Raw genomic sequence first — 57,671 nt, 5'->3', positions numbered from 1 at the left:
GGCCGATCCGCTCCGGGGCGGCCGGCGGTCAGCCCTCCACCCAGCCGTGCCGCCGGGCCAGCGCCAGCATCCGGGCGCGCACCGCCACGATCTGCGCCCCGGTCAGGTCCGGCACGGAGGTCACCAGCGCCTCGGTGGTCTCCGCGTAGAACGCCCGCTCGGAGAGCACGTCGCACAGGCCCTCCTCGTCCTCCGCGCCGCCCGCCGCCTGCCCGCTCTCCCGAGCCCGCCCGCCGAGGGCCGCGGCACCGGCCCGAGCCGTCCCGTTCCGCTCCGCCCCCACGGCGGCGCCGACCACGCGTACCAGCACGGCCTTCGGGCCGCGGTCGGTCTCGACCGCGTCGTACTCCACCGGGACGCCGGGCGTCAGCGCCCACTTGTCGCCGTCCAGCATGTTCGCGTGCACGAACACGTCGTCGCTGCCGTCGTCCGGGGCGATGAACCCGTAGCCCCGCACCTCGTCGAACCGCACCACCTTGCCAGTGAGCATCGCTCTTCCCGCATCCATCCGACCAATCCGCGTGCCCCGCCCGTGGGCCTGGGCAGCCCCCAGACTGGCAGCCGCCCGCGCGGCCCGGCACCCGTACCCGACCCCTATGGTGCACCGTACGGCGGGCGCCGGGACCGGGAGGGTCGGCCCAGCGCCTAGCATCGGCGGACGTGATCGAGCAGATCCTGCCCTCCGGCGTCGCGGTGGCCGAGTCCTTCACCGACCCCGCCGGCCTGACCCTCTTCCCCGAGGAGCAGGCGCTGGTCGCCGCGTCCGTGGAGAAGCGCCGCCGGGAGTTCACCACCGTCCGGCACTGCGCCCGCCGGGCCCTCGGCGAGCTGGGCCTCGCCCCGGTGCCGATCCTCTCCGGCGCGCGGGGCGCCCCGGTCTGGCCGGACGGCGTGGTCGGCAGCATGACGCACTGCGAGGGCTACCGGGCGGCCGTCCTCGCTCGTACGGCGGCGTTCGCGACCCTCGGGGTGGACGCCGAGCCGCACGCGCCGCTGCCCGACGGGGTGCTCGACGCGATCGCCCTGCCGGCCGAGCGGGTCCGCACCGCCGCGCTGGGCGCCGCCCGTCCCTCCGTGTGCTGGGACCGCCTGCTGTTCAGCGCCAAGGAGTCGGTGTACAAGGCATGGTTCCCGCTCACCGGCCGATGGTTGGACTTCGCCGAGGCGGACATCGTGGTCGATCCGGCCGGGACGTTCACCGCCCACCTGCTGGTGCCCGGCCCGGTGCTCGGCGGGACGCCGGTGACCGCCTTCGTCGGCAGGTTCCTGGTCGGCCGGGGTTTGGTGGTCACCGCGATTAGCATCCCCGCGGTCGGCGACTGACCACCGTGCCACGGGCCCGGCCCGGCTCACCACACCGGACGGTCAGTCCGTGAGCAGGCGGTTCTTCTGCACCTTGCCGAGGGCGTTGCGGGGCAGCGCGTCGACCAGGCGCACCTCGCGCGGCCGCTTGTGCGCCGACAGGTGCCGGGCCACGAAGTCGACCAGCTCCGGCCCGTCCACCCCGTCGCCCACCACGTACGCGGTGACCTGCTGGCCCAGGTCGGGGTGCGGGATCCCCACCACGGCGGCCTCTCGGACGCCCGGGTGCGCCAGCAGCGCGTCCTCCACCTCGCCCGCGCCGATCCGGTAGCCGCCGCTCTTGATCAGGTCGGTGGACGCCCGGCCGACGATCCGGTGCCAGCCGTCCGGGTCGACTGTGGCGACGTCACCCGTGCGGAACCAGCCGTCCGGGGTGCGGCTCGCCGCGTCGGCGTCCGGCCGGTTGAGGTAACCGTCGAACAGGGTGGGGCCGCTGACCTGGAGCTCGCCCATCGCGGCCCCGTCGGCCGGCAGGGCCGCGCCGTGCTCGTCGACCAGCCGCGTCCGTACGCCGGGCAGCGGCAGCCCGACCGTGCCCGGCCGGCGCGGGCCGTCCGCCCGGGCGCTCACCGTGATCAGGGTCTCGGTCATCCCGTACCGCTCCACGACCCGGTGGCCGGTGAGCGCGGCGAGGTCCGCGAAGACCGCCGCCGGCAGCGCCGCGCTGCCCGACACGAGCAGTCGCGCCGGGCGCAGCGCCCGGGCCGCGTCGGGATCGGCGGCGATCCGGGACCACACCGTGGGCACGCCGAAGTACATCGAGCCGGCGGCGGCCGCGTACCGCTCCGGCCGTGGCCGGCCGACGTGGTGCAACCGGCTGCCGAGCCGCAGCGGACCGAGCACGCCGAGCACCAGCCCGTGCACGTGGAACAGCGGCAGGCCGTGCACCAGCAGGTCGTCCGGCGTCCAGGCCCAGGCGTCCGCCAGGCCGTCCAGGCAGGCGGCGACCGCGCCTCGGGAGATCACCGCGCCCTTCGGCGCGCCGGTGGTGCCGCTCGTGTAGAGGATCAGGGCGGTGCGGGCCGGGTCCGGCTCGGGGTGCGTGCCGTCCGAACGCCGGGCCAGGTCGATCGGGACGGTGGCCCGGCCGCCGTCGTCGGCCGGCCGTTCCGCGCCGGCCGGGACCAGCAGCGCGGTCACCCCCGAGTCGCGCAGGATGTGGTCGCGCTCCATCGGCCCGGCGTCCGGCGGCACGGGCACGACCGCCGCGCCGGCGGTCAGCGCGCCGACGACCCCGACCACCGTCTCCAGGGTCGCGGTGGCCTCGACGGCCACCCGGTCGACGCCACGCAGCTCGTCCGCCACGGCCGCGGCCAGGCGGCGCAGCTCCACCCAGGACACCGCGCGGCCGTCGACGCGGACCGCGTCCGGACGCTCGTCGGCGCTCCCCGAGAGCCAGCTCAGCAGCGGCATGGTGCGACCCTCCTCCAGCGGCTCGGACCCGGGGCGGACCCGGCCGGACGCGACCGGCTCCGGACCGGACGCCCGGGACGCCGGTAGGGTCGGTGGGGCGCCGACGGACCGCGGCGGCGCGCGCCCGGCCGGCGGGCCGGAAACGACGATCCTGACCGTAGTCGGGGCGTCCCCCGGCCGGCCACCCCTACCGGCCGGCGCGGATCGGGTCTGCGTGGGCGGGAGGTGGCGTCGGTGGTCGGGGAGGCGAGGGGCCGGACGCCGGTGCCGGGGAGCGTCCGCGCCGTGGTGCTCGACCTCGACGGGGTGCTCGTCGACAGTCTCGCCGTGGCCAGGGAGGCGTTCGCCCTCGCGTACGCCGAGGTGGTGGGCGACGGTGTCGCCCCGGTGGAGGAGTACTGCCGCCATCCGGGCCGGTACCTGCCGGAGGTGCTGGAGCTGATGGGCCTGCCGGCCGCGCTGGCGGGGCCGTTCGTCCGGGAGAGCAACCGCCTCGCGCACCGGGTCACCCCGGTCGACGGGGCGCCGGAGCTGCTCGGCACGCTGCGCCGGCGGGGGATCGGGCTGGCCGTGGCGACCGGCCGCAGCGGCGTGCGGGCGCGGGACCTGCTCGGCCGGCTCGACCTGCTGCCGCTCGTCGACCACGTGGTGGGCTCGGACGAGGTGCCCCGGCCGAAGCCCGCGCCGGACATCGTGCGGCGGGCGCTGCGGCTGCTCGGGGCCCGGCCGGCGGAGGCGCTCATGGTCGGCGACGCGCCGAGCGACCTGGTCAGCGCGCGGGCCGCCGGGGTGGTCGCGGTGGCCGCCCTGTGGGGCGAGTCGGACGAGGAGGCCCTGCGCGCCGCCGGCCCGGACGTCGTGCTGACCCGGCTGGACGAGCTGCTGCCGCTCTGCCCGGCCCCCGGCTGACCCGCACGCATCGACGGACACACGCGGTGACCGGCCGACACCCCTGTCGCCGGGCCCGGCCACCGGTCCACACCCCTGTCCCGCGACCTGTCCCGTTCGATACCCCCGATTCGTCAACTGATCAGTTGATTCGTACCTCGGTTGGCCGGATGATGTCGGGCGTCGGCCGGCCTCGCAGCGTGCCGGCGCCGGCACGCCACCGCACGCCGGCGCCGCGATCAGCCCAGGGGTCCCGCCCTCTCCGACGGCCGCCCGCACGCGAAGGAGGACCACGCCCATGCCGGTCATCGAAGTCGATCATCTGCAGAAACGGTACGGGGAGAAGGTCGCGGTCGCGGACGTCTCCTTCACCGTCGAGCAGGGCGAGATCTTCGGGGTCCTCGGCCCCAACGGTGCGGGCAAGACCACCACCGTGGAGTGCGTGCAGGGGCTGCGGCGGCCCGACGGCGGCACCGTCCGGGTGCTCGGGCTCGACCCGATCCGCGACCGCGCCGAGGTGCGACAGCGCGTCGGCGCCCAGCTCCAGGAGAGCCAACTGCCCGACAAGGTGCGGGTGTGGGAGGCGCTGGACCTGTACCGGTCCTTCTACCGCAACCGGGCCGACATCGACGAGCTGCTGACCGACCTCGGCCTGGCCGAGCAGCGCAACACCTACTTCCAGAGGCTCTCCGGCGGCCAGAAGCAGCGGCTGTCGGTGGCGCTGGCCCTCGTCGGGCGGCCCGAGGTCGCCATCCTCGACGAGCTGACCACCGGGCTCGACCCACAGGGCCGCCGGGACACCTGGGACCTGGTCGAGCGGATCCGCGACCGGGGCGTCACCGTCGTGCTGGTCACCCACTTCATGGAGGAGGCGGAACGCCTCTGCGACCGGCTCGCCATCATCGACCAGGGGCGCGTGGTGGCCATCGACAGCCCGTCCGGCCTGCTCACCCGGGTCGGCACCGAGCACCGGGTGCACTTCCGTCCCGCCGGGCCGCTGGAGGACGCGCTGCTGCTCGCGCTGCCCGACGTGACGGGGGTGTCCCGCGCCGGGGAGGAGGTGACGGTGACCGGCACGACGGATGTGCTCCAGTCGGTCCTGTCCGCGCTCAACGGGAGCGGGATCCGCTACACCGGGCTCCGGGTGGAGCAGCCCAGCCTCGACGACGCGTTCGTGTCCCTCACCGGCCGTGCGGGCCGGACCGCCACCCCGACCGACGAGAGGTCATCGTGAGCGCCCTGACCAAGCTGATCGCCGTCGAGACGAAGCTGTTCCTCCGGGAGCCGGTGTCGCTGTTCTTCGTCTTCGCCCTGCCGATCGGCCTGATGCTCGTCTTCGGCCTGCCGCAGCGCGCCGGCACGGCCGCCGACACCGGACAGCACGCCGAGCAGACCTTCCTGCCCTCCCTCGCGCTGGCCCTGACGATCGGGATGCTCGCGCTCTTCACCCTGCCGATGGCGCTCGGCATCTACCGCGAACGCCGGGTCCTGCGTCGCCTGGCGACCACCCCGGTGCAGCCCGGTCTGCTGCTGGTGGCCCAGGTCGTGGTCAACCTCGTCATGGGCGTCCTCGGCGCGGTCGTCACCGCGATCGCCGTCCGGTTCCTGCTGGACCAGCCGGCGCCGGCCAACGTCCCCGGGTTCGTGCTGGCGTTCCTGCTCGGGGTCGCCTGCCTCTTCGCCGTCGGGCTGCTGATCGCGGCGCTGGCGCCGTCCGCCCGGGCGGCGCAGTCCATCGGCCCCGCGCTGTTCTTCCCGCTGCTCTTCCTGGCCGGCGCCTGGCTGCCCCGCGACCGGATGCCGGCCGTGCTGGCCGCCATCGGCGACTACTCGCCGCTGGGCGCCACCGTGGACACGCTCGGGGCGGCGTGGGCGGGCGCCAGCCCGGAGTGGCCGCAGTTGCTCGCCCTGGCCGTGACCGCCGTGCTCGGCTCCGTGGCGGCCACCCGGTTCTTCCGCTGGGAGTGAGCCCACCGGTGGCCCGGCGCGGTCGGTGGGGGCATCGTCGCTGCCCAGGGCCGGTCCTAGGGGTCCGCTAAGGGTGTTCGGCCGATGTGACCTGGATTACGTTCGGGGCGGAACGGGCGGTCGGTCACCGGAACAAGGGCGTTCGACCCGAGGCGTCCGTTCACCCCGGCAACGGGTGTCGTCAGGCCTGTGTGGACGCGTCCGCCGCGCAGCGGTGGGACCCGTCCGAGGTGTGCGGAATGCGACGGAGGTCGTGCCATGAAGGACTTTTCGCAAGCTGACCCGGTGGTTCGGGACGCCGCCGGCATCATCGATGTCGTTCTCGAGGGCGGCCCGGCCGACCTGCCGGCCGACCTGCGCAGTCACCGGGTGGCGCGGGCGGAGGAGAAGATCAAGGTTCGGCACTACGGGGGGTACGAGCACTTCGAACGGGGCGCGGCCCCGGAGGCGGCCGACGTGCCCGTGGTCTTCCGCTGGACCGGTCGTACCCGGATCGCCGAGTAGCGGAAGGGCGGCACCAGTCTCATGAGCGCACAGAGCCAACGGCCGGGGCTCCACCTCACGGTCAGTGACACGGCCGAGGCGATCGCCTTCTACACGGACGTCTTCGACGCCGTCGCGCTTGAGCGCGAGTGCCTGCCCGACGGCCGCGTCCTGCACGCGGAACTCGCCGTCGGCGGCCACCGGGTGACGGTCAGCGAGTGGTGGGAGGCGGGGTCGCCGGCCGCGGCCGAGGGCCGGGACGACGTGTTGACCATCGAGCGGACCGACCCCGAGGCGGTGCTGCGGCGCGCGCTGGCCGCCGGCGCCCGCGTCGAGCCGGCCGCCGGCCCGTCGCGCCAGCCGATGTTGCGCGATCCCGCCGGCCTCTGCTGGACCGTCGTCGGTCCGCAGCGGCCGGCCTAGGCGAGCCCCGCGCCCGCCGTCCGTCGGCGGCGACGAGGGCCCGCACCCGTCCGAGCGCGGGCCCTCGTCGTGCTGCGCCTACCGGGCATCGCCGCCGGGTGCGCCGCGCGCGGCCGGGGCGGTCCCGAGGGCCCCGGCGACGCGGTGGCGGGTCCGCCCGCCGCCGGGCACCGGACCGCCTCCCGGGGGCCGGCGGTCTCCGGCCCCTCCGGTCACTGGAAGCCCGGCGTCCAGATGCGGGCCTTGTAGAACTCGGCGCCCGAGCGGGTCCGGTCCGGCGACTGGGAGAAGCGCACCGTCGGGCTGCCCCAGGTGCGCGCGCCGGTGTTGTCGGCGCGTACGGACACGACCTCCCCGGAGGAGTGCCGCACGTACGACTTCACCCGGGTCTCGCTGGAGATCTTCCGCTTGGTGAACGAGCCGCCGGCGGTGTTGATCTCGTAGACGCCGTCGGTCGCGGTGCACACCAGCTTGTACGCGTTGCCGTAGTCGGGCTGGAGGTCGTGCCCGAGGTTGCTGCTGCCGAGGCTCACCGATCCGCCGTAGTACCGCAACCGGGTGTTGCGGTACGAGCCCTCGACCGCGTAGTGGACGAGCTTGCCCTTGCCGATCGCCCAGAGGATCTTGAACGTCGGGTCCCAGAGCACGCCGTGTGCACCGGGCAGGCTGACGGTCTGCACCTTCGCCAGCGACCCGAGGTTGCCGACGCTCGTCGGCGCGTACAGCGTGAGGTAGCCGTGCGAACTGGCCACCACGACCGAACCGTTGCCGGGGATGCGCTCGATCGCGTGCGGGTTGCCGCCCGGGGTCGCGCTCCAGGCCAGGTCGTTCAGCTCGGTGTGCTTCTCGCTGTCGATGTCGACGATGCCCGCCCGGCCGCCCGAGGCGACCACGAGCGCGATCCAGCCCTGCGCCTGCGTCGAGCGGATCTTCACGTCCGACAGGTTGGCCCACGCGCCGCCACCGGGGCTGAAGCTCCAGTGCACGTTGGCGTCCGTCCAGCTCTTGTTCTTGTGGAACACCAGCACCTTGTTCCGGACCTGCTCCGTGGTGGCCACGTAGTAGCTGGTCGCCGCCTGCGCGGGGGCCTGGCCCAGCAGGGCCGCGGCCGGCGCGGCGACCGCCCCGGCCGCCAGCCCGCGAAGAATCGTGCGTCGCTGCATCCTCAACATCCTCCCGTGGTCATGTCGAGTGACCCATCCTGCCAGTGACCGTCCACATTGGGATGCCCTTTCGCCCAGCGGCGGAGGGCAACGCGTGCAGGGGCGGAGGGCAACGCGTGCAGGGGCGGAGGGCAACGCGCCCAGCGGCGGGGGGCAACGCGTGCAGGGGCGGGGGGCAACGCGCGCAGGCGGAGGGCGTCGTGCGCAGGGGCGCAGGGCGTCGCGGTCAGGGGCGGCGGGCGTCGCGCCTGCGTACGGCGAAGAAGAGCGCCGCGGCCCGACGGACGTCGCCCGGCCGCCGCGGATCCGCGGCGAGGTCGTGCAGCAGGTCCCGGTGGGCCCGGTCGGCGGCCAGCGTCATCAGCAGGGCGAAGCACTCCCGCGCGGCGTCCCGGCCGGCGGGGCCGCCCGCGCCGCCCGCCCAGTGCGCCAGCAGCGCGGCGAGCACGTCCGCCCGGAACGACGGTGCGTCGGCCTCGCCGGCCCCGCCGGTCCCGGCGTGGCCGGCGAGCAGGTGACCGGCCGCGATCGCGCCCGCCGGCTCCGCCAGGCGGTCCCGCAGGAAGGCCGGCGCGACGGCGGCCCGGCTGATCGCCTGCAGCGCGACGAACCGCGTCGAGCGGGTGTTCATCAGCGTCACCCATTCGTCCGGCCGCCAGTCGCGGGCGAGCGGCCCCGCCGCGAGGTACTCCACCAGGCTGGGCCAGACCGAGACCAGGGTGCGCCGGTCGGCCCGGAAGAGGTCGGTGGCCAGCAGGATCCGCCGCACGTGCGTGGGCCAGCCGGGCAGCGCCCGGGCCGGGGGAGCCGGCGCGTGGGCGGCCGACCAGTCGACGACCGCCGCCACCGGATCATTCCCGGCGACGGCGGCCGTCGCCGCCACCTCGACGAGTTCGGTGTGCCGGGCGGCCAGCCAGGCGGCGATCGACTCGCCCTCGGGCGGGCAGCGCAGCAGCGCCTCGCAGGCGGCGTCCAGGCTTTCCCGGCCACCGCGCAGCAGGGCGCGGACGAACTCGTCGAGCAGGGCCGCCGGGCCGGGCGGCGGGGCCGCTCCCGCCTGCCCGCCCTCCCAGACGAGCACGGCGACAGTGGCGGTGAGCGGGTTGTGCACCGGCCCGGTGATGCGTTGGGCGTGCGTCCAGTCCAGGAACCGGCGGGCGGTCGCGTCGTCCGGGAACCACCGGGCGGCCAGCAGCGCGACGTCGGCGTCGGTGAAGTGCGCGAGGTGGTACGCCGGATAGCCGGCGCTCAGCACGGCCAGCTCGTCCTCGGCCAGGTGCCGCGTGGTCACCAGGACGCGCCACGGCCTCGGCGCGGCGGCCGGGCCGGGGGAGCGCGCCAGCGTGGCGAGGCGGTTGAGGACGACGGCCCGCTCGTCCGGGTCGGCGACGGCGTCGACCCCGTCGACGCAGACCAGCCACTGCCGCCCGGGGGCGGGCGGCTGCTCGACGTCGAGCGGGGCGCCCTCGCGCGGGTACGCCTCGGCGAGCGCGGCGGGCAGCGGCTGGTGCACCAGGGCGGCGGCCGGCAGGCTCACCAGCACCGGCCCGGGCGGGCACCGGCGTCGCCGGCCGCGCCCGGCGAGCCAGCGCTGCGCCGACCGGGCGCTCTCGTAGCGGATGAGCGCCGTCTTGCCGCTGCCCGGCTCCCCGATCAGCAGCACGTTGCCGGCGCCGGTGAGCAGGTCCGCCACGTCGACGCCGTCGCCGGCCGCGTTGAGCCGCGGCACCACCCGGCGGGGCACGTACACCTCGGACAGCGGCTTCACGTACCCGCCGAAACGGTGCGGGTGGACGATGCCGGCGTCCGCCTCCCGCCGCCAGACCGGGTGCAGCGCCGACCACCAGCCGCGCCGGTCCCGGTCCCGGCGGTGGCGGTGGACGGCGACGACCGCGCCGGCCAGCGCCAGCGCGCCGCTGACGACGCCGGCGACCTGGTTGGAGAGCTCCAGGTCCATCGGCGGTCAGGGCCGGCCGGCGGCGGGCCGGTCCGGCGACAGGTGGTGCGCCCCGCACCCCTGGCAGTACGCGCCGGTCTGCGCCTCGCCGCAGTGCTGCCACGGCGCGGGCGGGCCGGCCGGCGCGGCCCGCTGCGCCGGCGGCTCCTGCGGCCCCCAGCGCGAGGTGTGGTGGGACACGACCAGGGAGGACTGGGTCAACCGGGCGTCCACGTCGGGCTTGAGGCGGACCCTGCCGCCGGCCGCGTCCAGCACGTCCACCACGCGGGCGAGCAGGACGACGTCGTCGTCGCGGCCCGCGGCGTGGGCGAGCGCCACCGCGCGCCCGAGGTGCTCCTCCGCCTCCGCGACCCGGCCCGCCCGGGCGGCCGCCAGCCCGCGCTGGACCGCCGCCGCGTACTCCTGCTGGCGGGTGTAGTGCGCGACGCTCTCGTTGATCTCCGAGTACCGCAGGGCGTCCTCGGTCCACTCCACGGTGACCGGCGTCTCGACCGGCTCGCCGTCCGCGTCGGCGTGGACGCTCAACCAACCGACCCGCCGTCGCGCCCCCGGCGCCATCGCGTCGACCTCCAGGGCGACGTGGTAGTCCCGCTGGTCGTGCGGGCTCCACGCGCCGACCGGGTACTCCGTGGCCAGCTCGCCGGCCGGCGTGCCGCGCCCGGTCAGGTCGGCGATCGCCGGATGCACCTGCTTGACGAAGCGGACCCGGGCCAGCCCGGTGGTGCGGACCCGCAGCCGGACGTCGGCGACCCGGCGGGACATCGCCCGGGTCAGCACCGCCCGGAACTCGTCGGCGAGCCCCGTGAGGTCCTCCACCGGCACGACGGGGTTGGCCCCCAACGCCTCCGCGATGCCCAGCAGCTCCGCCGCGTCCCAGTCGTGCACGCCGTCGGCGGAGCCGATGGCGCGGCAGTCCACGGTGAAGCGGCCCACGCAGTCGTCCACCGCCGCCCGCAGGTCGGCGGGGCGCTGGGACTCGTTGCGGCCGTCGGTGAGCAGGATGACGTGCCCGATCGCGTCGGGCCGCGTCGCGAGCAGTTGGCGGGCGAGCAGCAGCCAGGTGCCGATGGCGGTGCCGCCGTGCGGGGCCACGTGCCGCAGCGCGTTGCGGGCGGCGGCGCGGGTGGTCTCGTCGGCGACCGCCAGCCGCCGGTCGCCCGGGTAGACCATCGTGGCGATGGCGGTGCCGGCCACCACCGCGAACGCGACGCCGTCGGGCAGGGCGTCGATCGCCGCGGCGGTGGCCTGCCGGGCGGCCCGCATCTTGGCCTGGGGCGCCCCCATCGAGCCCGAGGAGTCGAGCAGGATCACCTCGGCGAGGCCGTCGTGGCGGACGTCCCCGTCGGCCGGCTCCTCGCCCCGGATGGTGGCGACCACGTCGAGGACCGCCCCGTCGGCGGGCACGTACTCGGTGTGGTGCACGCTGAGGCGCAGCGGCAGACCGTTGGCGGGGGGCACGGGCGACCTCTTTCCGTCGGGGCCGGCGGCCGGGCTCACCACCACGTCACCGGCCGGTAGGCGTTGGCAAGGTCGACGAGCGCGATCCGTTCGCGCCGGTCGGCGGTGCGCCGGGCGCGGGAGCGGCACCGGCGCTCGAACGCGCGGCGCAGGGCGTCCTCGTCGAGCGGGTGGCCGAACAGCCGCCGGCCGGGGTGGCGCCCGGCGGCCAGGTCGCAGTCCAGCGCGATCCGCAGGATGTGCGCCTCGACCTGCTCCCGCTCGTCGAACGGGGGCAGCTTGTCGACCATCCCGGCCGCGTCGAGCGCCGCGTCGAGCCGCTGCTCGTCGCCCGGCGCGTCGAGCAGGATACGCACCGCGCACGTCACCGCCACCGTCGAGGCCCGGGAGGACTCCGGCACCTTCAGCAGGGCGTCCGCGGCGCTGCGCGCGTCGGCCGTCGCCAGCAGGCAGCGGGCCAGCCCGAAGGCGGCGGCCACCACGCCCGGATCGGCGTCCCACACCCCCCGGTAGTGGTCCGCGGCCGTGCGTGCGTCGCCGTCCAGTTCGCAGGCGACCGCGTACGCGAGCCGGGTGGAGACCTCGCCGGGGAGCCACCCGTAGACCTGCTCGAACCGGCGGCGCGCGGTGGCGAAGTCGCGGCCCACCAGGGCGACCAGGCCCCGGTGCCACCACAGCGACCAGTCCCGCAGCTCCTCGGGGAAGCCGGCGAGCAGCGGCCCCGCCTCGTCCACCCGGCCGGCCGCGAGGTGGGCCCGGACGGCACGGTAGGTGACCTGCGCCGTCTGCTCGGGTGCGGTCCGCAGCTGCTCGATGAGCTCGGCCGGGTCGGCCGGGCCGAGCGAGGCGAGGAACCCGGCGGCCGGGTCGGCGCCGTCGACCAGGGGCGCGGGCAGGCCCAGCATGATCTCCACGACGTCGAGGGCCGCGCCGTCGGTGTGCAGCCCGAACGCGCAGGCGGAGGGGCTGAACAGGGTCGACCGGGTCGGCCGGGGCACGCCGTCGGAGGCCGAGGCGACCTGCCGGCGTACGCCCCGCAGCTGCTCGCGCATCTCGGCCGCGGAGCCGAACCGGTCGTCCGGATCGGCGGCGGTGGCGCGGGCCAGCAACCGCAGGAACGGGTCGAGCCGCGCCGGCACGGGTAGCCGCAGCACGTCCTGTCCCGCCGGGATCCGGGTCACCTCGATGGAGCGGGGCACCAGGGTCAGCGCGGCGAGGGTCCGGCCGACGGTGTAGATGTCCGCGGGCACGCTCGGGCCCGCCGGCCCGAGGCGCTCCACCTCCGGGGCGGTGAAGCCCGCGGTGCCCCAGGCCGGGCTCACCGTGTTGTCGATCCGGCGGGCGGCGCCGAAGTCGACCAGCTTGATCGGGTCGTTGGCGCCCTGGCCGCCGACCCGCATCACGTTCTCGGGCTTCAGGTCGCAGTACAGCCAGCCCTGGTCGTGCAGGTACTCGAAGGCGTCGAGGATCTGCACGCCGTACCCGAGCGCCTGCGCCACGTCGACCGCGCAGGAGCCACCGCCCGGCCCGGCCGTGCTGCGCGCCTCTTCCAGGGTGCCCCCGTTGACGTACTCCATCACCAGATAGCCGGCGTCCCGGTCGGACTCCGGCCGCAGCGCGTCGGTGATCGTGACGATGCGCGGGTGGTTCAGCGCGATCAACGCCTGCCGCTCGGCGACGAACGCGGCGGCGGCCTCCCGGTCCTCCGGATTGCGCTGCCCCTTCAGCACCCGCCACGCGCCGTCCATGTTCTCGTCCCGGGCGAGGAACACCCAGCCCACCCCGCCGTTGCCCAGGCAGCCCTCGATCCGGTAGCGCCCGGCGCGCAGGTCGCCGTTGGCCAGGGGCGGGGTGAAGGAGTACCGGGTGCCGCAGTCCGGGCAGTACCCGGCCACCCGCGGCAGCCGGCGCCGGCAGGTCGTCTTCGGGCAGTAGCGGGAGTGTTCGGGCACGACGGCCTGCGACACCACCGCCGACAGCGGATCGTGCGGACGGGCGGTCCGCAGCACGGCCGGCTGCTCCCACGGCCGGGACGCCGTCCGCGGCGGACGGCGGTCGAGGTCCGGATCGCGGCCCGGTCCCGCGGCACCGCCCCCGCCGGCCGTCGGCGCGCCGGCCCCGGCGCACTCGTGCCCCCACAGCCGGCAGAACCCGTCCTGGTCGACGCTGCCGGGACAGTTGCGCTCCGCGCAGCCGCGGTTGGCCGGCGTCATGGCGTACCCCCGTTCACGGCCTGCTGGTAGGCCCGGACCGCCCGGCTGGCGCCGGTCACGACGAAGACGTCGGGGCGCAACGCGGCCCGGGCGTCGAGGTAGGTCCGCTCGACGTCGGGGTGCTCGGCCCGGCCCACGTCGGCGGCCTTCTGCCGGTACGCCTCCAGCCGCCCGGTCAACTCCAGGTGGCACCGGCGGCGCAGCCGGCGCCGCGCGGCGTCGGTCAGCTCGACCGCCCGGTCGACGGCCTCCCCGAGCGACCCGTCGTCGGCGTCCGGCCCGACGTCGCCCCGCAGCCACCGGCCGCGGCCCGCCTGCCCGGCCGCGCCGACCCGCTCCAGCAGCCCGTCGACCGCGAGCCCGGCCACGGGGTCGGCCCCGTCGCCCAGGCCCTCGGCGGCGGCCTCCGCCGCGAGCCGCCGGAGCCGCTCCAGCGAGGAGCGCAGCCGCTGCGCCCGGACCGCCAGCCGGTCCCGGCCGTACGCGTCGACGATCCGGCGGATCCCGGCCACGTGCTCGCGGGCCGCCGCCACCACCTGCTCGACGGTCATCGCCTCCACCCGGACCGGCTCGCCGGTCGCCGCGGTGAACCGGACCTGGCACGGGCCCGCCAGCAGCCGGGCCAGCGCCTCCTCGCCGGCGGGCGTGGACCGGTCGACCCCGTCGAGGTCGTCGACCAGGCGGTCGAGGGCGAGCGACAGGCAGCCGAGCCGGTGCAGCAGGTCCCGGGCCTCCCGCGCGGGCGCCGCGGCGGGGCCCGTCGGCTGCCGGAAGGCGTCGGTGACCAGTTGCTGCACGTCGAGCAGGCTCTCGCACACCCAGGCGTGCGCGGCCAGGGTGGCGTCGAGGCGTTCCCGGAGAGACATCAGGGGCCGCCCCTCAGTCGGTCGGCCGTGGCGTGACCGGCGGGGGGTCGGGGGGCGGCCACCGCGTCGTCGCCGGGCCGGGCGACGGCATGCCCCGGTCCCGGTGGCCGGCGAGCCACCGGTCGTGGGCCTGCCGCCACACCGTGGCGGTGCGCGGCGACGCCAGCACGTGGTTGACGTACGCGGCCAGCTCCCGGCCGTTGTCGAGGTGGAACGCGAAGGCGTGCGGCTCGTCGGTGAACCAGGTGCACTCCTCGTCCCGGTGGTACGCGCAGAACTGCCGGTCGCGGCGCGGCGGCTCGGTCACCAGCATCGTGTCCGGGGCCATCTGGGCGAAGCCCAGCAGGATGTTCTCGTCGGTGCTGACCCCCTCGACCTGCCCCTGACGCAGCATCACGAGGCAGTCGATGGAGTGGTCGGCCTGCACCGGGACGGGCCGCTCGCCGGCCGCGGTGCGGTAGCCGGCGATCATCGCCAGCGAGGTCGTGTTCGCGGCGGCGCAGACCCGCCTGCCGCCGAGCTGCTCCATGCCGGCGTACTCCGGCACCCCCTCGGCGCGTTCGCGGACCAGCACGGTCTGGCCGGAGTCGAGGTAGTCGTTGGAGAAGACCACCCGCCGGGCGCGTTGGCACGTGGCCGTCAGCGAGGTGGCGACGACGTCGATGTCGCCCTGCTCCAGCATCGTGAAGGCGCCCTGACCGGGCGGCACCACCTTGAAGGTGAGCTTCTTCCGCGGGTCCTCCGTCGGCCAGATGGCCCGGGCCACCGCCAGCATCAGCTCGATGTTGAAGCCCTCGAACCGCTGGGTGCGGGCGTCCCAGTGGCTCATCGTGGCGTCCGACGGGTCGACGCCCGCGACCAGCTCGCCCCTGGCGAGGACGTGGGCCGGCGGCGTCCCGACGGCGGGGAGGCTGCGGCGCACCGGGCAAATCGCGCCGGCCGCGTCGGTGGTCGGCGCCGTCGCCACCCCCGGTGGGCGCGCCGGGGGCGCGCTGTTCGACGCCGCCGGCGCGCCGCACCCGGCCAGGCCCGCCAGGAGCAGGGCGAGCGACGCGGCGCGGGCGCGGCGTCGGGGCCTCGGCGAGATCCTCGGGGATGCGTTCACTGGTACTCCAGGTAGCGCTGGCGCAGCCCGGCGACCACGCCGGCGGCGGCGAGCAGGGTGACCCAGGCGGCCGCGGCGCCCCGGTGGTGCGGCGCCTCGGGCAGGTCGGCCACCATCCGGGAGACCTCCTGGTTGCGGGCGGTCAGGTCGGCGAGGAGGTGCTCCTCGGCGGCGACGAACGCCCGGCCCGCCGACCCCTCGCTGAGCACGGTGTCGACCGCGTCGCGGAAGGCGTCCGGCGTCCGGCTCTGCCGGGCGGGCCAGACCGCCGCCTCCAGGGCGGTGCAGTCGATCCGGTCCTTCGGCGGCTCCGGCCCGGCGGCGGGGTGGACGCAGAGGTCCCGGCGGTCGAAGTCCGCCTTGTGCCCGGCCGGGTCGACGCTCGCGCCGAGCCCGAGGTAGACGTCGGCGCGGCCGGCCAGCAGGGCGCCCAGCCGCTGCTGGGTGGCGCTCTGCGCGTCGATCGCCCGTTCCAGCTCCGGGAACCCCCGGTCGGCGGCGGGCCAGTGCCACCACGACGCGACGAGCATGGCCAGCACGGCCGTGGTGCCCGCCGAGGCCAGCAGCAGGCCGGCGTTCAACCGGCGCCGGGTCCGCCGGCGCAGCCACACCTGCGTCACGACCAGGGCGGCGAGGGTGCCCAGCGGCACCAGGACGGACGCGGCCAGCCACGGCCGCGCGTCGGCGCGGGCGTCGATCAACCGCCGGGTGTCGTAGTTCCACAGGCCCTGCGCCTCGGTGAGCAGCTCCGTGGACATGTAGTGCGACGCCTCGCGGGCGTAGGCCGACGCGAGCACCGCGCGGGCCGCCGCGTTGTCCGTCCCGGTCTCCGCCGTCTCCTCCGCCGGCGCGCAGGGCCGCCGGTTCTCCGCGCCGGGGAGCGCGGGGAGCGGGCCGGCCACCCGCAGCGCGGCGCACACCACGTCCCGGTAGACCGTCAGCCGGGCGGCGATCGTCGCCAGCCTTCTCAGCCGGTCCGGGTCGTCGACGGCGTCGCCCATCGAGTCGGTGAGCCTGCGCTCCACCTCGTGCACCGCCGCGTCGTAGGCGCCCACCAGGGAGGCGCGCCGGTCCTCGGTCGGCGGCAGCAGGAAGACGGCGCTGGCGGCGACGTCGGCGTCGGCGAGGCCCCGGTAGATCTCCCGGGCGGTCGTGCTGGTGCGTACGGCGGTCTCGGCGGACCGCTCGCCCAGCGTGGTGGCGGACGCGCGGGACTGCACGGCGACGGCGGCGGTGGCGGCGAGCGCGGCGACCAGCACGGCCCCGCCGACCACGATCAGCGCCGGGGTCGTCCGCAGGGCGTCGCGGAGTCGGCCCGCGCCGCCCCGACGCGGCCGTCGGGGGGCCGGGGCCGACCGGTCGGCCCCGGGCCCGTCCCCCGTGTGCGGCGCCATGGGTGTCCTCTCGCTCGCCGGGCCCCGCGCGGCCCTCGTGTTCGAGGGCGTCGCGGTGCCGGAATGCGGCCCCGTCCCGCCCCGCCGCGCGGCCCCGTCACCGGCTCCCGGGCAGCCGGCAGCGGTCGGGGTGATCGCTGGCGAGGAGGCACCAGGCTGACAGACCGCGCCGGCCGGCGGCACGGGTATGTCCGGTATCCGACGTGATCGGCACGGGTTGCCGGCGGGTGGCGGCCGGTCAGAACGACGGTTCGTCGACCGCGTCCCGGGGCGGGAAGGCCAGGGCGAGGGTGAGGTCCAGGACCGTCGCCGGGTCGGTCAGGCGGTCGCCGTACAGCTCGCGGAGCTTGCCCATCCGGTAGCGGACCGTCTGCGGGTGCACGAACAGGTCGGCGGCTACGTCGTCGCGCCGGCCGTGGTGCAGCAGCCAGGAGCGCAGCGTCTCGGCGAGGCGGTCGGCGGCGCCGGGCGGCAGCGCCGCCAGCGGGGCCAGGACCCGGGCTCGCAGGTCGGCGAGGCCCTCCGGGTCCGTGCTCAGCACCAGCTCGGCGAGGTGCTCCTCGGTGTCCAGCGCCGCGCCGTCGTCGGCCGGGCGCAGGCCGAGCGACCGGGCCCGGATGGCCCGCTGGTAGGAGGAGGCGACCCGGGTCCAGGGGCGGGCGGGACCGAGCACCGCACGCCGCCCGTGCAGCACCCGGGCGAGCTGCCGCCGGCGGTCGCCGTGGCTGTCGGGCACCAGCAGCACCGCCAGGTCCTCGCCCGACCCGGCCGCCGGCAGGTCGTCGCCGCTCTCGAGGGTGCGTGGGTGCAGCAGCGCGAGCGCCGCCCGGAGGTTGGCCCGGGGCAGCAGCACGACGGTGAGGGTCTGCGGCGGCGGCCAGTCGGCCCGGTCGGCGCTGCGCAGCAGCGCCTCCTCGGGCTCGCCGGCGAGCAGCCGCTGGGTGAGTCGTTCCAGGTTGCGCCGCCGCGCACGGCCCGCGCTGGCCAGTTCGTCGGCGTGCCCGGCCACGCTGGCGGCCGAGAGCTCGTCGATGTACGCGAACATCAGCTCCGCGAACTCGGCGACGGTGCCGGCGGAGAGCCCGCCCCGTACGGTGGTGGTGGACATCTCCCGCCAGGAGACGCGGGCGCCCACCCGGTACGCGGCCAGCAGCGCGTCCATGCTCCGCCCGGAGCGTGCCTCGCCGCTGCCCAGGGCGTACGCGGCCTCCAGGGCGCCGACCAGCGGGGTGCTCGGGTCGGCGGACTCGGACCGCTCGATGAGCTGGAGGAACGTGCCGAGCGCGATCTGCACGGCGGTCTCGATCTTCTCGCGCATCTGGCCGGTGAGGGTGCCGGAGTAGCTGGGCACCTCGGCGGTGATCGCGGTCACCGTCCGCTCGGCGAGCAGCGGCAGCTGGTCGCGCAGCGCGCCGGCGACGCGCGCGTCCAGTTCGAGGTGGGCAGCGCGCCGGGTGGCCTCGAAGCGTTCCGACACGTTTGTTCCCTCCGCACAAAAACCAAGGACCGGTTCACCTTCGCAGGCCAAGATTTTATGCCATGCTGCCGGGATCATCGAATTATGACCACCACCGTTCCGCGTCCACCCGCGAAGGTGTCCCTCCGGGGTCGCATCCTGCGGCTGGCCGCGTCGGTCACCACCCCGCTGCTGCCCGACGACTACCTCGACCTGGTCGCCCCGCTGCGCTCCGGCGCGGACCTGCGCGGGCGGATCCTCGCCGTCCGGCCCGAGACCGCCGACGCGGCGACGCTGGTGATCCAGCCGGGCCGCGACTGGCGCGGGCACACCCCCGGGCAGTACGTCCGCCTCGGCGTCGACGTCGACGGGGTACGCCAGTGGCGGGCCTACTCGGTCACCTCGCCACCGGCCCGCCGCGGGCCGGTGGCGATCACCGTGAAGGCCATCCCGAACGGCGTGGTCAGCAACCACCTCGTGCGCCGGGCGCGGCCCGGGACCCTGGTCCGGCTCGACCAGGCCCAGGGCGACTTCGTGCTGCCGGGGCGGCCGCCCGCCCGGGTGCTGTTCGTGACCGCCGGCAGCGGGGTCACCCCGGTGGTGGGGATGCTGCGCTCGGAGGCGCTGGCCGGCGCCGACGTCGTCGTGGTGCACTCCGCGCCCACGCCCGCCGACGTGATCTTCGGCGCGGAGTTGCGGGACCTCGCCGCGCGGGGCGCGATCCGGCTGGTGGAGCGGCACACCGACGCCGACGGGCTGCTCACCGTGGACGACCTCGCCGACCTCGTGCCCGACCACCTCGACCGGGAGACCTGGGCCTGTGGGCCGGTCGGCCTGCTCGACGCGCTGGCGGAGCACTGGACGGCCGGCGGGCGCGCCGACCGGCTGCACACCGAGCGGTTCCGGCCCACCGTCATCTCGCCCGGCGAGGGCGGCGCGGTCACCTTCGCCCGCTCGGGGGTCACCGTGGCGGCCGACGGCGCCACCCCGCTGCTCGACGCCGGCGAGAACGCCGGGGTGCTGATGCCCTCGGGCTGCCGGATGGGCATCTGCTACGGCTGCGTGCTGCCGCTGCGCCAGGGCGCCGTCCGCGACCTGCGCAACGGGGACCTGACCACGGCGGTGCCCGGCGACGGCGTCCTCATCCAGACCTGCGTGTCGGCCGCGGCCGGCCCCTGCGACATCGACCACTGACCGGAGTACCCGACGTGACCGTGATTGAGAAGAAGCCCGTCAACCCGATCGCCCACCTGAGCGCCGAGGACATCGAGGTCATCGGCAAGGAACTCGACGCGATCCGCGACCGGGTGATCGCCGACCGGGGCGAGCGGGACGCCGCGTACATCCGCCGGGTCATCTCCACCCAGCGCAAGCTGGAGCTGGGCAGCCGCGTGGTGCTGCTGTTCTCGCTCTTCCCGCCGGCCTGGATCGTGGGCACGGCCGGCCTGACCGTGGCCAAGATCCTGGAGAACATGGAGGTCGGCCACAACGTCCTGCACGGCCAGTGGGACTGGATGCGGGACCCGAAGATCCACTCCACCACCTGGGAGTGGGACCACGTCTCGCCGGCCGACCAGTGGAAGCACTCGCACAACGAGCTGCACCACCGGTACACGAACGTCATCGGCAAGGACAACGACCTCGGCTACGGCATCATGCGCGTCGACGAGGACCAGCGCTGGCACCCGGTCTACCTGGGCCAGCCGCTGTGGAACTTCATCAACGCCTGCTTCTTCGAGTACGGCATCGCCGCGTACGACCTGGAGCTGGGGCGCAACCTGCGCAAGGGCCGGCACAAGGATCCGCAGTTCCGGGCCCGGGCCCGCGCGGTGGGCCGGAAGATCCGCCGGCAGGTCCTCAAGGACTACGTCCTGCACCCGCTGCTGTCCGGGCCGTCGTTCCTGCACACGTTGGCCGCGACGTTCACCGCCAACCTCCTGCGCAACCTGTGGAGCCACTCGGTGATCATGTGCGGGCACTTCCCGGAGGGCGTGGAGACCTTCTCCAAGCGCTCGATCGAGGGCGAGACCCGCGGCGAGTGGTACCTGCGGCAGATGCTCGGGTCGGCCAACATCAGCGGCAGCAGGCTGATGCACATCATGACCGGCAACCTGTCGTTCCAGATCGAGCACCACCTCTTCCCCGACCTGCCCAGCAACCGCTACCAGGAGATCGCCCCCGAGGTTCGCGCCCTGTTCGACCGGTACGGGCTGAAGTACACCACCGGTTCGCTGCCCCGGCAGGTCCTCTCCGCCTGGAAGAAGGTCGTCCGGCTGTCCCTGCCCAACCGCAGGGCGCGGCGCCGGGCCGACGACCGCTCCGCCCCGGCCCTCGCCGCCTCCGCGGGCGCCTGACCGCCACCCGGCGCCGCCGCCCGGCCGTTAATCCGCTGGGCGCGGCGCCGGCGCCCGCGTAGAGTCGGGGGCATGGAGATCAGGCGCCACCACGCCGCCGCGGCCGCGCGAGCTTCGCGCTCGTCGGTCGCCGCCGCCTGACCCCACCACCTCCCGCCGGCGACCGGAAACGGTCCGCCGGCCTTTTTCGTCCCGGCCCGCCGGTTCCGCCGGCGGTGGACCCTTTCCGGTCGCCCTGCCCGGAAAGGCCAACCGCCATGACGTACGACCCGATCAGCCGGACCTTCGTCGACTTCTTCCGTGAGCGCGGCCACGAGCCCGTGCCCGACAGCTCGCTGATCCCGCCGCCCGGCGACCCGGTGCTGTTCACCACCTCGGGGATGCATCCCCTGACCCCCTACCTGCAGGGTCGCCCCCACCCGCTGGGCCGGCGGCTGGTCAACGTGCAGCGCTGCCTGCGCACCACCGACCTGGACGAGGTCGGTGACTCCACCCACCTGACCGTGTTCCGGATGCTCGGCTCCTGGTCGCTCGGCGACTACGACCTCCCGCAGAGCCTGCGCTGGGGCTACGAACTGCTGCGCGACGGCTTCGGCGTCGACCACGACCGGCTGCACGTGACAGTCTTCGGCGGCGACGAGCAGGTCGGCCCGGACGAGTCCTCGCTGCGCACCTGGGGCGAGCTCGGCCTGCCGGTGGAACTGACCGGGGAGGAGAACTGGTGGTCCAACGGCCCGACCGGTCCGTGCGGGCCCGACACGGAGATCTTCGTCTGGACCGGCGACGGGCCGCCCCGGGGCACCCCCGGCACCGACGACCGGTGGATGGAGGTCTGGAACCACGTACGGATGCGCTACCACCGGCACCCCGACGGTCGCCTCACCCCGCTGCGGCAGCCCAGCGTGGACACCGGGATGGGCCTCGAACGCCTGGAGATGGTGCTGCGGGGGCACCGCTCGGTCTACGAGGGCGACGCACTGGTGCCGTGGGTGCGCGGCGTACGCGACGTGTGGGACCTCCGGGAGGAGCCGCTGCGCCTGGTCGGCGACCACCTGCGCTCGGGCGTGGTGGTGATCGGTGACGGCGTGCGGCCGTCGAACACCGGCCGCGGCTACGTGCTTCGCCGGCTGCTGCGTCGGGTGCTCACCACCCTGTGGCGCGACGACCCGACCCGGAGCCTGTCCGACCTGCCCACCGGGCCGGTGCGGCACACCCTCGACGGGTTCCGGCAGCGGGTCACCGTCGACGAGGTGCGCGAGGTGCTCTCCGGCGAGGAACGGCGGTTCCGGGAGCTGCTGCGGCGCGGCCGGTCCGTGGTGTCCCGGCGGCGCTCGCGGGGGCCGCTCACCGACGAGGACTACCGCGACCTGCACGACACCCACGGGCTCCCGCGCGACCTGGTGGACGGGCTGCTGAGCGAGGTGGGGTGAGCCGGTCGGCCCCGGCACCGCGCCGGGGCCCGGCCGCGGCTCACCGTGGGTTTCCCACCGGCTCCACTTAGCGAAGTAGACATCCGCGCGTCAATAGACCTACGTGCATGAAAATGGAGGCGAACGCCGTTTCAGGGCGTCACCGTCGATGATGGTCGTGACACGTGACGTGGTGTCAGGATGGCTCGCGTAACAAGGATTGACGCCCTGTTACGCGTCCACTGCCGCCGCGCGACCTGGAGCCGCTGACGTGACCCGACCCTGCGGGAAGCCGTGACCGCCACCGCAAGCGCCGGTCAGCACCGCCCCGTCACCGTCCCCGCCGAGGTGCTGCGCACCGCCCGGGCCCACCCCGACCGGCCGGCGGTCGTCGACAGCCAGGGCACGCTGCGCTACCGCGACCTCGTCGCCACCGCCGCGGCCCTCGCCGGCGCGCTCGCCCCGGCGCTGGACGGGGGCGACCCCGACGGGCGGGTCGTGGCGGTGCTGCGGCCCCGCACCGCCGACGCGGTCGTCGGGCAGCTCGCCGCCTGGTTCTGCGGCGCCGCGTTCCTGCCGCTGGACCCGGCGCTGCCGGCGACCCGGGTCGCCCGGATCCTCACCGACGCCGGCTGCCGGGTCGCCGTCGCCGCCGAGGAGCACGGCGACCGGCTGCCGGCCTGGGTTACCACCGTCCGTGCGGGCCGGGTGGAGCACCTGCGGCTGCCGGACGCCGACGATCTGGCGTACCTGATCTCCACCTCCGGCTCCACCGGCCGCCCCAAGCAGGTCGAGGTCGCCCACCGCAGCCTGTGGACGGTCCTCGACTGGTACGCCGACTTCTTCCGCCTCGGCCCGGGCGTGCGGACCGCCGCCTTCGCCGGGCTGGCCTTCGACGCCGCCCTGCTCGACCTCTGGGCGCCGCTGATGCGCGGGGCCACGGTGCTGCTCGCCGACGAGTCGGTGGCCCGCGACCCGGAGCGCGTGGCGGCGACGGCGCGCGAGGTCGACCACTGCTTCCTCACCACCCCGCTCGCCGAGCACCTGCTGCGCGCCGGCGTCGACACCGGGCGGCTGCGCAGCCTGGCCACGGGCGGCGACCGGCTGCGCACCTGGCCGGCCGCCGACTTCGGCGCCGCCGTGCACAACCTCTACGGCCCCACCGAGGCGACCATCCTGGTCACCGCCACGACGGACCTGCGCCGGCACCGCGACCGGAGCGGCCCGCCGCCGATCGGACGGCCGGTCGCCGGCGCCCGGCTGACCCTGGAGCCGACCGGTGCGCAGGACGGCGGGCAGCAGGGTGAGCTGGTCGTCGCCGGGCCGGTGCTGGCAAGGGGCTACCGGTCCGCGCCCGCCGAGACCGCCGCGGCCTTCGGCGCCGCCCACGGGCAGCGGCACTACCGCACCGGGGACGTCTGCCGGCGCGACCGCGACGGCGAGCTGCACTTCGTCGGCCGCACCGACGACCAGGTCAAGGTCCGCGGCCACCGGATCGAGCTGCGCGAGGTCGAGTTCGCCCTGCTCGCCATGCCGGGGGTCGGCCAGGCCGCCGCCGGCACGCTGGACCGGGACGGGCAGACGCTGCTGGTGGCCTGGGTGGTCGGCGCGGTCGACGCCGACGGCGTGCGGGACTGGCTGCGCGGCCGGCTGCCCGCCGCGATGGTGCCGCACCTCGTGGAACGGTGCGAGACCCTGCCGCTGACCACCAACGGCAAGCTCGACCGGGCCGCCCTGCGCGACGGCACCGCGCGGCGACTGGCCCGGGAGGCCGCCGCGCCGCACGACGGGGACGACCCGGCGGGGGAGACCGGCGCGGCGGTGGCCGAGGCGTGGCGGGCCGTGCTGGGCACGCCGCCCCGCCCCGACGACGACTTCTTCACCGTCGGCGGCGACTCGCTGCTCGCGGTGCGGCTGACCGCCCAGGTGCGGCGGGGCCTGCGGGTCGACGTGCGCGCCACGCTGCTCTACGAGCACCGGCGCTTCGCCGACTACCTCGCCGCCGTCGAGGCGCTGCGCGCCGACGGGCCGGTCGCACCGGACGGGGTCGGGGCGGTCCGGTGACCGGCACCCTGCTCACCCGGCTGCTCGGGGCCGCCGGCCGCCGGCCGGACGCGGTCGCCGTGCACGCCGGGGACGCCGTCCTCACCTGGGCCGGGCTGCGCGAGCTGGCCGGTCGCTACGCCGCCGGGTACGCCGCGCGCGGCGTGCGCCCCGGCGACCGGGTCGCGGTGCTGCTGGAGCCGGGCGCGCACGCCGTCGCCGCCGCCGTCGGCGCGTTCGCGGTCCGGGCGGCGTACGTGCCGCTGGACCCGGACCAGCCGCCGGCACGCGTCGCCGCCCTGCTCGACGCGGCCGACCCGGCCCTCGTGGTGGCCGCGTCCGCCCCGACCGGGCGGCCCGTCCTCGCGCCCGACGCCGTCGGGGCCGGGCCCGTCGCGCCCCTCACCGACGCCGGCGGGCCCTCCGACGTGGCGTACGTGGTGCACACCTCCGGCTCGACGGGCACACCCAAGGCCGTGCAGGTCGAGCACGGCAACCTGCTCAACCTCCTCGCCGACCTCGACGAGCGGGCGCCGGTGCCGGACGGGCACACCGGCACGTGGTGGACCCGCCCCTCCTTCGACGTGGCCGTCTGGGAGTGTTTCGCCCCGCTGGTGCGGGGCGGGACGGTGCGGGTGGTGCCGGCCGCGGCCCGGCACGACGGCGCCGCGCTCGCCGCGTTCCTGGACGTGGCGGGGGCGGGCAGCGCGTACGTGCCGCCGGCGTTCCTGCCCGAGCTGCGGGCGTTGCTGCGCGCCGAGCCGGGGGCGCTGGCCGGGCTGCGCCGGCTGCTGGTCGGCGTCGAGCCGATCCCGCGCCCGCTGTTGCAGGACATCGCCCGCAGCCGGCCGGCGCTGACCGTGGTCAACGGGTACGGCCCGGCCGAGGCGACCGTCTGCTGCGCGCTGTACGTGGTGCCCCGCGACGGCGCCACGGCCGGGGAGCGCACCCCGATCGGCACCGCCGTGCGCGGCACCCGGCTGCTGCTGCGCCAGCCGGACGGGTCGTACCGCCCGACCGGCACCGGCGAGCTGGTCGTCGCCGGCGCGGCGGTGGCCCGCGGCTACCTGCGGGACCCGGACGGGGAACCGGCGTTCGGCACGGCGGCGGACGGCACGCGCACCTACCGGACCGGCGATCTGGCGCGCACCCTGCCCGACGGCGACCTGGTCTTCCTCGGCCGGGTGGACCGCCAGGTCAAGCTCCGCGGCTTCCGGATCGAGCCGGCCGAGGTGGAGGCGGTGCTGCGCCGGCTGCCCGGGATCCGCGACGTGGTGGTGGCGGCTCGGCGGTGGGACGGGCTCGGGGACGTGCTGGCGGCGTACGTGGCGGCGGAGCCGGGGGCCGGGCTGACCGAGCGGGCGGTACGGGACCACGCCCGCGACCGGCTGCCCGGGTACGCGGTGCCGGCGGTGGTGGCGCTGCTGCCCCGGCTGCCGCTCACCCCACACGGCAAGTACGACCACGACCGGCTCGCCGCGCTGCCCCTGCCCGCCGGGCGGACCGCCGCTGGCGACCCGGTCGCCCCGACGGACCCGACCGACCCGGTCGGCGTGGTGCTCGACGCCTGGCGGCAGGTGCTGCCGGCGGGGGAGATCCGGCCCGGCGACGCCTTCCTGCCGCTCGGCGGCACCTCGCTCGCCGCGGCCCGGGTGGCCGCCCGGCTCACCGAGCGCACCGGCGTGCGGGTGACCTCCGCCGACGTCCTGCGCGCCCCCGACGCGGCGACCCTCGCCGCCCGGCTCCGCGAGGCGTCGCCCGAGGGGCCGACCGACACCGCCGGCCGGGTCGGCGGGGCGTCGCCCGGCGGACCGGGCCGCGCCGCCGGCCGGGTCGCGCCCGGCGGGCCGGCGGTCGCGGGCCCGGCGCCGGCGGGAGCGCGGTGCGCACCGCTCACTCCGGAGCAGCTCGGGCTGTGGCTGCACGACGAGCTGAACCCCGGCACCGACCTCTACGTCGAGCCGGTCTGGTTCAGCACGACCTCCACGGTGGACCGGCCCCGGCTGGTCGCCGCGCTGCGCCGGGCGGTCGCCGCCCATTCCGCGTTCGGCGCCGGGCTGCGGCTCGTCGACGGCCTGCCCGAGCTGGTGCTCGACCGGCACCCGCCGACCGTGGAGGTGGCCGATCTCGCCGACGGCCCGGCGCTCGACGCGGCCGTGCGGGCCCGCGCCCGCCGTCCCTTCGACACCACGGCCGAGCCGCTGCTGCGCTGCGCCGTGCTCGGCGCCGGCGACCGCACCGACCTGCTGCTGGTCTGGCACCACCTGGTGGTCGACGCGTGGTCCCTGCGGCTGTTCCTGGCCGACCTGACCCGCTGCCACGACGACCCGGGCTGGTCGCCCCCGCCGTCGGCCACCACCCTGTGCGACCTGAACCTGCGCCGGTCGGCGCGGGTCGTCGACGCCGCCGTCCGGGAGGCCGTCCGGGCCACCGCGGCACGGGTGGGCGGGATCGCCGAGCCGGCCCCGGTGCCCGGCGGCACCGGCCGGAGCGTGGTCACCCGTCCGGTGCGCGCCACGGCCCGCGCCCTGACCCGGACGGGCGAGGGCACCGTCACCGAGCTGGCCGCCGCCGCGTACGCGCGGGCGCTCGGCGCGCTGCTCGACCGGGACGCGGTGGTGGTCGGCTGCGCCACCACCACCCGCCGGGCCGCCGACGAGTTCGACGTCGCCGGGTACGCGGTCAACACCGTGCTGCTGCCCTGCACGGACCTGCGCGCCCCCTGGGCCGACACCCTCGGCCGGGTCCGCACGGAGCTGCGGCGGGCGGTGGCCGAGCAGGCCCCGTTCCGCGAGGTGGCCCGCGAGGTGCAGCGCGGCACCGGCGCGCCGCCCGGCGCGTACCCGACCTGCTACCTCGACTCGGTGGAGGAGCCGGAGCTGGTCACCGGCCCGGTTGCCTGGCGGCGGCGGGAGCTGGCCCGCACCGCCAACCGGTTCCCGATCTGCCTGACCCTGCGGCAGCACCCGGATGGGGCGCTGTCCGTCCTCGTCGAGGCCGACGGGCGGGCGCTCACCCCGGACGGCGCGGCGGCGCTCGCCGCCGCCGTCACCGACCAGCTCGACGCGTACGCACAAGGAGACCCCGATGGCACGGACGATCGCGTTACGCCAGGTCGCCGAGGGACGGTTCGGGTGCGTGCTGACGGTTGAGTTCGCCGGCGACTCCGTCGGCCCCGGCCTCGCCGCGGCGCTCGCCGCGGCCGAGGCCGCCGGCGCGGCGGGCTCGGGCGGCGACCTGCCCGGCCCGGTCGTCACAGGGCCGGACGGCCGGCACGAGATCTGGCGGCTCGACCCGGTGACGACCCTGGAGCTGCACCCGGGGCTGCCCGGGCACCGCGCGCTGGCGGACGCCTGCGCGGCGGAGTTCCTCCGGCTGCGCCCCGCCGACGCCGGCCCGGTGACCGTCGTCGGCTACTGCAGCGCGGCGGTCTTCGCCCACCACCTGCTGCACGCCCTCGCCGACGCCGGCGGGCCACCGGCCCACCTGCTCCTGGTCGCCGCGACCGTGCCCGACGAGGAGACGGTCCGCCGCGAGTACGCGCAGCTGCACCGCAAGCTCACCGGCGTGCCCGCGCCGGCCGACCCGACGCCGCTGCTCGCCGACCCGGCGGCCACCGTGGACCGGCTGCGCGACGAGCTGACCCGGCTCGCCCGCGCCTTCGTCACCGACAACGGGTTCGACGCGGCCGAGGCGGAGACTGCCGCCGACGAGATCGCGGGTCGGTACCTGGCCTGGCTCTGGTTCCTGCTGGACGCCGCCCGCAGCGGACCGGTCCCGGTGCCGGTCCCGGTGCACGAGGCCGCGGACGACGAGGAGGCCATCGACCTGCTGCGGATGCGGGTCTTCGATCTGGGAATCGACGTCGGCGCCACCGGTGCCGGCGCGGACAACGGGGGGACGCGATGATGACGGACGTGACGCGCGACGGGGGCAGCCCGGTCGCGGAGGTCGTGGCGGGCGCCTGGCGCGCCGTGCTGCGGGCCGACCACGTGACGGCGGAGGACAACTTCTTCGTGCTCGGCGGCGACTCCCTGGTGGCCGCCCGGATGGCGGCCCGGCTGCGCGCCGCCCTCGACGTGCGGGTGCCGCTGGCCGCCGTCTTCGAGCATCCCACGCTGGGCGAGTTCACCGCCGCGCTGCGCGCCGAGCACGGTCCCGCCGTGGACGAGGCCGCCGCGCTCTACCTCAGCGTGCTGGCCTGCTCGGACACCGAGGCCGAGACGATGCTCGGGCGCCTCGATGACTGACGTGCTCTCCCCGCGCCAGGCCGCGCTGCTCGCCGCCCTGCGCGCCCGGCGCGCCGCCCCCACCGGCGGCGACGCGGCCGCCCCGGCGGGCGGGGACGCGATCACCCCGGCCGGCGCTCCCGTCGCCTCCGCCGGGCAGCGGCAGATGTGGTACCTGGCGCAGGCCGACCCGGACGACCCGGCGTACCTGGCGCCGGTGGCGTGGCGGCTGCGCGGCCCGCTGGACCTGCCCGCCCTGAGCGCGGCGGTGGACGCGGTGGTCGCCCGGCACGAGCCGCTGCGCACCACGCTGACCGTGGACGGGGACCGGGTGGTGCCGGTGGTCGCCGCACCGCCGACCGGCCTGCTGCGGGTGGTGGACCTGACCGGACTCGCCGCGGCCGCGCGGGAGGACGAGCTGGCCGCCCGCCTCGCCGCCGAGGCGGGCACCCCGATCGACCTGGGCCACGGCCCCGTGCTGCGGGCCAGCCTGCTGCGCCTCGCCGACACCGACCACGTGCTGGTGTTGACCGCGCACCACGCGGCCGTGGACGAGTGGTCGCTGCGGATCGTCGCCGACGAGCTGTCCGAGGGGTACGCCGCCCGGCTGGCCGGCCGGCCCGCCGAGCTGCCCGCGCTGCCCGTCACGTACGCCGACTACGCCGACTGGCAGCGGCGCTGGCTGGCGGGGCCGGAGGCCGAGGCGCAGCGGCGCTGGTGGCGGGACCGGCTCGCCGGCGCGCCGCCGGTGCTGGAGCTGCCCACCTCCGCTCCCCGGCCGGCCGCGCCGTCGAACGCCGGCGCCACGGCCGTGTTCCCGCTGGACGTCGCGCCCGACGCGCTGCGGTCGCTGTGCCGGCGGCTCAACGTCACGCCGTACCTGCTGCTGCTCGCCGCGTTCCAGGTGCTGCTGGCCCGGTGGACCGGCCACCACGACGTGCCCGTCGGCACCCCGGTGGCCAACCGCGACCGCCCGGAGACGGAGTCGCTGGTCGGCCTGTTCGTCAACACCGTCGTGATCCGGACCGACCTGACCGACGACCCGACCTTCGCCACCTGCGTCGCCCGGGTCCGGGCCGGGGTGCTGGCCGCCCGGGAGCGGCAGGAACTGCCCTTCGAGGGTGTCGTCGAGGCGGTGCGCCCCGCCCGGCACGCCGGGCACAGCCCGCTGTTCCAGGTGATGTTCGTGCACGCCGACGCGCCCGCGCCGCTGCGGCTGCCCGGGATCGACGCGGCCTGCGTGGAGGTGCCGACCCGCACCGCCAAGTTCGACCTGACGGTGGCCGTCCGCCCCGGCGCGGACGGGCTCGACGCGGTCATCGAGTACCGCACCGACCTGTTCGACGCGGCGAGCGTGGCCCGGCTCGCCGGGCACTTCCGCACTCTGCTGGCCGACCTGCTCGCCGACCCCGACACGCGGATCCGCGACGCCCGGCTGCTCGCCGCCGAGGACCGCCGGCGGCTGCTGGTCGACTGGAACGACACGGCCGCCGCAGCACCGCCGGGGGAGAGCGTCCACGCGCTGGTCGCCCGGTGGGCCCGCGAACTGCCCGACGCCCCGGCGGTCGCCGACGAGGCCCGTACCCTCGACTACCGGGAACTCGAAGCCCGCGCCGACGCGCTGGCCGCGACCCTGCGCGCCGAGGGGATCGGCGCCGGCGACCTCGTGGGCGTCCTGCTGGAGCGGTCCGCCGCGCTGCCGGTGGCGCTGCTGGCTGTGCTGAAGACCGGCGCGGCGTACGTGCCGCTGGACCCGACCCACCCGCCGGCCCGGCTGGCGTACCTCCTGGCCGACACCGGCGCGCCGGTGGTGCTCACCTCGGCCGCGCTGCGGCACCGGCTCCCGGCGGGGTCGGCCCGACCGGTCGAGGTGGACCTCGACCCGGGGCCGCCCGCCGCACCGTCCCCGGTGTCCGCACCCACCGGCCCGGACGACCTCGCCTACGTCATCCACACCTCCGGCTCGACGGGCCGACCCAAGGGCGTGATGGTGACCCACCGCGGGGTGGTGAACTACCTGCGCTGGGCCGGTGCCGCCTACCGGCTGGGCCCGGGCGACGAGGTGCCGGTGCACTCCTCGATCGGCTTCGACCTGACGGTGACCAGCCTGCTGGTGCCGCTGGCCGCCGGCGCGACGGTCCGGCTGCTCCCCGACGACCTCGGGCCGGCAGGGCTCGGCGAGGCGCTGCTCGGGCGGCGCACGCCGTACGGGCTGGTCAAGATCACCCCCGCCCAGTTGGAGATCGTCAACCGGCAGGTCGCCGCGACGGGCGCCGCGGGCCGCACGCGGGTCTTCGTCATCGGCGGGGAGAACCTGCGCGCCGACCAGGTCGCCCTGTGGCGGGACCACGCCACCGGCACCCGGCTGGTCAACGAGTACGGCCCGACCGAGACCGTGGTCGGCTGCGCCGTGTACGAGGTTGGCCCCGACACCGCACGGACCGGCTCGGTGCCCATCGGCCGGCCGATCGCCAACACCACCCTGTACGTGCTGGACGACCGGCTCGACCCGGTCCCCGTCGGCGTCACCGGCGAGCTGTACGTCGGCGGCGCGGGGGTGGCCCGCGGCTACCTGAACCGGCCCGGCCTCACCGCCGAGCGGTTCCTGCCCGACCCGTTCGCCGCCGAGGGCGGGCGGCGGCTCTACCGCACCGGCGACCTGGCCCGGTGGCGTCCCGACGGCGTCCTGGAGTTCCTGGGTCGCGCCGACGGGCAGGTCAAGTTGCGCGGCTTCCGGATCGAGCCCGGCGAGGTGGAGGCGGCGCTGCGCCGGCTCCGGCCGGACTGCGACGTCGCCGTCGTGCTGCGCCGCGACGACCCCGACGACCCCCGGCTGGTCGCCTACCTGACCGGCGATGCGGACCCGGCCGCGCTGGGCGCGGCCCTGCGCGCGGAGCTGCCCGGACACCTCGTGCCGGCCGCGTTCGTCGGCGTTGACGCGCTGCCGCTGACCGGCAACGGCAAGCTCGACCCGGCCGCCCTCCCGGCACCCGCGGGCGGCAGCCCGGAGCCGGCGGTCGAGGCGGGAGGCGTCGACCGGGCGGACGAGGCGGGGCGCGCCGGCCGGGCCGCCCCGCCGGTGGGCGACGTCGCCGCGGCCGAGCGACTGGTCGCCGACGTGTGGCGGGAGGTGCTCGGCGTCGACCGGGTCGGCGGCCGGGACAACTTCTTCGACCTGGGCGGGCACTCGCTGCGGCTGCTGGCCGTGCACCGGCTGCTGGTCGAGCGCCTCGGCCCGGTGCTCACCGTGACCGACCTGTTCCGGCACACCACCGTCTCCGCGCTGGCCCGGTTCCTCGCCGGCGCCACCGCGCCGCCGGCCGTCCCGGCGCCGCGCGCGCCGCGCGCCGCCACCCGCGTCGGCGAGCCGGAGGACGCGATCGCGGTGGTCGGGATGGCCCTCCGGTTTCCCGGCGCCCGCACCCCGGAGGAGTTCTGGCGGCTGGTCCGCGACGGCGTCGAGGCCGTCCGCGAGTTCAGCACCGAGGAGTTGCTCGCCGACGGGGCGGACCCGGCGCTGCTCGGCGACCCGGCGTACGTGCGGCGGGGCACCGAGCTGCCCGACGTGGACCGCTTCGACGCCGAGTTCTTCGGCTTCACCCCGCGCGAGGCGCAGGTGCTCGACCCGCAGCACCGGCTGCTGCTGGAGTGCGCCTGGGAGGCCCTCGAACGCGCCGGCCACGACCCCGAGGCGTACCCGGGGCAGATCGGGCTCTTCGCCGGCTCCGGCCGGGCCAGCTACCTGCTGGAGCACCTGCGGGACGCGCCGGAGGAGATCCGGGCGCTCGGGGAGTACCAGCTCGCGCTGAGCAACGACAAGGACTTCCTGGCCACCCGGGCGTCGTACAAGCTGAACCTGACCGGGCCGAGCGTGAGCGTCGGCACCGCCTGCTCCACCTCCCTCGTCGCGGTGCACATGGCCCGGCAGAGCCTGCTCGCCGGGGAGTGCGACCTGGCGCTGGCCGGCGGGGTGAGCGTCTTCCCCGCCCAGCGGCAGGGCTACCTGCACCACGACGGCGGCATCTTCTCCCCGGACGGGCACTGCCGCCCGTTCGACGCCGACGCCCGGGGCACCATCGCCTCCAGCGGCGTCGGCATCGTCGTGCTGCGCCGGCTCGCCGACGCCCTCGCCGACGGCGACCTGGTGCACGCGGTGATCCGCGGCTCGGCAGTCAACAACGACGGCGCCCGCCGGGCCGGCTACTCCGCCCCGGGCGTCGCCGGCCAGGCCGAGGTGGTCGGCCGGGCCCTCGCGGTGGCCGGGGTGGCTCCCCGCACGGTGGGCTACGTCGAGGCGCACGGCACCGGCACCAGCCTCGGCGACCCGATCGAGGTCGCCGCGCTCACCGAGGCGTTCCGCCGCGGCACCGCCGACACCGGGTTCTGCGCGCTCGGCTCGGTCAAGGCGGCCATCGGGCACACCGACGCCGCGGCCGGGGTGGCCGGCCTGATCAAGACCGTGCTGGCGCTGCGCCACCGCACCCTGCCGCCGGTGGTCAACCTGCGCCGGCCCAACCCGGCGATCGACTTCGCCGCCAGCCCGTTCCACCTGCCGACCCGGGCCCGGCCGTGGCCGGGCGACGCGGGACCGCGCCGGGCCGGGGTCAGCTCCTTCGGGATGGGCGGCACGAACGCCCACGTCGTGCTGGAGGAGGCCCCGCCGGCCGCCGCGCCCGAGGCCGCCGAGCCGCCGGCCGGTCCGCACCTGCTGGTGCTCTCCGCGCGTACGCCCACCGCGCTGGACCGGGCCACCGACGCGCTGCGCGCGCACCTCGACGCGTACCCCGCGTTGCGGCTGGCGGACGTGGCCGCCGGCCTGGGCCGGCGGCGGGGGATGGCGCACCGGCGGGCCGTCGTCTGCGCGAACCGGACCGACGCCCTCGACGCGCTCGGCGACCCGGCGCGGCTGCTCACCGCCGCGACCGACGGCGACGCCGGGCTGGCCTTCGTCTTCCCCGGCCACGGGGCGCAGCACGTCGGCATGGGCGCCGGCCTGTACCGGGCCGAGCCCGGCTACCGGGCCGTCGTGGACCACTGCGCCGAGCTGCTGCGCGAGCCGCTCGGGGTGGACCTGCGGGCCGTGCTCGACCCCGCGCCGGCCGACCGGGCCGAGGCCGAGCGCCTGCTCGCCGAGCCCCGGATCAGCCAGCCCGCGCTCTTCGTCACCGAGTACGCGCTGGCCCGGCTGCTGGTCGACCGGGGCGTACGCCCCGACGCGGTGGCCGGGCACAGCCTCGGCGAGTACGTCGCCGCCTGCCTCGCCGGGGTCTTCTCCGTCGCGGACGCGCTGCGGCTGGTCCGCGCCCGCAGCGGGCTCGCCCAGTCCACCGAGCCGGGCGCGATGCTCGCCGTCTCCCTGCCGGAGTCGGAGGTCGCCGCGCTGCTCGGCGACGACCTGGACCTCGCCGCGGTGAACGCCCCGGGGCTGTGTGTCGTCTCCGGCCGGCCCGACGCCGTCGCCGCCCTGCGCGGGCGGCTCGACCGCGACGGGGTCGAGGCACGGCCGCTGCTCGCCGACCGGGCCTTCCACTCCGCGCTGCTCGACCCGGTCCTCGACGACTTCCGCGCCGAGGCGCGGCGGGTCGACTACGCCGAGCCGAGCACGACGTTCCTGTCGAACGTCACCGGCGCCCCGGCGACGCCCGGGCAGGTCACCGACCCGGAGTACTGGGTGCGGCACCTGCGCGGGACGGTCCGCTTCGCCGACTGCGCCGTGCTGCTGGCCGACCGCGCCCTGGTGGTCGCCGAGGTCGGCCCCGGACACACCCTCGGCGGGCTGCTGCGCCAGGGCGGCGCGCGGCCCGACCGCGTGGTGCAGGTGATGCGCCACGTCCGCGCCGACGCCGACGACCACCGCGTCGCCCTCGACGCCGTGGGTCGGCTCTGGCTCGCCGGCGTACCCGTCGACTGGTCCGCCTTCCACGCCGGACCGCGCCGCCGGGTGGAGCTGCCCACCTACCCGTTCGAGCGGCAGCGGCACTGGGTCGACCGCGCCGTCCCGGCCCCGCGCCCGGCCCCGCCGGCGCTCCCCGCCGAGGCGTCCCCGACACCGTCGGGGACGGGGCCCGCCGCCGAGGGGAACCGGCCGGCGCTGCCGACCGCCTACCTCCCGCCCCGCACCGACGCGGAGCGGGCGGTGGCGGAGATCTGGTCCGAGCTGCTCGGCGTCGCGCCGGTCGGCGCGCACGACGACTTCTTCGCCCTCGGCGGGCACTCGCTGCTCGCCACCCAGGTCGTCGCCCGGGTGCGCGCCCGGCTCGGGGTGGCGCTGCCGATCGAGGCCGTGTTCGCCCGGTCGACCGTCGCCGGGGTCGCCGCCGCCCTGCCGGCCGTGCCCGCGCCGGCGGCGCCGCCGATCCCGCGCGCCACCGACCCCGGGCCCGCCCCGGTCTCCTCCGGGCAGCGCCGGCTGTGGTTCCTGGAACAGGTGCACGACCAGGTCGCGTACGCGGTGCTCACCGCCCTGCGGCTGCACGGCGACCTGCGGGTCGACGTGCTCGCCGACGCGCTGACCGAGCTGGTGCGCCGGCACGAGGTGCTGCGCACCGTGTTCCGCCCCGGCCCCGACGGGGGCGACCCGGTGCAGGTGGTGCTGCCCGCCGCCCCGGTCGACCTGACGGTGGTCGACCTGGCCGCCGACGCCCCCGGCGACGAGGCGGACCTCGCCGAGCGGGAGCGCGTCGCCCTGGTCGCCGAGGCCCGCCGGCCGTACGACCTGGAACGCGGGCCGCTGTTCCGGCCGGTGCTGTTCCGCTCCGGGGCGGGCCGGCACGTGCTCTGCCTCGCGATGCACCACATCGTCTCCGACGGTTGGTCGCTCGGGGTGCTCCGGGCCGAACTGGGCGCCCTCTACGACGCCTTCGCCGCGGGCACGCCCTCGCCCCTGCCCGAGCTGCCGGTGCAGTACGCCGACTACGCCCGCTGGCAGCGGGAGCGGGCCGCCGCCGACTCCGCCGACCTGGCGTACTGGACCGAGCGGCTGGCCGGCGCGACGGGCGCCCTGGAACTGCCCACCGACCGGCCCCGGCCGCCGGTGCAGACCTTCGACGGGGCGGTGGCCCGGCTGACCCTGCCGCCCGTGCTCACCGAGCGGGTCCGCGACCTCGGGCAGCGGCACGGCGCCACCCTCTACATGACGGTGCTCGCCGCAGTCCAGGCGCTGCTGTTCCGCTACACCGGGCAGCGCGACATCTGCGTCGGCTCCCCGGTGGCCGGCCGCGTCCGCGCCGAGCTGGAACCGATGGTCGGCTTCTTCCTCAACAGCATCGTGCTGCGCACCACCCTGGACGGCGACTGGAGCGTCGCCCGGCTGCTCGACGAGACCCGCCGCACGGCCCTGGAGGCGTACGACCACCAGGAGACGCCCTTCGAGCGGGTGGTCGACGCCCTCGACGTGCCCCGGGACCTGAGCCGCAACGCCCTGTTCCAGGTGATGGTGAACCTGCTCAACCTGCCCGAGCAGGACCTCGCCATGACCGGCCTGCGGGTCGAGCAGCTCACCGTCGAACCCGGCACCGCCCAGGTCGACCTCGCCCTGTACGCGTACGACCGGCCGGACGGGCTGCTCTGCTGCCTGGAGTACAACACCGCGCTGTTCGACCCGGCGACCGCCGAGCGGATGCTGGCCCACCTGGAGACCCTGCTGGCCGCGTTCGTGGCCGACCCGGACGGCCGACTCGCCGACGTGGAGATCCTCACCCCCGCCGAGCGGCACCGGCAGCTCGGGGAGTGGAACGCCACGGACGCGCCGGCGCCGGCGGTCGGGCTGGCCCGGCTGGTCGAGGAGCAGGTGGCCCGCACCCCGGACCGTCCCGCGGTGACCTTCGCCGGCCGCACCCTCAGCTACGCGGAGCTGAACGTGCGCGCCAACCGGCTCGCCCGGCGGCTGCGCCGCATCGGCGTCGGGCCGGACGTGACCGTGGCGGTGTCCCTGGAACGCTCGGCCGACCTGCTGGTGGCGCTGCTCGGCGTGCTCAAGTCCGGTGGCGCGTACGTGCCGCTGGACCCGTCGTACCCGCTGGACCGGCAGCGCTGGGTGCTGGCGCACAGCCGCTCGGCGGTGCTCGTCACCGAGCCGGGCCTCGCCGACCGGTTCGCGGACTTCGCCGGCCCGGTGCTGCGCGTCGACGACCCGTCCCTGGCCGTCGAGTGCGCCGCCGACCCCGAGCCGGTCACCGCGCCCGGGCACCTGGCGTACGTGCTCTACACCTCCGGCTCCACCGGCCGGCCCAAGGGCGTGCGGGTCAGCCACGCCTCGGTGGTCAACCTGCTCACCGCGATGCGGCACACACCGGGCCTGACCGCCGACGACACCCTGGTCGCGCTGACCACCTACGCCTTCGACATCTCCGTGCTGGAGCTGTTCCTGCCGCTGGTCGTCGGCGCCCGGGTGGTGATCGCCGGCCGGGACGTCGGCTACGACGCCGCCGGGCTGGCCGGGCTGCTGCGTACCGAGGGGGCCACCGTCATGCAGGCCACCCCGGCCACCTGGCGGCTGCTGCTCGCCTCCGGCTGGGCCGGGATGCCGGGGCTGAAGGCGCTCTGCGGCGGCGAGGCGCTGCCCCTGGCGCTGGCCCGCGACCTGGCTCCCCGGGTCGGCGAGCTGTGGAACATGTACGGGCCGACCGAGGCCACCATCTGGGCCACCGCGGCCCGGGTCGCACCCGACGCGCCCGAGGTCACCATCGGCCGGCCGATCGCCAACCTCCGGGCGTACGTGCTCGACGAGGCGCTGCGGCCGGTGCCCGTCGGCGTGGTCGGGGAACTCTGGCTCGGCGGCGCCGGAGTGGCCCGCGACTACCTCGACCAGCCCGCGCTGACCGCCGACCGGTTCCGGCCCGACCCGTACGCCGACCGGCCCGGCGCGCGGCTCTACCGCACCGGCGACCTGGCCCGCTGGCGTCCCGACGGCACCATCGAGTGCCTCGGGCGCAACGACTCCCAGGTGAAGGTGCGCGGCCACCGCATCGAGCTGGGCGAGATCGAGGCGGCCCTGCAGCGGCACCCGGCGGTGCGGGAGGCGGCCGTCGTGGTGCGCGACATCGACGGCGAGCCGGCCCTCGTCGCGTACCTCGCGCCGCGCCCCGACGACCCGGACGAGGGGGCCGGCCGGTGGCGGGCGTTCCTGCGCGACTGGCTGCCCGACTACATGGTCCCGACGACGTACGTCCCGCTCGACGCCCTGCCGCTGACCGACAACGGCAAGGTCGACCGGCGGGCGCTGCCGGCCCCCGAGCGCGGCGGAGCCCGGGCCGGCGACGGCGGCGCCGCGCCGACCACCCCGTTGCAGGCCGCCCTCGCCGAGCGCTGGGCGCAGGTGCTCGGCTACGACCGGGTGGGCATCGACGACGACTTCTTCGACCTCGGCGGGGACTCGTTCACGGCGATCCGGGCGCTCAGCGGCATCCAGCCGCCCATCAGCGTGCTGGACCTGTTCCGCCACCCGACGATCCGGGGCCTGACCGGGCACGCCGACGCCGCGGCGGGTGAGCCGGACCGACTGCTGCACGAGCTGACCCCGCCCCGCGCGGCCGCGCCGGCGGTGACGGTGCTCTGCGTACCGTTCGCCGGGGCCGGCGCGGTCACCTACCAGTCGCTGGCCGCGGCGATGCCCGAGCACGTGGCGCTCTACGCCCTGCAACGCCCCGGGCACGACCTGAACCGGCCCGACGAGCCGCCGCTGGGCATGGACGAGCTGGTCGAGCGGTGCGTGGCCGAGGTGACCGCCGGCATCTCCGGGCCGGTGTTGGTCTACGGCCACTGCATGGGCGGCGCCACCGCCGTCGAGCTGGGCCGGCGGCTGGAGGCGGCCGGCGTTGACCTGCTCCGGGTGGTGATCGGCGGGCACTTCCCGGCGCCCCGGCTGCCGGGCCGGTTCGCCCGCTGGTTCCGCCGCGCCTTCCCCATGGAGCGCTGGACCTCCAAGCGGCACGCGCTGGACTTCCTGCGGGCCATGGGCTTCTTCACCGACGTGCTCGACGAACGGGAGAAGGACTTCCTGATGGGGGTCTTCCTGGCCGACACCCGGGTCGGGGAGGACTACTACACCGAGGTCTACGCGAAGGGCCTGCCCCGGCGCCTGGCCGCTCCCATCGTCTGCGTGGTCGGCACCGGCGACCGCGCCACCGAGCTGTACGAGGAGCGCTACCTGGAGTGGGCGTACTTCTCCGACTCGGTCTGCCTGCGCACCATCGAGGGCGCGGGGCACTACTTCCAGAAGCACCAGGCCACCGAGCTGGCGGGCATCATCCTGGCCGACCCGCCCGAGGCGGCGGACCCGCCTGTCGCGGCGGACGCGCCTGTCGCGGCGGACGCGCCCGAGCCGGCTGCCGCCGCCGCCCCCGCGTCCGAGCCGGCCGCCCCCGCGCCGGTGCCGCCGCCCCGCTCCGGGCTGACCACGTTCTTCCTGGTCGCGTTCGGGCAGCTGGTGTCGCTGATCGGCACGGGGCTGACGGGGTTCGCCCTGTCGCTGTTCGTCTACCAGCGCACCGGCTCGATCTCCTGGTTCGCGCTGGCGTCCGTGCTGGCGCTGCTGCCGGCGGTGGTCCTCTCGCCGATCGCCGGCGCGCTGGCCGACCGCTGGAACCGCCGGCTGATCATGGTCTGCGCGGACTCGTTCGCCGCCTGCGGCACGGTCGTCCTGGCGGTGCTGCTCTGGTCCGGCCGGGCGCAGCTCTGGCACGTCTTCGCGGCCCTCACGGCCAGCGCCCTGGCCACCGCGTTCCAGCAACCCGCGTACCTCGCGGCGGTCACCCAACTGGTGCCCAAGCGGTACTACGGGCGGGCCAACGGCCTCATCTCGCTGGGCACGGCGACCAGCACCGTGCTCGCGCCGCTGGTCGGCGGCGCGCTGGTGGTCGCGATCGGACTGCGCGGCATCGTCCTGATCGACCTGGTCAGCTTCGCCGTCGCGGTCGGCATCACCCTCGCCGTACGCTTCCCCGACACCCTGTTCAAGAAGCGCGAGGAGTCCTTCGGGCAGGAGGTCCTCGGCGGCTGGCGGTTCATCGCCCGCCGGCACGGCCTGCTCGCGATGATCGTCCTGACCGCCCTGCTCAACTACTTCTTCGCCGTCGTCGAGGTGCTGGCCACCCCGCTCACCCTCTCCTTCGGCGACCCCTCCGTGCTCGGCATGGTGCTCGCCGCCAGCGGAGCCGGGCTGCTGCTCGGCAGCGTCCTGATGGGCGTGTGGGGCGGCACGGCGCGCCGGACCACCGGCATCCTGACCGGCGTGGTGCTGCTCGGCGTCGCGATGCTGATGGTCGGGCTGCGCCCGGACCCGGTCTTCCCGGCGGTGGGCCTGTTCGGGCTGGGCCTCGCCTCGGCGCTGGTCAACACGCACTGGCTGGCGATCGTGCAGGCCAAGGTGGGGCTGGAGTTGCAGGGCCGGGTGCTCTCCACCACGCTGATGCTCTCCTGGCTGATGGTGCCCGCCGGGTTCCTGACCGCCGCCCCGCTGGCCGAGCGGGTCTTCGAGCCGCTGATGGCCTCCGGCGACGGCGTCGCCGGGACGCTCGGCGCGGTGCTCGGGCACGGGCCCGGCCGGGGGATCGCGCTCACCGCCGTCGTCGCCGGGCTGTGCACCCTGGCGCTCGCCGCCGTCGGGTGGGCGTACCGGCCGATCCGGCGGCTGGAGGACGAGCTGCCGGACGCCGACCCGGGCACGGTCATCGTCAGCGACAAGGACCGCATCCAGGAACTGGCCGACCGGCGGCTGGCCGAGCTGACCGGCGCCCGCTGACCGGTCGGATGCGACCCGCCGCGCCGGGCGCCGGGTGGTGCGCCGGGCCGTCCGATCAGTCAGGATGACCCTGCGCGCGGGCGTCGCCGGGCCGCGCCGCGGCCGACGGCCCGCCCGCCGACGGAAGGAGACCCGTTGTCGTCCACCCTGCTCTCCCGTCGCGACCTGCGCTTCCTGCTGCACGACTGGCTGGAGGTGACCCGGCTGACCGAGCGGTCCCGCTACGCGGAGCACTCCCGGGAGACCTTCGACGCCGTGCTGGAGCTCGCCGAGCGGGTGGCCACCGAGCGGTTCGCCCCGCACAACCGGGCCGCCGACCTCGACGAGCCCACCTTCGACGGCCGCCGGGTGCACACCATCCCGCAGGTCAAGCAGGCCCTCGACGTGTTCGCCGAGACCGGCCTGCTGGCCGCCAGCATGGATGCCTCGATCGGCGGGATGCAGCTGCCGCACGTCGTGCGGGCCGCCTGCTTCGCCTGGTTCCAGGCCGCGAACATCGGCACCTCGGCGTACCCGTTCCTGACCCTGGGCAACGCCAACCTGCTGCTGGCGCACGGCAGCCCGGAGCAGGTCGACACCTGGGTCCGACCGATGCTGGAGGGCCGGTTCTTCGGCACCATGTGCCTGTCCGAGCCGCAGGCCGGCAGCTCGCTCGCCGACATCACCACCCGCGCCGAGCCGCAGGACGACGGCACGTACCGGCTGCACGGCACCAAGATGTGGATCTCCGGCGGCGACCACGAGCTGTCGGCGAACATCGTCCACCTCGTGCTCGCCCGGATCCCCGGCGGTCCGCCCGGGGTCAAGGGGCTCTCGCTGTTCATCGTCCCGAAGGTGCTGCTCGACGCCGACGGCGCGCTCGACGCGCGCAACGACGTGGTGCTGGTCGGCCTCAACCACAAGTTGGGCTACCGGGGCACCACCAACACGCTGCTGAACTTCGGCGAGGGCGTGCACCGGCCGGGCGGGCGCCCCGGCGCGGTCGGCTACCTGGTCGGCGAGCCGCACCAGGGCCTGGCGCAGATGTTCCACATGATGAACGAGGCCCGGATCGGGGTGGGCGCGGGCGCCACCGCCCTCGGCTACACCGGCTACCTGAAGTCGCTCGCGTACGCCCGCCAGCGGCCGCAGGGCCGCCCGCTCGCGGACAAGGACCCCGGCGCTCCCCAGGTGCCGATCGTCGCCCACCCGGACGTGCGGCGGATGCTGCTGGCGCAGAAGAGCTACGTGGAGGGCGCGCTGGCGCTGATCCTCTACTGCGGCCGGCTGCTCGACGAGGAGAAGACGGCACCGGAGGCGGCGGACCGGGAACGGGCGCGCCTGCTGCTGGACGTGCTCACCCCGATCGCGAAGAGTTGGCCGTCGCAGTGGTGCCTGGCCGCGAACGACCTGGCCATCCAGGTGCACGGGGGCTACGGCTACACCCGCGACTACGACGTCGAGCAGCACTGGCGGGACAACCGGCTCAACCCGATCCACGAGGGCACCCACGGCATCCAGGCGCTGGACCTGTTGGGCCGCAAGGTCACCATGCGCGACGGCGCCGGGCTGGCGCTGCTGGTCGAGACGGTCCGCGCCACGGTCACCCGGGCCTGGAAGGCCGAGGGCGAGGCCGCGGAGCTGGCCGCCCGGCTCGGCGCGGCGCTGGACCGGGTCACCCTGGTCACCCGGCGGCTGTGGAGCGCCGGGGACCCGGAGGTGGCGCTGGCCAACGCGAGCGTCTACCTGGAGGCGGTCGGCCACGTGGTGATCGCCTGGATGTGGCTGGAACAGCTGCTCGTCGTGGCGGCGGCCGGTGGCCCGGGCGACGGCCCGGACGCCGACCTGCACGCGGGCAAGCGGCAGGCCGCGCGCTACTTCTTCCGCTACGAACTGCCCCGCACCGGCCCCCAGTTCGACCTGCTGGACAGCCTCGACCGGACGACGCTGGAGATGCGCGACGGCTGGTTCTGAGCCGTCGCGCGGGCCAGGCCCCGGGGGCCGTCAGACGGCGGCGGCCCGCCTGTCCTTGCCAGGCATGAACCCCGGTGACACGACCGCCCCCACACCCGCCGGCCCGGTCTCAGCCGTCGGCGAGCAGCCGGTCGCGGACCTCCCGGCGCAGGACCTTGCCGATCTGGGAGCGGGGCAGGTCCTCGACCAGGACGACCCGTCGGGGCACCTTGTACGCGGTGAGGTGTCGCCGGCACGCCGTCCGGATGCCGGCCTCGTCGAGGCCGGAGTCCTCGTGCAGGACGACCGCCGCCACCACCTCCTCGCCGCCGTGCGCGCCGGGCAGGCCGACCGCCGCGGCGTCACGGACGCCGGGGACGCGGCGCAGGGCGTCCTCCACCTCGGACGGGTAGACGTTGAACCCGCCGGTGATGATCAGCTCCTTGATCCGGTCGACCACCGTGACGAAGCCGTCGTCGTCCATCACCACGATGTCCCCGGTACGCAGCCACCCGCCGGGCAGCAGCGCCGCCGCCGTCTCCTCCGGGCGCCGCCAGTACCCGGCGAACACCTGCGGCCCCCGGATCAGCAGTTCGCCCGGCTGACCCGGGTCGCGGTCGCGCGCGGGGTCCTCCGGGTCCACGATGCGGATCTCGGTGGACGGGAACGGCACCCCGACGGTGCCGGGCCGCCGGGCGGGGGAGACCGGGTTGCCCAGCGCCACCGGGGAGGTCTCGGTCATGCCGTAGCCCTCGACCAGCAGCCCGCCGGTGACGGACTCCCACACCTGCACCGTCGCCGGGGGCAGCGCCATGGCGCCGGAGATGGCGTACCGGGCGGAGGTCAGGTCCACCCCGCGTTCCCGGGCGGCGGTGGCCAGCTTCTCGTAGATCGGCGGGACGGCGGGCAGGAAGGTCGGCGGGCGGCGGCGCACCGCGTCCAGGGTCTGGTCGAGGTCGAAGCGGGGGAACAGCACCAGCGTGGCGCCGATGCCCACGGCGAAGGTGAGGCAGAGCGTCAGCCCGTACGCGTGGAACAGCGGCAGCACCCCGTACACCGTCTCCTCGCCGTCGCGCAGGCCCGGTACCCACGCGCGCCCCTGCGCCGCGTTGGCCCGCAGGTTGCGGTGGGTCAGGACGGCGCCCTTCGGGGTGCCGGTGGTGCCGCCGGTGTACTGCAGCAGCGCCGTGTCGTCCGGGCCGGGGGCGGGATGGTCGGCGGCGAGCGGCGGGGCCGCGGCGACCAGCCGCGCCCAGGACAGTGCCCCCGGCGCGGGCGCGGTCATCGCCGCCCGGGCGGCGCGCGCCCGGGGCAGGGGGAGCCGCAGCGCCCAGCGCTTGCGCCGGGGCAGCGCCCGGGTCAGATCCACCGCGACCACGGTCTCGACCGCCGTCGCGCCGGCGGTGCGGCGCACGAGGGGCGCCACCTTGTCCCAGACGACCGCGACCCGGGCGCCGTGGTCGGCGAGCTGGTGGGTGAGCTCCTGCTCGGTGTAGAGCGGGTTGTGCTCCACCACCACCGCGCCGAGGCGCAGCACGGCGTAGAAGGCCACGACGTGCTGCGGGCAGTTGGGCAGCGCCAGCGCCACCCGGTCGCCCCGGCCGACGCCGAGCCGGCGCAGGGCCTCCGCCGCCCGGCCCACCTGGCCGGCCAGGTCGGCGTACGTGGTGGTGGCGCCGAAGAAGTCGAGGGCGACCCGGGGACCGAACCGGCGGGCGGCGTCGCGCAGGAGGTCGACCAGCGACTCGTCGCACGGCGGGATGGTCGCCGGCACGTCGCGGGCGTAACTGCGCAGCCAGGGCCGCTCCGCACTCAGGTCCATGTCCGTCCTCCACACCTCGCGTCCCGTGGGCCTACTTCACGGTAACCTACGGTCGCGTAGGTATCGACCGGGTCCCCCGTGGACGGGCGCCGGCTCTACACTCCGACGATGCGGGATCGGCGGGTTGCGGCGCTCTGGTCGGTCTTCGTCCTGCTCGCCGCGGGGTCGTCGGCGCTCGTGACGCTCCGCCCGGACCGCCTCTCCGACCTGCACATCTACCGGGGCGCGCTGCTGCACCTGCACGCCGGCCTGCCCCTGTACGAGTTCGCGGCCGCGAACGGCGGGCCCTTCACCTACCCACCCTTCGCGGCCCTCGTGCTGTGGCCGGTCGCCGCCGTCCCCGAGGGCGTCGCGCAGGGCGTCTGGCTGGCGCTGACCTGCCTCGCCGTGGTGGCCATCGCGGTGCCGGTCGGTCGCCTGCTCGCCGAATCCGGGCGCCGGCGCTCCCTCGTCGTGCCGGCCGTCGCCTGCGCCCTCATGCTTTCCGCGCCGGTGCAGAGCAACCTCCGCTTCGGCCAGGTCAGCATCTTCATCGTGCTGCTCGCGCTGCTGGACGGCATGGGCGTCGTCCCGGCCCGGCTGCGGGGCGTGCTCGTCGGGGTGGCCGCCGCGATCAAGCTGACCCCGCTGCTGTTCGTGGTCTACTTCCTCGTCACCGGCCGCTACCGTGACGCCGGGCGGGCCGCGGCCACCTTCCTGGCCTGCGCCGCGCTCGGCGCGGCGATCCTGCCCGGGGCGAGCTGGACGTACTGGACCGAGGCGGTGCGCAACACTTCGCGGATCGGCAACCTGGCCTCGCTCGGCAACCAGTCGGTGCACGGCATGCTGCTCCGGCTGGGGCTCGACCAGGCGTCCCTGCCGCTGCTCTGGGCGGCCCTGGTGGCCGTCGTCTGCGGGGTGGCGCTGCTGCGGGCACGGCGGTTGGCCGCCCAGGGGCGGCCGGGCCACGCCGCCGTGCTCGTCGGGTGCGCCACCGTCGCCGCGTCGCCGGTGTCCTGGACCCACCACCAGATCTGGCCGGTGCTGGCGGCGATGCTGCTGGTCGGCGCCCAGGGCGTCGCCAGGCGGGTGGCCGGCGCCGCGCTGCTGGTGACGATGGTGGTCTCGCTGGGGGCCGTGCTCGCCCCGGTCTCGACCACCCCCGGGATCCAGTTCCTCTTCGAGAACGCCCGGGCCCTCGGCGTCGCGGTGCTCTGCCTGGCCGGGTTCGGCGGGGCGGCGCTGGCCGTGGCCGGCGCGGAGCGGCGGACCCCGGCGGCCCGTGGCTGGCTGCGGGTGGGCACCACCGCCGTGCTGGCCGTGGCGTTCTTCGCCGTGCAGCCCCTGCCGGCCGGCGCCGACCCGACGTTCAAGGCGTACACGCTCTCCGACGTCGACAACCCGCGCTACTTCTTCGTCTGTCGCGGCCCGGCGGAGTGCGTCGCGTACGGCACGGACGCCCCGGTCACCTTCGGCACCCGCCGGGAGAAGACAAAGGTCCGGGTCAACGGGGTGGTGTCGCCGGAGGTCGCCCGGCTGGAGTACCACTCTGCCCCCGGCGGCGCGCCCCGCGTCATCCCCCTGCTGGCGCCCCACCCGGGGCCCCGCACGTTCTCGTTCCGGTCGGCGACCATGACGCACGGCCGGCTGGTGGCGTACGCCGCCGACGGGCGACCGCTCGCCAGTTACGACGAGGAGCTGGCCGCCGCGCTCGACGTCACCGGCGCCCGGCGGAGTGGTGCATCGCCTGCCGCCCCTTGACCAGCGCCAGGACGACGACCGCGAGCAGCGCCACCGCACCGATGATCACCAGCCAGCGGACCGCCTCCAGGAGCAGCCCCAGCAGGACGAGCACGCCGGCGATGACGGCGACGACCCAGAGCATGGCTCGCATGTCCACCTCCCGTGACTCCCGGCCGCGCCGCGCGGCCCCCGCCCGCCTTCCCGGTCCGGTCCGTGGCATGCCGCCACAACGGCCGGAACCGCCCGGTGGCGGGGCGCCGCGCGGCCCCGGTCAGCGCCGGGCGACGTAGACAGTGTTCGCCGACTCCCCGCCGGTCAGCGGGTTGGCGAACGGGACGACGTGCGCCCGCGCGGTACGGAACACCGCGGCGAGCGACTCCTCGAACCCGGGATCCGGCGGGTCGTCCGACCAGAGGGCGAAGACCCCGTCCGGGTGCAGGTGGGCGGCGAGCCGGCGTAGGCCGTCCGGGGTGTAGAAGGCGGCGTGGCGAGGGTGCAGCACGTTGCGCGGCGAGTGGTCCACGTCGAGCAGCACGGCGTGGAACCGCCGCCCCGGCTCCCGCGGGTCGAAGCCGGTGCCGTCGGCGACGACGGCGAAGAAGTCGGCCCGCACGAAGCGGGTGCGCGGGTCGGCGGCCAGTCCGGCGGCGAAGGGCAGCAGCTCCCGGCGGTGCCAGTCGATGACGTCCTCGATCGCCTCCACCACCAGCAGCGAGGCGACCCGGTCGTCGGCGAGCGCGGTGCGGGCGGTGTAACCCAGGCCGAGGCCGCCGACGACCACGTCGAGGTCCTGCCCGGCCAGCGCGGCCAGCCCCAGCCGGGCCAGCTCGATCTCCGCCACCGGGAAGAGGCTGGACATCAGGAACTCGTCGTCGAGCTTGACCTCGTACACGTCCACGCCGAGCGACGGGTCGCGACGCCGCCGCAGGCTGATGAGCCCGATCGGGGTCTCCCGCCAGGCCAGTTCCTCGAATCGCACGCCCACGGGGCGGGATGCTACCCGGCGGCGCCCCGGCCGCCGGCCGCCGGCGCGCATTCCCGCCGCCCGGCGGGGTATGCGTGCGGCGTCGAGGGCCGCCGACCGGGGGCCGGACAGGGAGCGCGCACAATGGCGGAGATGCTGGCCGGACGGCTGCACCTGGCGGACCGGACGCTGCGGATGGAGCAGGTGGCGGTGCCGCAGCCGGAGCGCGGGCAGGTGCGGATCAGGGTCGTGGCGGCGGGGGTCTGCCTGTCCGACGTGCATCTGATCGACGGCACCCTCACCCCGCTCTACCTGCCCGGGGACGTGGTGACGCTGGGCCACGAGGTGGCCGGCGTCATCGACGCGCTCGGCGACGACGTCGAGGGGTGGGAGCCGGGCCAGCGGGTGCTGCTCCAGGCCGGGGAGCGGGACCGGCGCGGCACGGTGTTCACCCGGGGCGTGGACTACGACGGCGGCTGGGCCGAGTACGCCGTGGCCAACGAGGGCACGGTCGTGCCGATCCCGGACGACCTGCCGTTCGAGCAGGCCTGCATCATTCCCGACGCGGTCTCCACGCCGTGGGCGGCGGTGACGGAGACCGCGCGAACCCGGCCCGGCGAGGCGGTCGGGGTCTGGGGCGTGGGCGGCCTGGGCGCGCACGCCGTCCAGTTGCTCCGCCTGGTCGGCGCGGCTCCGGTGATCGCGGTGGAGCCGCTGGCGGCGGCGCGGGACCGGGCGACGACGCTGGGGGCCGACGCGGTGCTCGACCCGGCCGACCCCGCGTTCCGCGACGCCGTGCTGGCGCTGACGGACGGGCGGGGGCTGGACGTGGCGTTCGACTTCGCCGGGGTGACCGCCGTGCGCGAGCAGGCGCTGACGGTCCTCGGCCGCCGGGGCCGGCTGGTGCTCGCGGGAATCGCCAACAAGCCGGTCACCATCGCCTCGGACAGCCCGTTCAACTACTTCCAGCAGGCGGTGCTCGGTCACTACGGTTCGGAGCCCGAGCACGTCGTGCAGCTCGTCTCCCTGGCCCGGCAGCGGCGGCTCGACCTGAGCGCCTCGGTCAGCGACGTGCTGCCGCTGGGCGAGGCGGAGGAGGCGGTGCGGCGGGTGCACAGCAAGCAGGGCAACCCGATCCGGCTGATCCTGCGTCCCTGAGCGGCGCCGTCCGACGCCCCGCCCCCTCCGGCCGCTGACGCTTCGTGCCTCAGGCCGCCGGTGCGCCGCCCGGGGTGCGCCGGCCCGCGGTGCCGTCCCACTGCCAGGCCGTTCGTCGGGGCAGCCCGGGCAGCGCGGTCCGGCCGGTGCACCAGAGCAGGGTGTCCGAGGGGCGGTGCCCGGCCGGGGCGTCGGGGAACAGCCGGGCCACCGCGGCGGCGCTGGCCCGCTCCGGCAGCGCCCAGGTGAGGCCGAGCGCGCGGGTGATGTCGTACGTGTGCGCGGTCAGCTCGACGAGCCCCATCGCGGCGAACCCGGCCGGGTCGGAGGGCCCCCACGGGTGCCAGGCCCGCACGTGCTCGGCGCTGTGGCGGACCGTGGTGGCCAGCAGCGTCGCGGCGATCCCGATGCCCTCCAGGCAGGCGGGGATCTCGGCGTGCGGATCGAGGGCGGCGAAGAGGGTGACGTACCGGTCGGTGGGGCGGGCGATGAGCAGGCCCGCGTAGCCGACCACGCCCAGGGCCAGGTGGTCGAGGGTCTGGCGGCAGCTCCAGTCGAGGCCGGCGGCGGGGACCGACCAGTCCCGGTCGGCGCCGCCGGTCAGGACCGCCCGGCACTCGTCGGCGGTGGCGGAGACCAGCTCCGCCCAGGCCCGGGTGTCGCCGGGGAGCGCCGGCACGGTGCGCGCGGCCGTCGTGGGTGACGCCACGGTCACCTCGCCCCGGCCGACGGACGCAGGACGCTGACCAGGCTCGCGTAGCTGTCCGAGCCGTGGCCGTCGGCCTCGGCCTTCCGCATCATGGCCTTCAACAGCTCGGGCAGCGCGTTGTCGACGCCCCGGTCGGCGGCGGCGTGGATGAGGTGGTCGATGGCCGCGATCTGGATGTCGACCGTCGCGTCGTCGCCCGGGTACCGCCCGGCGTCCACCTGCGCGGCGTACCGGGTGAGGAAGGTGCCCACCGTGCCCAGCCAGCGGAGCGCGACCGGCGTGAAGTCGGCGGCTGGCGTCCCCTCCGCGCCGACCAGGGCCGCGCCGTGCAGCCAGCCGGTCATCGTCGACCACATCAGGCCGAGCAGCGCGACGTCGTAGAGCGAGGCCAGCCCCGGGTCGGCGCCCAGGTGCAGCGGGTCGCCCAGCGCCGCCAGGGTCGGCCGGTGGGTCGTGAAGACCTTCTCCGCGCCCCCGAAGAGGAACATCACCTCGGAGCTGCCGACCCCCGGCGGCGTGGTCATGATCGCGCCGTCGAGGTAGTCGATGCCGTGCGCGCCGGCCCAGGCGGCCGTGTCCCGGGCCTGCTCGGGCGAGCCGGAGGTGAGGTTGACCAGCGTCCTGCCGGCGAGCTGGTCGACGGTCGGGTCGAGGACGGCGTGCATCGCGGGGTAGTCCCGCAGGCAGGCGATGACGAGCGGGCTCGCGGCGACCGCCTCCTGGGGGGTGTCCGCCAGGCGGGCTCCCCGGTCCACCACCGCCCGGGCCTTCTCGGCGGAACGGTTCCAGACCGTGACCGGGTGGCCGCGTTCCACGAGCGCGCCGGCCAGCGCGGAGCCCATCTGGCCCAGCCCGATGACGGTCACCGGTGTGCGTCCGGCATCCATGCCACATCTCCTCGTGCGTCGGTGCTGCGTTGATCAGGTACGCGGCAACCCTCGCAGCGCGGGACGCGATCCGACAGTGACAGTGGAGTCGGCTATCACCAAATTCCTGCCATAGGATCGACGGCGTGGGCGTCCGATCTGTCGCCGTGGTGGTCGCCGAGCCGATCGGGCTCCCCTCGTGGGACCTCTACGAGCTCGCCATCCCCTGCACGGTCTTCGGCCAGCCGCAGCCCGACCTCGCCGACCCCTGGTACGAGCTGCGGCTGTGCGGGGCGGGTGCGGAGCGGGTCGACCGGCCGATGGAGTCCGGGTTCGTGCTGCGCAGCCCGTACGGGCTCGACGACCTGGTCGGCGCCGACACGGTGATCGTGCCGTCCGTGCCGGACTCCTGCGTCGAGGACGGCGAGCCGCTGCCGGTGGAGCTGGTCACGGCGCTGCGCCGGGCGTACGAGGCGGGCGCCCGGATGGTGTCGCTCTGCACCGGCGCCTTCGCCCTCGCCGAGGCGGGGCTGCTCGACGGCCGCCGCGCCACCGCCCACTGGATGCACACCGCGCAGCTCGCCGAGCGGTACCCCAGGGTCCAGGTCGACGACTCGGTGCTCTACGTCGACGAGGGCGACGTGCTGACCAGCGCGGGGCTGACCGCCGGGCTCGACCTGTGTCTCCACCTGGTCCGCCGGGACCTGGGCGCGCACGTCGCCAACCAGCTCGCCCGGCGGATGGTGGTGCCCGCCCACCGGCCGGGCGGCCAGGCACAGTTCATCGACCTGTCGGTGCCCGTCGAGGACGACGCGGGCCTGGCACCGGTGCTCGAGTGGGCCCGTGCCCACCTGGACCGCCCGCTGACGGTCGAGGACCTGGCGCGCCGGGCGGCGATGAGCCCCCGCACGTTCCACCGGCGTCTGCAGGCGGCCACCGGCTCGACCCCGTTGCGGTGGCTGCTCCACCAACGCCTGGCCCGGGCGCAGGGCCTGCTGGAGATGACCGACCTGCCGATGGAGAAGGTCGGGGAGTTGAGCGGGCTCGGCACGGCCAACAACCTGCGCCACCACTTCCTGAAGCACGTCGGGGTGTCGCCGCGCGAGCACCGGCGGGCCTTCTCGCGGACGGTGCGGCAGCCGCACGTCGACTGACCTGAGGACGTCGGAGGGCGGTCGCCCGGTGCCCGGTCCGACCGTGGGCATGGCCGGGTCGGCCCGGCAGCGATGGGCGTGACCCGGCGCCGGACCGCCGAACGGGGGCGACCGCCGGGCCGTCGGCCACGGCGCCGGCGACGCCGCTGTGGACCGTGCGGCCGGCGATCCACGAGGGACGAGACCTTGACGGCGCCACCTTGCTGGTGGCCGTACTCGGTCGGGTCACTCGTGGATCGCCGCGGCGGATCCCGCCGGTGTCGGTCGGTCCGGAGCCGGTGGGCACGCCGTCCGGTCACCAGGTGGCGTCAGAGCGCCGCGGGCTGCTCCGTGGCGGGCTTGGCGCCGTCCGCGAGCTTGAGCCAGACGACCCCTGCGATGATCACCGCCAGCCAGAACGCTCGGGTCGGGGTGAGTGATTCGTCGAAGAACACCGGACCGAGGACGGCCGCGCCGACGGCGCCGATGCCGGCCCAGACGGCGTAGCCGATCCCGACATCGATGTTCCGCAGGGCGACGCTGAGGCAGAAGAGGGTCAGGAGGAAGAAGACGACGGCGGAAACGGACCAGCCGAAGCGGGTGAATCCTTCGCTGCCTGCGACGCTGAGCGCGTAGCCGACCTCGAACGCTCCGGCCAGGAGCAGCACGAGCCAGGCGCCGGCCCTCGTGTTGTGCCGGGCATCTGTCGCGGTCATGGGATTGGTCCTTTCGATCGGGTCGATGGTGTGGACGAGGCCGGCGTGAGCGCCGACCGGTGGGTCACGCCGCTCCACTGAGCTGCAGTCCGACGACGCCGCCGATGACGACGAGGATGCCGAGGAGTTTCCTCACGTCCAGGCGCTGCCCGATGAACAGCGCGCCGACGACGACGATCCCGACCCCTGCCACGGAGGTCCAGAGCGCGTAACCGACGCCGACGTCGAAGGTCAGCAGCGCCAGGCTGAGGAAGAAGGTCGCGATCGCGCCACTGACGAGGGTCGCGACGGTCCACCACAGGTGGGTGAAGCCCTTCGCCTTGCTTGCCGAGAAGGCCACCGTGATCTCGAAGATGACGGCGACACCCAGGTAGAGCCAGTTCATGTCGTTCCTTTCGTTACCGAGGAGAAGGGGTGCCCGCGCCGTCCCGGCCCAGGAGGTGGAAGCGTTGGAACGGCTCCAGCGCCCCCGCGACGGGCAGGCGGTGCACGGGGATGGGCAGGGCTGAACGGTCGACCCGGAACGCGGGGTAGCTCCCGCGATAGTCGAATCCGTGCGCCGCGACGGTGTCGCTGTCCACGGCGACGTAGATTCGCCCGACCCGGTGGTCGAGGGCGAAGCGGTAGCACAGGCCGCACGGCTCGCCCGTCGCCAGCAGCCAGGTGCCCGTCAGGTCGCCGCCGTCGTGGTCGCGCAGAGCGGCCCGCATCGCGACGATCTCGGCGTGCGCGGTCGGATCTCCCGTTTCCCGTACGAGGTTGACCCCGGGCTCTGTGACGTAGCCGTCCTCGCCGACGAGCACGCCCACGAACGGCAGGCCGCCACCGTCGACGTGGCGGATGCCGAACTGCACCGCGTCCGTCATGAGCGAGGTCAGCGCCGCGTCGGTCCAGCTCACGGCAGTGCCTCCCGGCCGGCCGCCTCGTCCACGGCCTTCTTCAGGCGACCCGCGTCGAGCACTCCCGAATGGAGGCGACCGCCGATGCGGAAGCTGGGGACGCCGCGCACGCCCACCGAATCGGTCGCGTACCGCTGCTCGGCGAGTCGGCGGGAGCGTCGTTCCTCACTCGCCAACGCCCGTTCCACCTCGGATCGGTCGAGACCGACCGTGGCGCCGACCTCGACGATCACCCCGTCCTCGCCGATGTCCCGATCGTGCTGGAAGAACGCGCGGAACATCGCCGACGAGTACTCCCGCGCGACGCCGTGTTCCGCCGCCAGTTGCAGGGCCATGAACGCCTTGGCGGTGCGTGGCTGCGGGGAAACCGAGGGCAGGGCGATGTCCACGCCCAGCCGCCGGGCCATCGGGTAGACGGACGCGCGCCAGACCTGCGGCAGGTAGTCGTCCTCCGGCCTCAGCGTCGGCACCGGATCGGGTCGCAGTTCGAACGGCCGGACGACGACCTCGACGTCACGTTCGCGTTCCAGCTCCGCCACCGCGTCCTCGACGAGGAGGCAGTAGGGACACACGTAGTCCACGAACAACTCCACCGTCGTGCTCACTGTTCTCGCTCCTCTGCGGCGCTTGATTTGGCTGTACATGCATATATCGGGGTTGGGGCGGCATGGATGCGGCCCTCGAGGCCGCCGCACTAAAGTGCATGTGCATGCAAGTAACGTACCATGCTTCTGCGTCATGGCAAGCGCCCACCATGAATGCCGGTGGGACCGGCCGGTCGGCGAGGTGCTCCGGGTCGTCGTGCCGGGCCCGGAGCGCCGACGGCGCGGCCCGGGCGTGCGGGCGACCCGACCCGGCAGGCCGTCCAGATCGCCGCCGTGGGCGGCGGGCAGGCAGCTGCCGGGGCCGCGCCGCGGCGGTCCACCCGTCGCCCCCGCCTGTGCCCCGTCCGTCGCGACGCAGGGTCCTCGGCGCATCGACGCAACGCTTATCCTGTGCCCCGACCGCATTACCGGAAGGGATCGCATGCCGTCGCGGCAGGACCAGCTGCACTCGTACCAGTTCACCGTCCAGCGGGCGGTCGCCGCCCTGGTGATGCGGGAGACCGACCCGGCGCGGTCGCCGTTCCGGCGGCTGGCCGGGGCGGCCCTGGCCAGCGTCCTGGTCGCGGCCATCGGCCTGGGCGGCTTCGCCCTCTACGGCCTCTTCGCCGGCGGCGGCAAGACGTGGCGTGACGCGGGCGCGGTGATCGTCGAGAAGGAGTCCGGCGCCCGGTTCGTCTACCGGGAGCAGAAGCTGCACCCGGTGCTGAACTACGCCTCGGCGCTGCTGATCATCGGCGCGGACCGGCCGAAGACGGTGCTCGTCTCCCGCCGCGCCATCGACGGCGTGCCGCGCGGGCTGCCGCTGGGCATCGCCGACGCCCCGGACTCCCTGCCCGCGCGGAGCCGGCTGTCGACCGCGCCGTGGACGGTCTGCTCGGTGGCCGCCGGCGAGGACGACCGGTCGGCACCGCGGTCGGCGCTGCTGATCGGCGTGGCCGGCGACGGCGGCCGGGCCCTCGGCGACGACGCGCTGCTGCTGCGCCACCCCGACGGCGGGCTGCACCTGGTCTGGCACCAGCGCCGCCATCTGTTGCGTGACCCCAACCGGGTGCTCGCCGCCCTGGCGGCCACCAGGGCCCGGGCGGTCCCGGTGGCGCCCGCGCTGCTCAACAGCCTGCCCGCGGGCGCCGACCTCGCCCCGCTGGCCCTGCCCGACGAGGGGGAGCGCTCGGTCCGGGTGTCCGGGGCGCGGATCGGCGACGTCTACCTGGTGCGCAACTCGGGCGGCGGCCGCCAGTACGCGGTCGCGCTGCGGGACGGCCTGGCCGGCATCACCGAGTTGCAGGCCGGCCTGCTGCTCGCCCGCACCGGCCAGGGCGAGCCGGAGCCGATCACCCTCGGGCGCTTCGCCGCGCTGCCGAAGCTGCCCGACCTCGCGCCGACCGGGCCGGCCGCCCCGCCGCCCGCGCCACCCCGGCTGGCCGCGCCCGAGGGATCCGCGCTCTGCGTGCGGGTGGGCGACGACGGCGGGGCGAGCGAGGTCACGCTCGGCGTACGCCTGCCCGACCTCGCCGCCGCGCCGCGCGCCGCGCCCCCGGCGTCCGGCGGGGTCCGCGCGGACCACGTCGTGGTGGAGCCCGGCCGGGGCGCGGTGGTCGAGTCGGTCGCGGCGCCCGGCGCGTCCGGTGGCGCGGTCTCCGTGGTCACCGACCTGGGCCGGCGCTACGTGCTCGCCGGCGGGGAGGTGCTCGGCATGCTGGGCTACCGCGACGTGCGGCCGGTGCGGCTGCCGGCCGGCCTGGTCAGCCTGGTGCCCGCCGGCGCCACTCTCGACCCCGCCGCCGCGCGGGTGGTGGCCACCCCCGCCTGACCCGGCCGGCCCGCCGGCTCGGCGCCGGCACGGTCGGCTCGGCGTCGCCGCGGACCGCTCTGTCTCGGTGTGGCCCGGTCGGGTGCCGCCCGCCGAAGCGGCGCGGCCTCAGTCGGAAGGGCGGCGCAGCACGGTGACGGCGAAGTCGGCGTCGTCGCGCCACGGACGCAGGTCCCAGGTGGCGAAGCGGTGCTCCAGCCGCAGCCCGGCGGCGACGGCATCGGCGTCGAAGTCGGTCAGCGGGTAGCCGCGGTCGGTGCCGAAGCCCACCGCCACCACGCCGCCCGGGCGCAGGTGGGCGGTGACCCGGCGGAGCACGTCCCGCTCGGTGCCGGGGGCGACGAACACCAGCACGTTGCCGGCGATGACGGCCCCGTCGAACGGCTCCGGCTCCCCGGCGGCCGCCAGGTCCAGCTCGGCCAGGTCGCCGACGAGCCAGCGCGGACCCGGGTGGTCGACGCGGGCGGCGTCGACGAGCGTCGGGTCGGCGTCCACACCGACGACCGTGTGCCCCCGGGCGGCCAGCGCCGCGCCCACCCGACCGGTGCCGCTGCCCGCGTCGAGGATCCGGGATCCCGGCGGGACCAGGACGTCCAGCAGTCGGGCCTCGCCGGCCAGGTCGGCCCCCTCGGCGGCCAGCCGGCGGAACCGGTCGATGTACCACTGCGAGTGCTCCGGGCCGGTCTCGGTCACCCAACGGGTCGGCTTTCCCATGCGGTCACCGTAACCGGATCGCCGCCGGCCTCCGGCGGTGGGCGTGCCCACGCCGCGCCCGGCAGGGGCGGGCGACGTGGCGCGGAACGGGCCGGAGCCGGACGGCGGTCCGCCGGGCGGGCGGGGCACGTCCGCCCGGCTGCGCGACGGTGGTCAGGTCAGCGCGAGGAAGGCGGCGGCGGTGAGCGGGGCGCCGACGGCCGCCCCGGCGAGCACCTGGGCCACCGTGTGGTCGCGCAGGCGCACCCGCGACCAGGCCACCGCGGCGACCAGCGGCCAGAGCGCGTGCAGCGCGGGGCCGAAGACCAGCACCAGGACGGTCACCGAGCCGGCGGCGGTGGCGGCGTGCACGCTGAGCTTCCACCAGTGGTTGACCGCCGTGGCGGCCGCCCCGTTGACGAGGGTGGCGGCCATCAGCGCGACCAGCGGTCGGGGCGCGTCGAGGGCGGCCAGCAGCGCGACGCCGACCGCCACGGAGGCCAGTCCGAGGGCCAGGGGTCGCAGCCGCTGCGTGTGGTCGCCGATGTGCCGGTCGGTCAGCCAGCCTCGGCGTACGCCGTACACCACCACGCCGACCGGGACGACCGCGCAGAAGAACAGGGCGGCGCCGCCCCAGCGCAGCACGCCGCCGAGGCTGCCGGTGGCCCGGGCCGCCACCACCAGCGGCATGACGGTGACCAGCACGCTGGGCGCGAGGACCTCGGTGACCAGCCGGGCCGCCCGCCGGCCGGGGCCCCGGTCGATTGGGTCGACGGCGGCCGGGCCGCCGTCGGCCGGGTCGACGGCGGGCGCGCCGGCGCCGGGCGGGTCCGTCGCGGGCGGGCCGCCGGGGTCGGTTCCGGTGGCGGGGGAGGCTTCCACCGGGACATCCTCAGGCGAGCCGACGCCACGCGGCAACCCCGCCCCGCCTCACCCCTTCTCGGCGCCGCTGGTGAGCCCCTCGGTGAGCAGCCGTTCGCTGGCGAAGAAGAGGATCACGATGGGCAGGGTGAGGATCACCGAACCCGCCATCAGCACCGTCTTCGGCACCTCGACGCCGTCCGCCAGCTGCGCCAGCCCCAGCGACACCGTCCACCGGTTCGGCTTGTCGACCAGGAAGAGCAGGGCGAAGAGGAACTCGTTCCAGGCGATCATGAAGTCGTACAGGGCGACCGCCATGATGGACGGCGCCGCGAGGGGAAGGCTGACCCGGCGGATGATGCCGAGCCGCCCGGCGCCGTCGATGGCGGCCGACTCCTCCAGGCTGACCGGGATGGTCTCGAAGTAGTTGCGCAGCATGTAGACCGAGACCGGCAGGGTCTGCGAGATGTAGACCAGCACCAGGCCCAGCAGCGAGCCGCGCAGCCCGGCCCGGGTGAAGACCACGAAGAGCGGGATCGCGATGACGATCGACGGGAACAGGTAGACCGCCAGGAAGAGAAAGTCGACCTGCCGCCGGCCGAAGAACCGCAGCCGGGCGACGGCGTACGCGCCGGGAATCGCCACGACCAGCGTCAGCAGGGTCGCCGCGACGGCGACCAGGCCGCTGTTGCGCATGAAGGTGAGGAAGCCCTGGCCGCCGTCGTCGGCGGCCTTGACCACCTCGGCGTACGTGTCGAAGGTCAGCTCGCCCAGGCCCACGACCAACGAGCCGGGGTCGAGCAGCAGCCGCTCGATGGGGCGCACCGAGAGCACCAGCATGTAGTAGAAGGGGAAGACGGTGACCAGCAGGAACGCGGCGATCACCAGCCGGCGCAGCCAGCGCAGGCCCACCGTCTCGACCCGGTCCCGGTCCATCAGTCGACCCTCCGTCCACCGAAGAAGCGCAGGTACACCAGCACGAACACGATCAGCACCACGGCGAGCACGACCGCCTGCGCCGCGGCCGCGCCGATGTCCGTGCGCGCGGTCAGGAACTCGTAGACCCGGACGCTGACCACCTCGGTGCCGGCGGCCCCGCCGGTGAGCAGGTAGACGTCGTCGAACTTGTTGAACGTCATGATGAAGCGCAGCACGCCCAGCAGGCCGATCACCGGCAGCAGCTGCGGCAGCAGGATGTGCCGGAACCGCTGGGTGGGGGTGGCCCCGTCCACCCGGGCGGCCTCCTCCAGCTCGCCGGGCACCGCCTGGAGCCGGGCGAGCAGGAACAGGAACGCGAACGGGAAGTAGCGCCACGCCTCGAACGCGACGACCGTGGCCAGGGCCGTCGACTCCTGGGACAGGAACGGCACCGGGGTGTCCCAGCCGAGGAAGCGCCGACCCCAGTCGTTGACGATGCCGAGCTGCGGGTCGAGCATCACCTGCCAGACGAAGGTGACCGCGACCACCGGCGCCACGTACGGCAGCAGCATCGACGCGCGCACCAGGGTGCGGCCCCGGAACGGCCGGCGTACGACGAGCGCCGCCACCAGACCGAGCAGGATGGAGCCGGCGGTGCTGGCGACGCTGTAGACCAGCGTGGTCCACAGCGTGTCGGCGAAGCCCGGGGTGTTGAGCACCCGCTCGACGTTGTCCATCGTGAACTCGCCGAAGAGCCCGGTGCGGCGCAGCGTCGCCAGGCGTACGCGCTGGAAGGCCAGCACCACGGTCCAGACGATGGGGATGCCGATGACCGCGACCACGACGAGCAGGGTCGGGGCGACCAGCGCGAGCCCGGCGCGCGCCTCGCGGCGGCGCAGGGTCAGCGGCCGGCGGCGGGGGGCCGGGGCCGGCCGATCC

The 57,671-nt window shown here is 76.0% G+C and carries 42 protein-coding genes (1 of these 42 only partly in view); 19 read left to right on the top strand and 23 right to left on the bottom strand.

Annotated elements, in window-relative coordinates; genetic code table 11:
• Positions 1–28: 28 nt before the first annotated feature.
• Positions 29–490: a cold-shock protein gene (locus ACGF7U_RS26480; RefSeq protein WP_393111090.1), complete on the bottom strand. Its 462-nt coding sequence runs from the start codon at positions 488–490 to the stop codon at positions 29–31.
• A 170-nt stretch (positions 491–660) separates the two neighbouring features.
• Between ACGF7U_RS26480 and ACGF7U_RS26475 the strand changes: the two genes are divergently transcribed.
• Positions 661–1,323 (top strand): 4'-phosphopantetheinyl transferase, encoded by a 663-nt coding sequence (locus ACGF7U_RS26475; protein ID WP_393111088.1) that lies wholly within the window; start codon positions 661–663, stop codon positions 1,321–1,323.
• Positions 1,324–1,365: 42 nt separating this feature from the next.
• Here the strand turns inward: ACGF7U_RS26475 and ACGF7U_RS26470 are convergent, their stop codons facing one another.
• Positions 1,366–2,775, bottom strand: a complete 1,410-nt coding sequence (locus tag ACGF7U_RS26470) for an acyl-CoA synthetase (protein WP_393111086.1) — start codon at positions 2,773–2,775, stop codon at positions 1,366–1,368.
• A 234-nt stretch (positions 2,776–3,009) separates the two neighbouring features.
• Between ACGF7U_RS26470 and ACGF7U_RS26465 the strand changes: the two genes are divergently transcribed.
• From ACGF7U_RS26465 to ACGF7U_RS26445, 5 genes are all read left to right on the top strand, one after another.
• Entirely contained in the window at positions 3,010–3,684 is a 675-nt protein-coding gene (locus ACGF7U_RS26465; protein ID WP_393111084.1) for an HAD-IA family hydrolase, read from the top strand.
• 277 nt (positions 3,685–3,961) lie between these two features.
• A complete protein-coding gene (locus ACGF7U_RS26460) occupies positions 3,962–4,897 on the top strand; it encodes an ATP-binding cassette domain-containing protein (protein ID WP_393111082.1) in 936 nt (311 codons plus the stop codon).
• On the top strand, positions 4,894–5,631 hold the full coding sequence (locus ACGF7U_RS26455; RefSeq protein ID WP_393111080.1) for an ABC transporter permease: 738 nt from the start codon (positions 4,894–4,896) through the stop codon (positions 5,629–5,631). Before ACGF7U_RS26460 ends, ACGF7U_RS26455 begins: the two co-directional genes overlap by 4 nt.
• A gap of 258 nt (positions 5,632–5,889) precedes the next feature.
• Positions 5,890–6,135, top strand: a complete 246-nt coding sequence (locus ACGF7U_RS26450) for a DUF5988 family protein (RefSeq protein WP_393111078.1) — start codon at positions 5,890–5,892, stop codon at positions 6,133–6,135.
• A gap of 21 nt (positions 6,136–6,156) precedes the next feature.
• Positions 6,157–6,537: a VOC family protein gene (locus ACGF7U_RS26445; protein WP_393111076.1), complete on the top strand. Its 381-nt coding sequence runs from the start codon at positions 6,157–6,159 to the stop codon at positions 6,535–6,537.
• 212 nt (positions 6,538–6,749) lie between these two features.
• Here the strand turns inward: ACGF7U_RS26445 and ACGF7U_RS26440 are convergent, their stop codons facing one another.
• From ACGF7U_RS26440 to ACGF7U_RS26405, 8 genes are all read right to left on the bottom strand, one after another.
• Positions 6,750–7,700 (bottom strand): DUF6528 family protein, encoded by a 951-nt coding sequence (locus ACGF7U_RS26440; protein WP_393111074.1) that lies wholly within the window; start codon positions 7,698–7,700, stop codon positions 6,750–6,752.
• A gap of 226 nt (positions 7,701–7,926) precedes the next feature.
• Positions 7,927–9,657 (bottom strand): hypothetical protein, encoded by a 1,731-nt coding sequence (locus tag ACGF7U_RS26435; protein WP_393111072.1) that lies wholly within the window; start codon positions 9,655–9,657, stop codon positions 7,927–7,929.
• Between the two features lie 6 nt (positions 9,658–9,663).
• Entirely contained in the window at positions 9,664–11,115 is a 1,452-nt protein-coding gene (locus ACGF7U_RS26430) for a VWA domain-containing protein (RefSeq protein ID WP_393111070.1), read from the bottom strand.
• Between the two features lie 35 nt (positions 11,116–11,150).
• Complete coding sequence (locus ACGF7U_RS26425; RefSeq protein ID WP_393111068.1) at positions 11,151–13,328, bottom strand: tetratricopeptide repeat protein; 2,178 nt, start codon at positions 13,326–13,328, stop codon at positions 11,151–11,153.
• Complete coding sequence (locus tag ACGF7U_RS26420; protein ID WP_393111066.1) at positions 13,325–14,194, bottom strand: hypothetical protein; 870 nt, start codon at positions 14,192–14,194, stop codon at positions 13,325–13,327. The genes ACGF7U_RS26425 and ACGF7U_RS26420 overlap by 4 nt, the downstream gene beginning before the upstream one ends.
• Before the next feature lie 13 nt (positions 14,195–14,207).
• Entirely contained in the window at positions 14,208–15,299 is a 1,092-nt protein-coding gene (locus tag ACGF7U_RS26415) for a transporter substrate-binding domain-containing protein (RefSeq protein WP_393111064.1), read from the bottom strand.
• Positions 15,296–16,693, bottom strand: a complete 1,398-nt coding sequence (locus ACGF7U_RS26410; protein ID WP_393111062.1) for a hypothetical protein — start codon at positions 16,691–16,693, stop codon at positions 15,296–15,298. Before ACGF7U_RS26410 ends, ACGF7U_RS26415 begins: the two co-directional genes overlap by 4 nt.
• Before the next feature lie 238 nt (positions 16,694–16,931).
• Positions 16,932–18,170 (bottom strand): PucR family transcriptional regulator, encoded by a 1,239-nt coding sequence (locus ACGF7U_RS26405; protein ID WP_393111060.1) that lies wholly within the window; start codon positions 18,168–18,170, stop codon positions 16,932–16,934.
• An 84-nt stretch (positions 18,171–18,254) separates the two neighbouring features.
• Here ACGF7U_RS26405 and ACGF7U_RS26400 point away from each other — a divergent pair, with 84 nt between their 5' ends.
• The 9 genes from ACGF7U_RS26400 to ACGF7U_RS26360 all read left to right on the top strand — a co-directional run bounded on the left by ACGF7U_RS26400 (position 18,255) and on the right by ACGF7U_RS26360 (position 41,877).
• The gene (locus tag ACGF7U_RS26400; RefSeq protein ID WP_393111058.1) at positions 18,255–19,343 is read left to right on the top strand and encodes a ferredoxin reductase; all 1,089 of its coding nucleotides are present in this window, start codon (positions 18,255–18,257) and stop codon (positions 19,341–19,343) included.
• Positions 19,344–19,357: 14 nt separating this feature from the next.
• On the top strand, positions 19,358–20,503 hold the full coding sequence (locus ACGF7U_RS26395) for a fatty acid desaturase family protein (RefSeq protein ID WP_393111056.1): 1,146 nt from the start codon (positions 19,358–19,360) through the stop codon (positions 20,501–20,503).
• Between the two features lie 257 nt (positions 20,504–20,760).
• Positions 20,761–21,933 (top strand): alanine--tRNA ligase-related protein, encoded by a 1,173-nt coding sequence (locus tag ACGF7U_RS26390; protein ID WP_393111054.1) that lies wholly within the window; start codon positions 20,761–20,763, stop codon positions 21,931–21,933.
• A 273-nt stretch (positions 21,934–22,206) separates the two neighbouring features.
• The gene (locus ACGF7U_RS26385) at positions 22,207–23,976 is read left to right on the top strand and encodes a non-ribosomal peptide synthetase (RefSeq protein WP_393111052.1); all 1,770 of its coding nucleotides are present in this window, start codon (positions 22,207–22,209) and stop codon (positions 23,974–23,976) included.
• Positions 23,973–27,107, top strand: coding sequence for an AMP-binding protein (locus tag ACGF7U_RS26380; RefSeq protein ID WP_393111050.1), 3,135 nt, complete (start codon positions 23,973–23,975; stop codon positions 27,105–27,107). Before ACGF7U_RS26385 ends, ACGF7U_RS26380 begins: the two co-directional genes overlap by 4 nt.
• Positions 27,043–27,864 carry a hypothetical protein gene (locus ACGF7U_RS26375; protein WP_393111048.1) on the top strand — a complete coding sequence of 274 codons (822 nt, stop codon included), beginning with the start codon at positions 27,043–27,045 and terminating at the stop codon, positions 27,862–27,864. The genes ACGF7U_RS26380 and ACGF7U_RS26375 overlap by 65 nt, the downstream gene beginning before the upstream one ends.
• Complete coding sequence (locus ACGF7U_RS26370; protein WP_393111046.1) at positions 27,864–28,205, top strand: phosphopantetheine-binding protein; 342 nt, start codon at positions 27,864–27,866, stop codon at positions 28,203–28,205. Before ACGF7U_RS26375 ends, ACGF7U_RS26370 begins: the two co-directional genes overlap by 1 nt.
• Positions 28,198–39,924, top strand: coding sequence for an amino acid adenylation domain-containing protein (locus tag ACGF7U_RS26365; protein WP_393111044.1), 11,727 nt, complete (start codon positions 28,198–28,200; stop codon positions 39,922–39,924). Before ACGF7U_RS26370 ends, ACGF7U_RS26365 begins: the two co-directional genes overlap by 8 nt.
• Positions 39,925–40,059: 135 nt before the next feature.
• Positions 40,060–41,877, top strand: coding sequence for an acyl-CoA dehydrogenase (locus tag ACGF7U_RS26360; RefSeq protein WP_393111042.1), 1,818 nt, complete (start codon positions 40,060–40,062; stop codon positions 41,875–41,877).
• Positions 41,878–41,986: 109 nt separating this feature from the next.
• Here the strand turns inward: ACGF7U_RS26360 and ACGF7U_RS26355 are convergent, their stop codons facing one another.
• Positions 41,987–43,678 carry a long-chain-fatty-acid--CoA ligase gene (locus ACGF7U_RS26355; protein ID WP_393111040.1) on the bottom strand — a complete coding sequence of 564 codons (1,692 nt, stop codon included), beginning with the start codon at positions 43,676–43,678 and terminating at the stop codon, positions 41,987–41,989.
• Positions 43,679–43,786: 108 nt separating this feature from the next.
• Here ACGF7U_RS26355 and ACGF7U_RS26350 point away from each other — a divergent pair, with 108 nt between their 5' ends.
• Positions 43,787–45,418: a glycosyltransferase 87 family protein gene (locus ACGF7U_RS26350; protein ID WP_393111038.1), complete on the top strand. Its 1,632-nt coding sequence runs from the start codon at positions 43,787–43,789 to the stop codon at positions 45,416–45,418.
• Here the strand turns inward: ACGF7U_RS26350 and ACGF7U_RS26345 are convergent.
• Complete coding sequence (locus ACGF7U_RS26345) at positions 45,375–45,551, bottom strand: hypothetical protein (RefSeq protein ID WP_393111036.1); 177 nt, start codon at positions 45,549–45,551, stop codon at positions 45,375–45,377. The genes ACGF7U_RS26350 and ACGF7U_RS26345 overlap by 44 nt on opposite strands.
• Before the next feature lie 120 nt (positions 45,552–45,671).
• On the bottom strand, positions 45,672–46,385 hold the full coding sequence (locus ACGF7U_RS26340; protein WP_393111034.1) for a spermidine synthase: 714 nt from the start codon (positions 46,383–46,385) through the stop codon (positions 45,672–45,674).
• Positions 46,386–46,508: 123 nt separating this feature from the next.
• Here ACGF7U_RS26340 and ACGF7U_RS26335 point away from each other — a divergent pair, with 123 nt between their 5' ends.
• Entirely contained in the window at positions 46,509–47,522 is a 1,014-nt protein-coding gene (locus tag ACGF7U_RS26335) for a zinc-binding dehydrogenase (RefSeq protein WP_393111032.1), read from the top strand.
• Between the two features lie 49 nt (positions 47,523–47,571).
• On the opposite strand, the gene ACGF7U_RS26330 is transcribed toward ACGF7U_RS26335, so the two are convergent.
• Complete coding sequence (locus ACGF7U_RS26330; RefSeq protein WP_393111030.1) at positions 47,572–48,231, bottom strand: hypothetical protein; 660 nt, start codon at positions 48,229–48,231, stop codon at positions 47,572–47,574.
• 2 nt (positions 48,232–48,233) lie between these two features.
• The gene (locus ACGF7U_RS26325) at positions 48,234–49,118 is read right to left on the bottom strand and encodes an NAD(P)-dependent oxidoreductase (RefSeq protein WP_393111028.1); all 885 of its coding nucleotides are present in this window, start codon (positions 49,116–49,118) and stop codon (positions 48,234–48,236) included.
• 125 nt (positions 49,119–49,243) lie between these two features.
• Here ACGF7U_RS26325 and ACGF7U_RS26320 point away from each other — a divergent pair, with 125 nt between their 5' ends.
• A complete protein-coding gene (locus ACGF7U_RS26320; RefSeq protein ID WP_393111026.1) occupies positions 49,244–50,251 on the top strand; it encodes a GlxA family transcriptional regulator in 1,008 nt (335 codons plus the stop codon).
• A gap of 308 nt (positions 50,252–50,559) precedes the next feature.
• On the opposite strand, the gene ACGF7U_RS26315 is transcribed toward ACGF7U_RS26320, so the two are convergent.
• The 4 genes from ACGF7U_RS26315 to ACGF7U_RS26300 all read right to left on the bottom strand — a co-directional run bounded on the left by ACGF7U_RS26315 (position 50,560) and on the right by ACGF7U_RS26300 (position 52,450).
• The gene (locus tag ACGF7U_RS26315; protein ID WP_393111024.1) at positions 50,560–50,946 is read right to left on the bottom strand and encodes a DMT family transporter; all 387 of its coding nucleotides are present in this window, start codon (positions 50,944–50,946) and stop codon (positions 50,560–50,562) included.
• 64 nt (positions 50,947–51,010) lie between these two features.
• Positions 51,011–51,331 (bottom strand): DMT family transporter, encoded by a 321-nt coding sequence (locus ACGF7U_RS26310; RefSeq protein WP_393111022.1) that lies wholly within the window; start codon positions 51,329–51,331, stop codon positions 51,011–51,013.
• Between the two features lie 13 nt (positions 51,332–51,344).
• On the bottom strand, positions 51,345–51,845 hold the full coding sequence (locus tag ACGF7U_RS26305; RefSeq protein WP_393111020.1) for a nucleoside deaminase: 501 nt from the start codon (positions 51,843–51,845) through the stop codon (positions 51,345–51,347).
• Positions 51,842–52,450 carry a DsbA family protein gene (locus tag ACGF7U_RS26300; protein ID WP_393111018.1) on the bottom strand — a complete coding sequence of 203 codons (609 nt, stop codon included), beginning with the start codon at positions 52,448–52,450 and terminating at the stop codon, positions 51,842–51,844. The genes ACGF7U_RS26305 and ACGF7U_RS26300 overlap by 4 nt, the downstream gene beginning before the upstream one ends.
• A gap of 421 nt (positions 52,451–52,871) precedes the next feature.
• On the opposite strand from ACGF7U_RS26300, the gene eccB reads away from it, so the two are divergent.
• Positions 52,872–54,260: a type VII secretion protein EccB gene (eccB, locus tag ACGF7U_RS26295; RefSeq protein WP_393111016.1), complete on the top strand. Its 1,389-nt coding sequence runs from the start codon at positions 52,872–52,874 to the stop codon at positions 54,258–54,260.
• Between the two features lie 108 nt (positions 54,261–54,368).
• Here eccB and ACGF7U_RS26290 read toward each other — a convergent pair whose 3' ends face one another.
• The 4 genes from ACGF7U_RS26290 to ACGF7U_RS26275 all read right to left on the bottom strand — a co-directional run.
• A complete protein-coding gene (locus ACGF7U_RS26290) occupies positions 54,369–54,974 on the bottom strand; it encodes a class I SAM-dependent methyltransferase (RefSeq protein WP_393111015.1) in 606 nt (201 codons plus the stop codon).
• Between the two features lie 153 nt (positions 54,975–55,127).
• Positions 55,128–55,835 (bottom strand): phosphatase PAP2 family protein, encoded by a 708-nt coding sequence (locus tag ACGF7U_RS26285; RefSeq protein ID WP_393111013.1) that lies wholly within the window; start codon positions 55,833–55,835, stop codon positions 55,128–55,130.
• Between the two features lie 48 nt (positions 55,836–55,883).
• Positions 55,884–56,750 carry a carbohydrate ABC transporter permease gene (locus tag ACGF7U_RS26280; protein ID WP_393111011.1) on the bottom strand — a complete coding sequence of 289 codons (867 nt, stop codon included), beginning with the start codon at positions 56,748–56,750 and terminating at the stop codon, positions 55,884–55,886.
• On the bottom strand, positions 56,750–57,671 hold the 3' portion of the coding sequence (locus tag ACGF7U_RS26275) for a carbohydrate ABC transporter permease (RefSeq protein WP_393111009.1). It continues 41 nt past the right edge of the window; only the last 922 of its 963 coding nucleotides appear in the window; the start codon falls outside the window, past its right edge — the gene reads right to left on this strand; it ends in the stop codon at positions 56,750–56,752. Before ACGF7U_RS26275 ends, ACGF7U_RS26280 begins: the two co-directional genes overlap by 1 nt.

The sequence above is a fragment of the Micromonospora sp. NPDC047670 genome, from assembly GCF_043204915.1.
GTDB lineage: Bacteria > Actinomycetota > Actinomycetes > Mycobacteriales > Micromonosporaceae > Micromonospora.
Note: the sequence above shows the minus strand (reverse complement) of the source record. Positions and strands in the feature narration are given on the sequence as shown.

Excerpts from the sequence above, each read along its gene's own strand:
- ACGF7U_RS26365 (WP_393111044.1), top strand. The coding sequence starts at position 28,198 with ATGACTGACGTGCTCTCCCCGCGCCAGGCCGCGCTGCTCGCCGCCCTG.
- ACGF7U_RS26290 (WP_393111015.1), bottom strand. The coding sequence starts at position 54,974 with ATGGGAAAGCCGACCCGTTGGGTGACCGAGACCGGCCCGGAGCACTCG.
- ACGF7U_RS26450 (WP_393111078.1), top strand. The coding sequence starts at position 5,890 with ATGAAGGACTTTTCGCAAGCTGACCCGGTGGTTCGGGACGCCGCCGGC.
- ACGF7U_RS26480 (WP_393111090.1), bottom strand. The coding sequence starts at position 490 with ATGCTCACTGGCAAGGTGGTGCGGTTCGACGAGGTGCGGGGCTACGGG.
- ACGF7U_RS26470 (WP_393111086.1), bottom strand. The coding sequence starts at position 2,775 with ATGCCGCTGCTGAGCTGGCTCTCGGGGAGCGCCGACGAGCGTCCGGAC.
- ACGF7U_RS26350 (WP_393111038.1), top strand. The coding sequence starts at position 43,787 with ATGCGGGATCGGCGGGTTGCGGCGCTCTGGTCGGTCTTCGTCCTGCTC.
- ACGF7U_RS26315 (WP_393111024.1), bottom strand. The coding sequence starts at position 50,946 with ATGACCGCGACAGATGCCCGGCACAACACGAGGGCCGGCGCCTGGCTC.
- ACGF7U_RS26445 (WP_393111076.1), top strand. The coding sequence starts at position 6,157 with ATGAGCGCACAGAGCCAACGGCCGGGGCTCCACCTCACGGTCAGTGAC.
- ACGF7U_RS26400 (WP_393111058.1), top strand. The coding sequence starts at position 18,255 with ATGACCACCACCGTTCCGCGTCCACCCGCGAAGGTGTCCCTCCGGGGT.
- ACGF7U_RS26325 (WP_393111028.1), bottom strand. The coding sequence starts at position 49,118 with ATGGATGCCGGACGCACACCGGTGACCGTCATCGGGCTGGGCCAGATG.
- ACGF7U_RS26335 (WP_393111032.1), top strand. The coding sequence starts at position 46,509 with ATGGCGGAGATGCTGGCCGGACGGCTGCACCTGGCGGACCGGACGCTG.
- ACGF7U_RS26345 (WP_393111036.1), bottom strand. The coding sequence starts at position 45,551 with ATGCGAGCCATGCTCTGGGTCGTCGCCGTCATCGCCGGCGTGCTCGTC.
- ACGF7U_RS26375 (WP_393111048.1), top strand. The coding sequence starts at position 27,043 with ATGGCACGGACGATCGCGTTACGCCAGGTCGCCGAGGGACGGTTCGGG.
- ACGF7U_RS26280 (WP_393111011.1), bottom strand. The coding sequence starts at position 56,750 with ATGGACCGGGACCGGGTCGAGACGGTGGGCCTGCGCTGGCTGCGCCGG.
- ACGF7U_RS26410 (WP_393111062.1), bottom strand. The coding sequence starts at position 16,693 with ATGGCGCCGCACACGGGGGACGGGCCCGGGGCCGACCGGTCGGCCCCG.
- ACGF7U_RS26370 (WP_393111046.1), top strand. The coding sequence starts at position 27,864 with ATGACGGACGTGACGCGCGACGGGGGCAGCCCGGTCGCGGAGGTCGTG.
- ACGF7U_RS26355 (WP_393111040.1), bottom strand. The coding sequence starts at position 43,678 with ATGGACCTGAGTGCGGAGCGGCCCTGGCTGCGCAGTTACGCCCGCGAC.
- ACGF7U_RS26310 (WP_393111022.1), bottom strand. The coding sequence starts at position 51,331 with ATGAACTGGCTCTACCTGGGTGTCGCCGTCATCTTCGAGATCACGGTG.
- ACGF7U_RS26420 (WP_393111066.1), bottom strand. The coding sequence starts at position 14,194 with ATGTCTCTCCGGGAACGCCTCGACGCCACCCTGGCCGCGCACGCCTGG.
- ACGF7U_RS26390 (WP_393111054.1), top strand. The coding sequence starts at position 20,761 with ATGACGTACGACCCGATCAGCCGGACCTTCGTCGACTTCTTCCGTGAG.
- eccB (WP_393111016.1), top strand. The coding sequence starts at position 52,872 with ATGCCGTCGCGGCAGGACCAGCTGCACTCGTACCAGTTCACCGTCCAG.
- ACGF7U_RS26440 (WP_393111074.1), bottom strand. The coding sequence starts at position 7,700 with ATGCAGCGACGCACGATTCTTCGCGGGCTGGCGGCCGGGGCGGTCGCC.
- ACGF7U_RS26435 (WP_393111072.1), bottom strand. The coding sequence starts at position 9,657 with ATGGACCTGGAGCTCTCCAACCAGGTCGCCGGCGTCGTCAGCGGCGCG.
- ACGF7U_RS26425 (WP_393111068.1), bottom strand. The coding sequence starts at position 13,328 with ATGACGCCGGCCAACCGCGGCTGCGCGGAGCGCAACTGTCCCGGCAGC.
- ACGF7U_RS26460 (WP_393111082.1), top strand. The coding sequence starts at position 3,962 with ATGCCGGTCATCGAAGTCGATCATCTGCAGAAACGGTACGGGGAGAAG.